This window comes from Brevundimonas sp. FV1ye28, assembly GCF_058681135.1.
The window spans coordinates 3,177,717-3,232,032 of sequence record NZ_CM178731.1; the positions used below are offsets into that span (position 1 = coordinate 3,177,717).

63 protein-coding genes (1 of these 63 running past the window's edge) are annotated in these 54,316 nt (G+C 67.7%); 33 read left to right on the forward strand and 30 right to left on the reverse strand.

Translation table 11 applies throughout. The features are described 5' to 3' along the window. Together ACW171_RS15640 and ACW171_RS15645 are read right to left on the reverse strand one after the other, a co-directional pair. Positions 1–479: the beginning of an ABC transporter substrate-binding protein gene (locus ACW171_RS15640; RefSeq protein WP_492094590.1), read on the reverse strand. 556 nt of this gene lie to the left of the window's left edge; 479 of the gene's 1,035 nt are visible here — the first part of the coding sequence; it begins with the start codon at positions 477–479; the stop codon falls past the left edge of the window. Positions 480–1,121: 642 nt separating this feature from the next. Further along, positions 1,122–2,939, reverse strand: coding sequence for an ABC-F family ATP-binding cassette domain-containing protein (locus tag ACW171_RS15645; protein WP_492094592.1), 1,818 nt, complete (start codon positions 2,937–2,939; stop codon positions 1,122–1,124). Positions 2,940–3,095: 156 nt separating this feature from the next. Between ACW171_RS15645 and ACW171_RS15650 the strand changes: the two genes are divergently transcribed. From ACW171_RS15650 to ACW171_RS15685, 8 genes are all read left to right on the forward strand, one after another. After that, positions 3,096–3,425: a DMT family transporter gene (locus ACW171_RS15650; RefSeq protein WP_492096652.1), complete on the forward strand. Its 330-nt coding sequence runs from the start codon at positions 3,096–3,098 to the stop codon at positions 3,423–3,425. Between the two features lie 41 nt (positions 3,426–3,466). Further along, the gene (locus ACW171_RS15655) at positions 3,467–3,940 is read left to right on the forward strand and encodes a YcgN family cysteine cluster protein (protein ID WP_492094594.1); all 474 of its coding nucleotides are present in this window, start codon (positions 3,467–3,469) and stop codon (positions 3,938–3,940) included. Positions 3,941–3,992: 52 nt separating this feature from the next. Further along, a complete protein-coding gene (locus ACW171_RS15660) occupies positions 3,993–7,130 on the forward strand; it encodes a PAS domain S-box protein (RefSeq protein ID WP_492094596.1) in 3,138 nt (1,045 codons plus the stop codon). A 194-nt stretch (positions 7,131–7,324) separates the two neighbouring features. After that, complete coding sequence (locus tag ACW171_RS15665; protein WP_492094598.1) at positions 7,325–7,606, forward strand: spike base protein, RCAP_Rcc01079 family; 282 nt, start codon at positions 7,325–7,327, stop codon at positions 7,604–7,606. Beyond that, positions 7,606–8,670, forward strand: a complete 1,065-nt coding sequence (locus ACW171_RS15670) for an SGNH/GDSL hydrolase family protein (protein ID WP_492094600.1) — start codon at positions 7,606–7,608, stop codon at positions 8,668–8,670. Before ACW171_RS15665 ends, ACW171_RS15670 begins: the two co-directional genes overlap by 1 nt. Before the next feature lie 61 nt (positions 8,671–8,731). Further along, positions 8,732–9,886 carry a phage portal protein gene (locus ACW171_RS15675; RefSeq protein WP_492094602.1) on the forward strand — a complete coding sequence of 385 codons (1,155 nt, stop codon included), beginning with the start codon at positions 8,732–8,734 and terminating at the stop codon, positions 9,884–9,886. Further along, complete coding sequence (locus ACW171_RS15680; protein ID WP_492094604.1) at positions 9,886–10,113, forward strand: hypothetical protein; 228 nt, start codon at positions 9,886–9,888, stop codon at positions 10,111–10,113. The genes ACW171_RS15675 and ACW171_RS15680 overlap by 1 nt, the downstream gene beginning before the upstream one ends. After that, complete coding sequence (locus ACW171_RS15685) at positions 10,110–10,586, forward strand: HK97 family phage prohead protease (RefSeq protein WP_492094606.1); 477 nt, start codon at positions 10,110–10,112, stop codon at positions 10,584–10,586. Before ACW171_RS15680 ends, ACW171_RS15685 begins: the two co-directional genes overlap by 4 nt. Here ACW171_RS15685 and ACW171_RS15690 read toward each other — a convergent pair. Next, complete coding sequence (locus ACW171_RS15690; RefSeq protein WP_492094608.1) at positions 10,519–11,067, reverse strand: hypothetical protein; 549 nt, start codon at positions 11,065–11,067, stop codon at positions 10,519–10,521. The genes ACW171_RS15685 and ACW171_RS15690 overlap by 68 nt on opposite strands. A gap of 153 nt (positions 11,068–11,220) precedes the next feature. On the opposite strand from ACW171_RS15690, the gene ACW171_RS15695 reads away from it, so the two are divergent. From ACW171_RS15695 to ACW171_RS15730, 8 genes are all read left to right on the forward strand, one after another. Beyond that, positions 11,221–12,447 (forward strand): phage major capsid protein, encoded by a 1,227-nt coding sequence (locus ACW171_RS15695; protein ID WP_492094610.1) that lies wholly within the window; start codon positions 11,221–11,223, stop codon positions 12,445–12,447. 117 nt (positions 12,448–12,564) lie between these two features. Then, positions 12,565–12,831: a head-tail connector protein gene (locus ACW171_RS15700; RefSeq protein ID WP_492094612.1), complete on the forward strand. Its 267-nt coding sequence runs from the start codon at positions 12,565–12,567 to the stop codon at positions 12,829–12,831. Then, positions 12,828–13,130 carry a phage head completion protein gene (locus tag ACW171_RS15705; RefSeq protein WP_492094614.1) on the forward strand — a complete coding sequence of 101 codons (303 nt, stop codon included), beginning with the start codon at positions 12,828–12,830 and terminating at the stop codon, positions 13,128–13,130. Before ACW171_RS15700 ends, ACW171_RS15705 begins: the two co-directional genes overlap by 4 nt. Continuing rightward, a complete protein-coding gene (locus ACW171_RS15710; protein ID WP_492094616.1) occupies positions 13,127–13,534 on the forward strand; it encodes a DUF3168 domain-containing protein in 408 nt (135 codons plus the stop codon). The genes ACW171_RS15705 and ACW171_RS15710 overlap by 4 nt, the downstream gene beginning before the upstream one ends. A gap of 12 nt (positions 13,535–13,546) precedes the next feature. Beyond that, entirely contained in the window at positions 13,547–13,957 is a 411-nt protein-coding gene (locus tag ACW171_RS15715) for a phage major tail protein, TP901-1 family (protein ID WP_492094618.1), read from the forward strand. A 5-nt stretch (positions 13,958–13,962) separates the two neighbouring features. Next, a complete protein-coding gene (locus ACW171_RS15720) occupies positions 13,963–14,253 on the forward strand; it encodes a GTA-gp10 family protein (RefSeq protein WP_492094620.1) in 291 nt (96 codons plus the stop codon). 19 nt (positions 14,254–14,272) lie between these two features. Beyond that, positions 14,273–14,443, forward strand: coding sequence for a phage tail assembly chaperone (locus ACW171_RS15725; RefSeq protein ID WP_492096653.1), 171 nt, complete (start codon positions 14,273–14,275; stop codon positions 14,441–14,443). Continuing rightward, positions 14,433–14,966, forward strand: coding sequence for a phage tail tape measure protein (locus ACW171_RS15730; RefSeq protein WP_492094622.1), 534 nt, complete (start codon positions 14,433–14,435; stop codon positions 14,964–14,966). Before ACW171_RS15725 ends, ACW171_RS15730 begins: the two co-directional genes overlap by 11 nt. Positions 14,967–14,977: 11 nt before the next feature. Here the strand turns inward: ACW171_RS15730 and ACW171_RS15735 are convergent, their stop codons facing one another. Next, the gene (locus tag ACW171_RS15735; RefSeq protein WP_492094624.1) at positions 14,978–15,664 is read right to left on the reverse strand and encodes a DUF805 domain-containing protein; all 687 of its coding nucleotides are present in this window, start codon (positions 15,662–15,664) and stop codon (positions 14,978–14,980) included. Positions 15,665–15,763: 99 nt separating this feature from the next. Here ACW171_RS15735 and ACW171_RS15740 point away from each other — a divergent pair, with 99 nt between their 5' ends. From ACW171_RS15740 to ACW171_RS15775, 8 genes are all read left to right on the forward strand, one after another. After that, positions 15,764–16,402 carry a phage distal tail protein, Rcc01695 family gene (locus ACW171_RS15740; protein WP_492094626.1) on the forward strand — a complete coding sequence of 213 codons (639 nt, stop codon included), beginning with the start codon at positions 15,764–15,766 and terminating at the stop codon, positions 16,400–16,402. 1 nt (position 16,403) lies between these two features. Further along, the gene (locus ACW171_RS15745; RefSeq protein ID WP_492094628.1) at positions 16,404–17,048 is read left to right on the forward strand and encodes a phage/gene transfer agent baseplate hub protein; all 645 of its coding nucleotides are present in this window, start codon (positions 16,404–16,406) and stop codon (positions 17,046–17,048) included. Next, on the forward strand, positions 17,045–17,485 hold the full coding sequence (locus ACW171_RS15750) for an NlpC/P60 family protein (protein WP_492094629.1): 441 nt from the start codon (positions 17,045–17,047) through the stop codon (positions 17,483–17,485). The genes ACW171_RS15745 and ACW171_RS15750 overlap by 4 nt, the downstream gene beginning before the upstream one ends. A gap of 14 nt (positions 17,486–17,499) precedes the next feature. After that, a complete protein-coding gene (locus tag ACW171_RS15755) occupies positions 17,500–21,210 on the forward strand; it encodes a baseplate multidomain protein megatron (protein WP_492094631.1) in 3,711 nt (1,236 codons plus the stop codon). A gap of 89 nt (positions 21,211–21,299) precedes the next feature. Further along, the gene (locus tag ACW171_RS15760) at positions 21,300–22,217 is read left to right on the forward strand and encodes a DnaJ C-terminal domain-containing protein (RefSeq protein ID WP_492094633.1); all 918 of its coding nucleotides are present in this window, start codon (positions 21,300–21,302) and stop codon (positions 22,215–22,217) included. Further along, on the forward strand, positions 22,217–23,380 hold the full coding sequence (locus ACW171_RS15765) for a phosphoserine transaminase (protein ID WP_492094634.1): 1,164 nt from the start codon (positions 22,217–22,219) through the stop codon (positions 23,378–23,380). Before ACW171_RS15760 ends, ACW171_RS15765 begins: the two co-directional genes overlap by 1 nt. Positions 23,381–23,452: 72 nt before the next feature. Further along, entirely contained in the window at positions 23,453–24,748 is a 1,296-nt protein-coding gene (locus tag ACW171_RS15770; RefSeq protein ID WP_492094636.1) for an adenylosuccinate synthase, read from the forward strand. Positions 24,749–24,823: 75 nt separating this feature from the next. Further along, positions 24,824–25,633 (forward strand): response regulator, encoded by an 810-nt coding sequence (locus ACW171_RS15775; protein WP_492094638.1) that lies wholly within the window; start codon positions 24,824–24,826, stop codon positions 25,631–25,633. 73 nt (positions 25,634–25,706) lie between these two features. On the opposite strand, the gene rpoH is transcribed toward ACW171_RS15775, so the two are convergent. The 20 genes from rpoH to flgF all read right to left on the reverse strand — a co-directional run bounded on the left by rpoH (position 25,707) and on the right by flgF (position 42,097). After that, the gene (gene rpoH, locus ACW171_RS15780; protein ID WP_492094639.1) at positions 25,707–26,594 is read right to left on the reverse strand and encodes an RNA polymerase sigma factor RpoH; all 888 of its coding nucleotides are present in this window, start codon (positions 26,592–26,594) and stop codon (positions 25,707–25,709) included. Positions 26,595–26,788: 194 nt separating this feature from the next. Continuing rightward, positions 26,789–27,712 (reverse strand): ThuA domain-containing protein, encoded by a 924-nt coding sequence (locus ACW171_RS15785; protein WP_492094641.1) that lies wholly within the window; start codon positions 27,710–27,712, stop codon positions 26,789–26,791. Between the two features lie 79 nt (positions 27,713–27,791). Continuing rightward, on the reverse strand, positions 27,792–28,097 hold the full coding sequence (locus ACW171_RS15790; protein ID WP_492094643.1) for a GNAT family N-acetyltransferase: 306 nt from the start codon (positions 28,095–28,097) through the stop codon (positions 27,792–27,794). Positions 28,098–28,107: 10 nt separating this feature from the next. Next, complete coding sequence (locus tag ACW171_RS15795) at positions 28,108–29,052, reverse strand: RluA family pseudouridine synthase (RefSeq protein WP_492094645.1); 945 nt, start codon at positions 29,050–29,052, stop codon at positions 28,108–28,110. A 62-nt stretch (positions 29,053–29,114) separates the two neighbouring features. Continuing rightward, on the reverse strand, positions 29,115–30,200 hold the full coding sequence (gene fba, locus ACW171_RS15800; protein WP_492094647.1) for a class II fructose-bisphosphate aldolase: 1,086 nt from the start codon (positions 30,198–30,200) through the stop codon (positions 29,115–29,117). Positions 30,201–30,283: 83 nt separating this feature from the next. After that, complete coding sequence (locus ACW171_RS15805; RefSeq protein ID WP_492094649.1) at positions 30,284–30,430, reverse strand: hypothetical protein; 147 nt, start codon at positions 30,428–30,430, stop codon at positions 30,284–30,286. A gap of 1 nt (position 30,431) precedes the next feature. After that, on the reverse strand, positions 30,432–30,668 hold the full coding sequence (locus ACW171_RS15810) for a hypothetical protein (protein WP_492094651.1): 237 nt from the start codon (positions 30,666–30,668) through the stop codon (positions 30,432–30,434). Continuing rightward, on the reverse strand, positions 30,665–31,861 hold the full coding sequence (locus ACW171_RS15815) for a phosphoglycerate kinase (protein WP_492094653.1): 1,197 nt from the start codon (positions 31,859–31,861) through the stop codon (positions 30,665–30,667). Before ACW171_RS15815 ends, ACW171_RS15810 begins: the two co-directional genes overlap by 4 nt. Beyond that, positions 31,858–32,394 carry a hypothetical protein gene (locus tag ACW171_RS15820; protein ID WP_492094655.1) on the reverse strand — a complete coding sequence of 179 codons (537 nt, stop codon included), beginning with the start codon at positions 32,392–32,394 and terminating at the stop codon, positions 31,858–31,860. The genes ACW171_RS15815 and ACW171_RS15820 overlap by 4 nt, the downstream gene beginning before the upstream one ends. After that, positions 32,395–33,402 (reverse strand): type I glyceraldehyde-3-phosphate dehydrogenase, encoded by a 1,008-nt coding sequence (gene gap / locus ACW171_RS15825; RefSeq protein WP_492094657.1) that lies wholly within the window; start codon positions 33,400–33,402, stop codon positions 32,395–32,397. Between the two features lie 111 nt (positions 33,403–33,513). Beyond that, positions 33,514–34,635: a glycosyltransferase family 4 protein gene (locus ACW171_RS15830; RefSeq protein WP_492094659.1), complete on the reverse strand. Its 1,122-nt coding sequence runs from the start codon at positions 34,633–34,635 to the stop codon at positions 33,514–33,516. After that, entirely contained in the window at positions 34,632–35,594 is a 963-nt protein-coding gene (locus ACW171_RS15835; RefSeq protein ID WP_492094661.1) for a glycosyltransferase family 2 protein, read from the reverse strand. The genes ACW171_RS15830 and ACW171_RS15835 overlap by 4 nt, the downstream gene beginning before the upstream one ends. Before the next feature lie 3 nt (positions 35,595–35,597). Further along, positions 35,598–37,061, reverse strand: coding sequence for an oligosaccharide flippase family protein (locus tag ACW171_RS15840; protein ID WP_492094663.1), 1,464 nt, complete (start codon positions 37,059–37,061; stop codon positions 35,598–35,600). A 223-nt stretch (positions 37,062–37,284) separates the two neighbouring features. After that, positions 37,285–37,785 (reverse strand): hypothetical protein, encoded by a 501-nt coding sequence (locus ACW171_RS15845; RefSeq protein ID WP_492094665.1) that lies wholly within the window; start codon positions 37,783–37,785, stop codon positions 37,285–37,287. Between the two features lie 14 nt (positions 37,786–37,799). Then, positions 37,800–38,222 carry a hypothetical protein gene (locus ACW171_RS15850; protein WP_492094667.1) on the reverse strand — a complete coding sequence of 141 codons (423 nt, stop codon included), beginning with the start codon at positions 38,220–38,222 and terminating at the stop codon, positions 37,800–37,802. A gap of 26 nt (positions 38,223–38,248) precedes the next feature. Continuing rightward, positions 38,249–38,719 (reverse strand): hypothetical protein, encoded by a 471-nt coding sequence (locus ACW171_RS15855; RefSeq protein ID WP_492094669.1) that lies wholly within the window; start codon positions 38,717–38,719, stop codon positions 38,249–38,251. A gap of 332 nt (positions 38,720–39,051) precedes the next feature. Then, complete coding sequence (flgH, locus tag ACW171_RS15860; RefSeq protein ID WP_492094671.1) at positions 39,052–39,786, reverse strand: flagellar basal body L-ring protein FlgH; 735 nt, start codon at positions 39,784–39,786, stop codon at positions 39,052–39,054. 3 nt (positions 39,787–39,789) lie between these two features. Continuing rightward, the gene (gene flgA / locus ACW171_RS15865) at positions 39,790–40,560 is read right to left on the reverse strand and encodes a flagellar basal body P-ring formation chaperone FlgA (RefSeq protein WP_492094673.1); all 771 of its coding nucleotides are present in this window, start codon (positions 40,558–40,560) and stop codon (positions 39,790–39,792) included. After that, entirely contained in the window at positions 40,560–41,348 is a 789-nt protein-coding gene (flgG, locus tag ACW171_RS15870; protein WP_492094675.1) for a flagellar basal-body rod protein FlgG, read from the reverse strand. The genes flgA and flgG overlap by 1 nt, the downstream gene beginning before the upstream one ends. Before the next feature lie 11 nt (positions 41,349–41,359). Then, positions 41,360–42,097, reverse strand: a complete 738-nt coding sequence (flgF, locus tag ACW171_RS15875) for a flagellar basal-body rod protein FlgF (protein ID WP_492094677.1) — start codon at positions 42,095–42,097, stop codon at positions 41,360–41,362. A 179-nt stretch (positions 42,098–42,276) separates the two neighbouring features. Here flgF and ACW171_RS15880 point away from each other — a divergent pair, with 179 nt between their 5' ends. The 6 genes from ACW171_RS15880 to ACW171_RS15905 all read left to right on the forward strand — a co-directional run bounded on the left by ACW171_RS15880 (position 42,277) and on the right by ACW171_RS15905 (position 46,881). Further along, entirely contained in the window at positions 42,277–42,942 is a 666-nt protein-coding gene (locus tag ACW171_RS15880) for a flagellar basal body-associated FliL family protein (RefSeq protein ID WP_492094679.1), read from the forward strand. Beyond that, the gene (gene fliM, locus ACW171_RS15885) at positions 42,943–44,004 is read left to right on the forward strand and encodes a flagellar motor switch protein FliM (RefSeq protein WP_492094681.1); all 1,062 of its coding nucleotides are present in this window, start codon (positions 42,943–42,945) and stop codon (positions 44,002–44,004) included. Position 44,005: 1 nt separating this feature from the next. Beyond that, on the forward strand, positions 44,006–44,635 hold the full coding sequence (locus tag ACW171_RS15890; protein ID WP_492094683.1) for a DUF6468 domain-containing protein: 630 nt from the start codon (positions 44,006–44,008) through the stop codon (positions 44,633–44,635). 23 nt (positions 44,636–44,658) lie between these two features. Beyond that, positions 44,659–45,609 carry a MotE family protein gene (locus ACW171_RS15895; RefSeq protein WP_492094685.1) on the forward strand — a complete coding sequence of 317 codons (951 nt, stop codon included), beginning with the start codon at positions 44,659–44,661 and terminating at the stop codon, positions 45,607–45,609. Between the two features lie 162 nt (positions 45,610–45,771). Beyond that, positions 45,772–46,545 (forward strand): SDR family oxidoreductase, encoded by a 774-nt coding sequence (locus tag ACW171_RS15900; RefSeq protein WP_492094687.1) that lies wholly within the window; start codon positions 45,772–45,774, stop codon positions 46,543–46,545. Positions 46,546–46,623: 78 nt separating this feature from the next. Continuing rightward, complete coding sequence (locus ACW171_RS15905; protein ID WP_492094688.1) at positions 46,624–46,881, forward strand: DUF3297 family protein; 258 nt, start codon at positions 46,624–46,626, stop codon at positions 46,879–46,881. A 269-nt stretch (positions 46,882–47,150) separates the two neighbouring features. Here the strand turns inward: ACW171_RS15905 and pgeF are convergent, their stop codons facing one another. From pgeF to lgt, 3 genes are read right to left on the reverse strand one after another with little or no spacing between them, the layout of a single operon-like run. Continuing rightward, positions 47,151–47,924: a peptidoglycan editing factor PgeF gene (gene pgeF, locus ACW171_RS15910; RefSeq protein ID WP_492094690.1), complete on the reverse strand. Its 774-nt coding sequence runs from the start codon at positions 47,922–47,924 to the stop codon at positions 47,151–47,153. After that, positions 47,921–48,994, reverse strand: a complete 1,074-nt coding sequence (locus tag ACW171_RS15915) for a class I SAM-dependent methyltransferase (protein WP_492094692.1) — start codon at positions 48,992–48,994, stop codon at positions 47,921–47,923. The genes pgeF and ACW171_RS15915 overlap by 4 nt, the downstream gene beginning before the upstream one ends. Continuing rightward, the gene (gene lgt / locus ACW171_RS15920) at positions 48,994–49,863 is read right to left on the reverse strand and encodes a prolipoprotein diacylglyceryl transferase (RefSeq protein ID WP_492094694.1); all 870 of its coding nucleotides are present in this window, start codon (positions 49,861–49,863) and stop codon (positions 48,994–48,996) included. The genes ACW171_RS15915 and lgt overlap by 1 nt, the downstream gene beginning before the upstream one ends. A gap of 171 nt (positions 49,864–50,034) precedes the next feature. On the opposite strand from lgt, the gene ACW171_RS15925 reads away from it, so the two are divergent. The 3 genes from ACW171_RS15925 to ACW171_RS15935 all read left to right on the forward strand — a co-directional run bounded on the left by ACW171_RS15925 (position 50,035) and on the right by ACW171_RS15935 (position 51,662). Further along, positions 50,035–50,325 carry an accessory factor UbiK family protein gene (locus ACW171_RS15925; RefSeq protein ID WP_492094696.1) on the forward strand — a complete coding sequence of 97 codons (291 nt, stop codon included), beginning with the start codon at positions 50,035–50,037 and terminating at the stop codon, positions 50,323–50,325. A gap of 85 nt (positions 50,326–50,410) precedes the next feature. Further along, on the forward strand, positions 50,411–50,914 hold the full coding sequence (locus ACW171_RS15930) for a type III secretion system chaperone family protein (RefSeq protein WP_271083791.1): 504 nt from the start codon (positions 50,411–50,413) through the stop codon (positions 50,912–50,914). 10 nt (positions 50,915–50,924) lie between these two features. After that, positions 50,925–51,662, forward strand: coding sequence for a pyrroline-5-carboxylate reductase family protein (locus ACW171_RS15935; protein WP_492094698.1), 738 nt, complete (start codon positions 50,925–50,927; stop codon positions 51,660–51,662). On the opposite strand, the gene ACW171_RS15940 is transcribed toward ACW171_RS15935, so the two are convergent. From ACW171_RS15940 to ACW171_RS15950, 3 genes are all read right to left on the reverse strand, one after another. After that, positions 51,659–52,144, reverse strand: coding sequence for a hypothetical protein (locus ACW171_RS15940; protein ID WP_492094700.1), 486 nt, complete (start codon positions 52,142–52,144; stop codon positions 51,659–51,661). The two genes, ACW171_RS15935 and ACW171_RS15940, sit on opposite strands and share 4 nt — an antisense overlap. A gap of 86 nt (positions 52,145–52,230) precedes the next feature. Continuing rightward, positions 52,231–53,574: an ATP-binding protein gene (locus ACW171_RS15945; RefSeq protein ID WP_492094702.1), complete on the reverse strand. Its 1,344-nt coding sequence runs from the start codon at positions 53,572–53,574 to the stop codon at positions 52,231–52,233. A gap of 1 nt (position 53,575) precedes the next feature. Beyond that, positions 53,576–54,295, reverse strand: a complete 720-nt coding sequence (locus ACW171_RS15950) for a response regulator (protein WP_492094704.1) — start codon at positions 54,293–54,295, stop codon at positions 53,576–53,578. Positions 54,296–54,316 lie beyond the last annotated feature (21 nt).

The window sequence follows — 54,316 nt, forward strand, 5'->3', positions numbered from 1 at the left end:
AAGCTGGTGATCGAGGCGTCGGCCAGCAGGAACGGACGACCGGCCAGATCAGCGATGCCGGTCAGGTCCGGGTCGGGGTGGGCGATCAGGACCTGGGGGTCCTTCTGGAAGAAGGCGGCGACGGCTTTGACCGGCGCCTCTTCGGCGACGAGATTCATCGGGATGAAGCTGTTGGAGCCCATGCCCAGCTCGACGGCGCCGGAGGCCAGGAGTTGCGGCACGTTCACGCCTGGGCCGCCCTGAATGATCTGGACGTTCAGGCCCCGCCGCTCATAGGCCCCGGAGGCGAGGGCCTGGTAGAAACCGCCGTGCTCGGCCTGGGCGCGCCAGTCGGTGGCGAAGCGGATGCGGACGCGGCCCTGGTCGTCGACGGGGGCCTGCTGGTCGCCGCACGAGGCGAGGCCCATGGCGGTGACGGCGACCCCGCCCGCCAGGACGAGTCGGCGGCTGACGACGGACTGAGTCGTGCGGCGGTGCATCGCCGCAAACTAGGGCGGGAGAGGGTGCAAGGGAAGGGAAGCGGCGCTGGAGACCCATCCGGGCTCACGCAGCGAGACGTCGCGCGTCGAGCGGTAGGCCCCTTCCGGAATTGAGCGAGGGGACGACAAGCCCCGGCGAACCGAAACTCCTCGTCCCCTCGCCAAGTCCGGGTTGGGACTTGGCCGTTGAGGTTCAGGGCCCTGGCTTCAGCATCCGCGAGGCAAGCCCCGGAGACGGTCAGCTGTATCCTGGCGGCTCCTGTCCGATGCCGGTCCGTCGAGGATTGCGTCCCCGCCGTCGTTCATCGATCCCGATCCGGTTTCCGTCCGCCTCGGCGCCTGAGCACCGGAAGCCTGGGGCCTTGATCCTGCCCGGTGTTTCCGCCGTCGCCCGAAAGCGCCTTTGGAACCGTGGTCAGAGAGCCGGACCGACCCGCTTGAATCCCCGGTCTCCCTGGGTTTCCGCGCCGCCGTGTCCCTCGGCCTGTTGACGTTCGCGCTGAACCGGCTAGACGGCAAGCGCCCGAGATCGGTCCGCTGTGCAGCATGCCCGGGATCTCGGTGGACAAGCCTGTTAACCTCTGTGGGCGGACGAGATTCGCCTTGGCCGATCAGTGGTTTGTGTTGTCCACAGAAAGCCGCTCACCCCGCCAGCGCCTCGCGCTTTGCCTCCAGTTCCAGCCATTCCTCTTCTGCGGCGGCGAGTTTTTCCTGGGCGGCTTCGAGGGCTTTCATCGTCGAGGCGAAGCCGGAGGGGTCGCGGGAGTAGAAGTTGACGTCGTCGAGCCGCTTCTGGTGGCCGGCGATGTCGGTGGGCAGCGATGCCATCAGGGCGTCGAGCTCCTTCAGCCGGTGCTGGTCCTTGAACGACAGCTTGCCCTTGGCGGCGGGCGGCGGAGGCGGCGGGGCGACGACGGCGGCGGGCTTCGATGCGGTCGGCGTCGCGCCCTTAGGCTGCAGGAAGCCGGGGTTCTGGCCGATGAAGTCGGTCCAGCCGCCAGGGGTCTCGACGATGTCGCCGCGCCCGTTCATGCCGATGGTCGATGTGGCCAGGCGATCGACGAAGTCACGGTCGTGGCTGACCAGGATCAAGGTGCCGTCATACTGCTCCAGCAGCTCTTCGAGCTTGTCGAGCGTGTCCATGTCGAGGTCGTTGGTCGGTTCGTCGAGGACCAGCATGTTGGCAGGCTTGGCCAAGGCGATGGCCAGCAGCAATCGGTTGCGCTCGCCGCCCGACAGGGTCGAGATCGGCTGGCGTAGCTGGGCCTCGGTGAAGAGGAAGTCCTTGGCGTAGGCGGCGACGTGCTTGGAAAAGCCGCGCACGATGATGCTGTCGCCGCCGCCGGGCGTGAGGGCGTCCCACAGGGTCATGTCGGAGCGCAGGCCGTCGCGTGACTGATCGAGATAGACCGTCTCAAGACTGGCACCGAGTTTGACCGTGCCCTCGGTGGGCTCCAACTCGCCGAGCATGATCTTGACCAGGGTCGTCTTGCCCGCGCCGTTCGGCCCGACGATCGCGAGCCGGTCGCCGCGGATGATACGGCTGGTGAAGGGCTTGATCACCACGCGGTCGCCGAAGGATTTGGTGACGCCCTTGAGGTCGGCGACGCGCTTGCCGGAGGTGCTGCCGGAATCGACGCCCAGGTACATCTCGCGCGGGCGATCCGTGGCCTGTTCGGCGCGTTGGGCGCGCAGGGCGTCCAGCGAGCGGGCGCGGCCCTCGTTGCGGCTGCGGCGGGCGGTGATGGACGAGTAGAAGGTCGCGGTCTCCCGCTCGATGGTCTTGGTCAGCTTCTGGAAAGCGATGGCTTCCTCTTCCATCGTCTTGGCGGCCCATTCGTCGAAGGCGTCGAAGCCCTTGTTCAGGGTGCGGACGCGGCGGCCCTCAAGCCAGTGGCAGGACTGGGTGACACGGTTCAGGAAGGCACGATCGTGGGAGACGATCAGTGCGGCGCATCTGGCGTTGATGATCTCGTTCTCGAGAAGCTCGATCGCCATGATGTCCATGTGGTTGGTCGGCTCGTCCAGCAGCAGCAGGTCGGGCTCTTCGGCGAAGGCCTTGGCGAGGGCGGCGCGGCGGATCTCGCCGCCCGACAGGCCCTTGGTGGACTTGTGCGGGTCCATGCCGAAGGTCTCGAGCCAGGCCTCGGCCGTCCAGTGCTCGGCGCCGTTGGAGGTGGCGTAGTCCAGCAGGGTGTCGCCGGCGATCAGCGGTTCCTGGGGCACATAGGCGAACTTGACCGCGCCGTTGATGGAGCGATTGCCGCTGTCAGGTTCGATCAGGCCCATGACGACCTTCATCAGGGTCGACTTTCCGGCCCCGTTGCGGCCGACGAGGCAGGAGCGGGTGCGTGGTTCGATCGCCAGATCGACGCCGTCGAACAGCGGGCGCTGGCCGTCCTGGAGACGGACGTCCTTGAGAGCGACGAGAGGGGGGCGGGGGGAGGAGCGGGGAGCCATGGCGGGCGCATATAGAGGACCGATGGAGCCGCCGCCATGGAGGACGGCAGATTGACTGTCACCGTCCCGCCCGTATGTGACCTTTATGGACACCCTGACCCACCGCGCGCCCGAACTCTTTCGCGCCAAGATGATGGAGCCGGTGTCGTGAGCCCAATGACCTGGGCGGCCTTGCTGGGCGCGATCGGGTTCGAGGTCGCGGGAACGACCCTGTTGCAGAAGAGCGAGCAGTTCAGCCGGCTGTGGCCGACGCTGGGAATGGCGGTCTGCTACGGCGCGGCCTTCTATCTGCTGTCGATCACGCTGAGGCAGATGCCGGTGGGGATCGCCTATGCGGTCTGGAGCGGGTTGGGGGTGGTGCTGATCTCGATTATCGGATTGGTGGTGCTCAAGCAGAAGCTGGACGCGCCGGCTCTGCTCGGGCTGACGATGATCGTGGGAGGGGTGGTGGTGATCAATCTGTTCTCGAAGACGGCTGGGCACTGATCGGTCGCGACATCGCCCGGATCGCGGCGTAGAAGCCGCCGATGACCGCCCCCTTCTGGCAGACCAAACGCCTGGATCAGATGACCCGCGAGGAGTGGGAGAGCCTGTGCGACGGGTGCGGGCTTTGCTGCCTGATCCGGTTCGAGGACGAGGATACGGGCGAGGTGTTCCCGACGCGGGTCCACTGCAAGCTGTTCGACGGACAGCTGTGCGCCTGCACCGACTATGCGAACCGCAAGGAGCATGTGCCGGACTGTATCAAGCTGACGCCGTGGAACATCCAGGCCTTGGGTTGGATGCCGAAGTCCTGTGGCTACCGACGGATCCACGAGGGACGCGGGTTGGCGGACTGGCACCCGCTGGTCTCCGGTGACCCGGAGACGGTGCATACTGCCGGCGTATCGGTCCGGGGACAGACGATCAACGAGATGGAACTGGCCAAGCCCGAGGACGCGGTCGAGTACGAAGCCGTGGAATGGCTGGAGGAGCGCGGGGTGAAACCGGTTACACGGTAACCCTTTGTTTGGACAGCGACATTAACCGTGATCTCCTGGATGGAGATCGGTCGTGCCTAAGAGTGCTGCGTTTGATCGATTGACCGAATTGGCGGCGGCGATGTTCGATGCGCCGGTCGCCCTGATCACCACACTAGATGACGAGCGCCAGTGGTTCCGCTCCAATCGGGGCTTCGGGGCCGACCAGACGGCGGTGGAGGAATCCTTCTGTCGGCACATGGTCGGGTCCGATCCCGGCACGACCCTTGTGGTCGAGGACGCCACGCTGGACGGTCGGTTCGTGCAGAACCGCCTCGTCACCCAGGAGGGCGTGCGGTTCTATGCCGGGGCGGTCATCACCACGGCTGACGGTCGCCAGGACGGCGCCGTCTGCGTTCTGGACACGGTTGCGCGCAGGGCACCCACCGACGCGCAGATGGAAAGCCTGAAGCTGCTGGCGCAGCTTGCCGGGCAAGAAATCGATCACGGCAGGCTGCTTCGGCGTCAGGCCGAGCACACGGCCATGCTGAAAATGTCCGAGGCCATGGCCGGGGTCGGGCACTGGCGCTACGAGTTCGCATCGGGCGCGCTGTCCTGGTCCGACGAGGTGTTCCGCATCCATGGCCTGGAGCCTGGATCGGTCGATCCGAGCCTCCACAGCACGGGCGACCAATATCACCCGGACGACATGGCCGAGGTGTGGCGGCTGATCGAACGGGCCAGCCGGACAGGCGAAGGCTATGACACCCGTCTGCGACTGACCCGGCATGGAGAGGACAGGATCACGCGCGCCCAGGCCAGGGCAGAGCGGGACGAGACCGGCGCGGTCCTGGCCCTGTTCGGCGTCTTTCAGGACATCACCGACAGCGTCCACGCGCAGGACCGGATCGAGCGCAGTGAGGTCCTGTTCCGCGTGCTGAGCGAGACGGCGACGGACATCATCGCCCGCTATGGCCCCGATGGCACGTTCAGATATCTGTCGCCCTCGATCGAGGCGATCATGGGTTATCGACCGGAAGAGATGCTCGGGCGCAAATGCAGTGCCTTCATTCCAGCCGAGGAGACCGAGCGGGTCGAGGCCCTGGTGCAAGCCCATCTGAAAGCCGGGCCAGGGGCACCGCCGCTGCGCTACGAATACCGGGCGAATCGGGCGGATGGGACGATCGTCTGGTTGGAGGCTTCGCCCCGCGCAGTCTGGGACGCGGCCGGGCTGAAGGTGACCGAGTTCCACGACCACGTCAGAGACATCACGGCCCGCAAAGCCGCCGAGCGGGCCCAGGCCGAACTGGTCGAAACCCTGGTCATGACCGAGGCCCTGGCAGGTATCGGATGCTGGCGGCTGGATGTCGCCAGTGGTCGGGTCACTTGGTCCGACGAGGTCTATCGAATCCACGGCAAGACCCGAGAGACGTTCGATCCCAGCCTGGACGACGCCGTCGGCTGCTATCACCCCGACGACAGGCAGGCCGTGGCGGATTGGTGCGCGAATGCCATCGGGACGGGCGAGCCGGGCGAGTTTCGTCTGAGGATCGTCCGCGAGGATGGCGACGAACGGATCGTCACCTCTCAATGCCGACCCGAACGGGACGAGACGGGTGTCACGGTCGCCCTGTTCGGCGTGTTCCAGGACGTGACCGAGCGCGTGCAGAGCCAGGAGCGGATAGAGGCCAGCGAGGCGCGCTATCGCCTGCTGGCGGACCGGGCCAGCGATGTCATCGTGACCTACGGAGTCGATGGGCTGATCCGCTACATTTCGCCCAGCGTGGAGGCGGCGACAGGCATCGCGCCAGAAGACCTTCTGGGCCAGCCGGTCACGCATCTGATCATCGACGAGGATGTGCCGGCGCTGAGGGACCGGTTCCGCGACATGGTCCGCTCTGCTCCGGAGACGGTTCACCCTGGTCTGGTGTATCGGGCGCGCGTGGCCTCGGGCGAGGTTCGCTGGATGGAGGCGCGCACGACGCTGATCCGCGACGACGCCGGTCAGGTCATGCAGTTCCACGACGTGGTCCGCGACATCACCGAGACGAAGCGGCTGGAGGACGAACTGATCGCCGCACGGGACGTGGCCGAGGCGGGCGCCAGGGCCAAGTCGGAGTTTCTGGCGAACATGTCCCACGAGTTGCGCACGCCACTGACGAGCGTCATCGGGTTTTCCGGACTGCTGCAGTCCAGTGTCGACCTGCCTGAGACGGAACGGCGCTATGCCGACCGCATCGCGACGTCGAGCGAGGCCTTGCTGAGCGTCATCAACGACATCCTGGACTATTCCAAGCTGGAGGCCGATGCGGTCGGGCTGGATCCCGTGGCCTTCGACCCGACAGCCATGGCGCGGGGGGCGGCCTCGATCGTGGAAACCCAGTGCCTGGCCAAGGGCGTCGGCTTGACGGTTTCCATCGCCGACGACGTCCCGGCCGGGATCATGGGAGACGAAGGCCGGTTGCGGCAGGTGACCCTCAACTTCCTGTCCAACGCCGTGAAATTCACGGTTTCGGGAGAAATCCGGATGGACGTGTCCCGTGTCGGCGAGCGACTGCGCGTTGCGGTCAGCGATAGCGGCATCGGCATCGCGCCCGAGAAGATCGACGCCCTGTTCGACCGGTTCACCCAGGCCGATGCCTCGACGACGCGGATCTATGGCGGCACGGGTCTGGGGCTGGCAATCTCGCGAAGGCTGATCGAGCTGATGGACGGGGAGATCGGCGCCGAGAGCCGGCCGGGCGAGGGCTCGACCTTCTGGTTCGAGATCCCGCTGATAGAAGCCGGAGAGGCGTTGGAGACGCAGGCCGACGACGCGGTATTGCTGGCACCCGGAACACGGATCCTGCTGGCGGACGACGCGCCGGCGAACCGCGAGCTGGTCAGGATCATCCTGTCGGGATGGGGCGTCGAACTGGACGCCGTTTGCGATGGGGCCGAGGCGGTCCAGGCGGCTTCGACAGCCGACTACGACCTGATCCTGATGGACGTGCACATGCCGGTGATGGACGGGATGGATGCGTCGCGAGCGATCCGGGCGCTGGAGGGGGCGAGGGCGACCACGCCGATCCTGGCTCTGACAGCCAATGTTCAGCCCGAGCAGGTCGAGGCCTGCGGACGGGCCGGGATGGACGGTCACGTCGGCAAGCCAATCCAGATCGGAGAACTGATCGGAGCAATCGCCGGCGCTTTGAAGGCAAGACCAGGAACAGGCGCCAGCGAGGCGGCCTGACTGTTAAAGATCCGGCCGGAGTTGGCAAAGGATCGTCCGAATTCGTCCATGATTTCAGAGGTCGGTGCTTTTAAGAGCCGATTTGCGCGCCCTATGACGCTGGTCCCCTATAGTTTGGGCATGGCGGGAAAAGGGGGCGACGCGGTGAGCGCGCCCGGCGGCCGCCCCGAACCTCTGAAATCAAGGAGACGACCATGCCATCCAGCCCGGATGCCTATGCCGCGTTCGCACCGTCGCCGTCCGCGCCCGCCAGGCGCGCCGATGCGGTCACGCCGAACGACGCCGCCGATCTGACCAACCTGGCCAAGGCGCTGTATGTCGGGGTCAGCGGCGACGTGAGGGTCGTGCCGGTCGCCGCGCCCGACGGCGCGGCGGTGACCTTCGTCGGGCATCCGGTCGGCTATCTACCCATCCAGTGCGCGCGGGTCATGGCGACGGGGACCACGGCCGGGTCGCTGATCGCGCTGTTCGACTGATGCTGTCGTTCGGTTATCCGTATGCGGCGCCGGGCGGGGTGGTCGCTGGGCGTCGGTTCGAGGTCGCAGGTCTGCCCCTGTGGTCGGCGGCGGTGCGCCGCGCCCAGGCCGGGCAGGGACGGGCCAAGGTCCTGTGCTTGGGCGACAGCACGACGGCGGGGTTCGGGGCCGTGACGCGCGCCGATGCCTGGCCGCGCCGGTTGGCGACCCTGCTGGCCTCACGCGGCGGACGGGAGACAAACCTGTTCTCCGATCACAATCTGGCGGCCTCATACGACCCGCGAATGGTGCGGAGCGCGGGCTGGTCGAAGAACAGTTCCAAGACGCTGGGAGGGTTCTTCTGGCTAAACTCGACGACCGACAACGCCATGACCTTCACGCCTCAGGCGAGCTACGACACCGTCGAACTGTTCGGATATGGCGCTCAGGCCATAACGGTGACGATCGGTTCAGGGACGCCCGTCTCCTTCACCACGGCCGGCGGATCGGTGCTGACGAAGAAGACCCTGACCTGCGCCGAGGCGGGGCTGGATGCGGGCGCCTGGCCCATCGCCGTCACCCGCAACGGAGCGGCGGTCTTCTGCGGGTTGAACGCCTTCGATGCCGCGACCGGGATCGACGTCATGAACGTCGGCACCTCCGGCTGGAAGGTCGCGGAGTTCTCGGGGAGCGCCTTCTCGGCGAGCGCCGGCATCTCGCTGATCGCGCCGGACCTGACGATCATCAATGTCGGGATCAACGACTTCAACCAGGCGACACCCACGACAGAGGCCGCCTTCAAGGCCGGTGTCCAGACCTTGATCGACAGGGGCAAGATCAGCGGCGATGTGATGCTGGTCATTCCCAACGACACGGGTGCCGTCCATGCCGCCAATCGTACCGCGTTCGCTCAGTATCTGAGAGACGTCGCAACCTTGAACGGCCTGGTCGCGCCTCTGGATCTTGCGGCGGCGCTTGGATCCTATGCGGCGGCGGACACCGCCGGCGACATGCTCGATAGCCTTCATCCTTCGGCGCAAGGCCATGGGAAGATCGCGGTCGCGGTTCACCGCAGTATCGCTTGACCGAAATGCAGAGCTGATCGTCGCAGCGGCGACGGTCGGGCGTCACAGACAAAGGATCGCCATGAACTGGATGAACCGGCCGTTCGGTCGGCGCACGCGTGCGCCTGAGATCAAGGACAGCCGGACGGGGCCGATGATCGCCCTGACCGGCTCGGGGCGGCCGAGGTGGACGCCCCGCGACTACGCCAACCTGGCGACCGAGGGGTTCGGCAAGAACGCCGTGGCCTATCGCTGCGTGCGGATGATCGCCGAAGCGGCGGCCTCGGCACCGTTGATCGTGTTCGCCGACGGGGTTCGCGACGACGAGCACCCCGTTGCTCGGCTGCTGAGAAAGCCCAACCCGGAACAGTCGGGCGCGGAGTGGCTGGAGGGGGTGTACGGCGCGCTGCAGACGGCGGGCAATGCCTACGTGGAGGCGGTGGGCGAGGCGGCGCCCAGCGAGTTGTGGAGCCTGAGGCCGGATCGGGTGAAGATCATACCGGGCAAGGCGGGCTGGCCCGAGGCCTATGAGTACGCCGTCGGCGGGCGCTCGGTGCGGATCGGGCGCGAGACGGACGGCTGGATGCCGGTGATGCAGCTGAAGCTGTTTCACCCGACGGACGATCACTACGGCTTCTCACCGCTGGAGGCCGCCGCATTCGCGATCGACGTGCACAACAGCTCCGGCGCCTGGAACAAGGCGTTGCTGGACAATGCGGCGCGGCCGAGCGGGGCGCTGGTGTTCGCGTCCAAGGATGGAGAGCGGTTGTCGGAAGCGCAGTTCGCCGCGCTGAAGGCCGAACTGGGCGAGGCGCATGCGGGGGCGGCGAATGCGGGGCGTCCGCTGGTGCTGGAGGGCGGTCTGGACTGGAAGCCGATGTCGATGACGCCGGCCGACATGGACTTCATCGCCGGGAAACATGCGGCGGCGCGAGAAATCGCCCTGGCGTTCGGGGTGCCGCCGCAACTGCTGGGGATCCCGGGCGACGCGACCTACGCCAACTATCGCGAGGCCAACGCGGCCTTCTGGCGGGGGACGGTGGTCCCACTGGCGCGGAAGACGGCGGGGGCGCTGACAGGGTGGCTCGGCGGACGGTTCGAGGGGGTGAAGGTCGAAGCGGACCTGGACGCGGTCCCGGCCTTGCAGCCCGAACGGGATGCGCTGTGGGCGCGACTGTCGGCGGCGAGCTTCCTGACGGACGAAGAGCGTCGGCGGATGGCGGGGGTGGGCGCGTGATGGACGACGTGAAGAAGACGGCGACGGCGCTGGGCGTCGCGCTGGTGATCCAGACGGTCGGAGGCCTGGTCTGGGCCGGTGGGGCGGCGGCGCGGATCGCGACGCTGGAGGAGCGGGTCGGAGAGCAACGGCTGGTCGCAGAAAGGCTGGCGCGGCTGGAAGAGCAGGGCGTGGCGACGCGGGCGGCGGTGGCCCGGATTGAGCACCGGCTGGAGGAAATGCGATGAGCGTGGTGCTCGAGGCAGGCCTGAAGATCCAGGGCTATGCGTCGCTCTGGGGCGTGGCGGATCTGAACGGGGATGTGGTGGCGAAGGGCGCGTTCGTCGACAGCCTGAAGCGGACAGGGGCGGGCGGGGTGCGGATGTTGCATCAGCACGAGAGCCGCGCGGTGGTCGGGGTCTGGGACGAGATCGTCGAGGACGGGCGGGGGCTGTTCGTGCGTGGGCGGATCGCCGACTGGTCGGCGGAGGCGCGATACGCCCAGGCGTTGAGCCGGGCGGGGGCGCTGGATGGACTGTCGATCGGGTTTCGTGCGGCGAAGGCGCGCAGGGACGGACGGCTGAGGGTGCTGTCGGGTGTAGAACTTTGGGAGGTGTCGCTGGTGACGTTTCCGATGCTGCCGGGGGCGCGGTTCAGGACGCAGGCAGGTACTTCGCCGGCAGCGGAATCGTCGGCGTCTCGCTCTGCCAGTAGATGCTGATGACCCACCAGCGACTTCCGTCGCCGAAGAGCTGGATCGAGTTGATCCCGCGCGCGAAGGGCGTCGGGTCCGAGGCGGCATGGCGGCTGTCGTAGGTCGAGAAGACGTGGGTCATGTGGCCGAAGGTCTCGACCCGGCTGGCTGTCTCGACCTCGTGGAAGCCGCGCAGGAGGAAGGGCTCGGCGCGGGCGATATACTCGTCGGGCGTCATGAAGACGACGGTGGCCGGGCCCTCGGCCGGGCCACCAATCGGGCTGAGACGAGCCGAGGGATGAAACAGGTTGCGGAACCGGTCCCAGTCGCGAGGCACGCCAGCGTCGCCGGAAATGCTGGCGTAGAGGGCGGTGATGATGGCGTCAGCCGAGGCGACGTCCTCGGCATAGGGCGCTGAAGCGGGCGCGGCAGCGGGCGTCGGCGACTGGGCGAGCGCCGGGATGGCCAGGCCCACGGCGAAGACGAAGGCGAGCAGAACCTGGCGCATGACGAACTCCGTTGTGTGAGGCGTCACTATGTGAGGAACCGGGTCGCGCCGACAAGGGCTCGCGCGGGTTTGAGAAACTTCCCGGTCGCCGCTCGCGGCGCCGGAGGGCGGAGGGGCGTGGCTTGAGCCCGCTCCATTTCAACTGGAGACACCATGAGAGAGACCAAACAGGCTTCCGCCTCGCCGGAAGCGCGCGCCGCCATGCATGAAATGATGGCGGCGTTCGAGGCGTTCAAAGGGGCCAATGACGCCCGGCTGAGCGAGATCGAGAAGAAGGCTTCGGCCGATACGCTGCTGGAGGAAAAGGTGGCGCGGATCGACCAGGCGGTGGGGCAGGCCCAGGCGCGTCTGGATCGGGCGATGTCAGAAGCGCGCAGGCCGGCGATCGGGGGCGAGCCGGCCTTGGTCGCCTCGGCGCCGGAAGCCAAGGCGGCGTTCGAGGGCTATGTGCGGACCGGGCGCGAGCTGGGTCTTGAGCTGAAGGCGGGTCTGTCGTCGGCGTCGAACTCGGGCGGCTATGTCGTTCCGCCGGAGACGGAGCGGGCCATCGAGCGACGCCTGATGGCGACCAGTCCGATGCGCGAGATCGCCACGGTGCGCACGGTGGCGTCGGGCGTGTTCCGGAAGCCGGTGTCGACGGCGGGTATCGCCTCGGGCTGGGTGGCCGAGACAGCCGCGCGTCCGGAGACGGATCCAGCGACTCTGGCCCTGTTGGAGTTCCCTGCGGCCGATCTCTACGCCAATCCGGCGGCGACGCAGTCGTTGCTGGATGATGCGCTCGTCGATCTGGACGAATGGCTGGCCTCGGAAGTCGAGGACGCCTTCGCGGCGCAGGAGACGACGGCCTTCGTCACCGGCGACGGGGTGAACAAGCCCAAGGGCTTCCTGGGCTATTCGATCGTGGCGGACGCAAGCCACGCCTGGGGCGACCTGGGTTATGTGGCGTCGGGTGCGGCGGGGGCTTTTGCGGCGTCGAGCCCGACCGACAGGCTGATCGACCTGATCTATGCTCCCAAGGCGCAGTTCCGGCCGAACGGGCGCTTCGTGATGAACCGCAAGACGGTCTCGGCGGTGCGCAAGTTCAAGGATGCGGACGGCAACTACATCTGGTCGCCGGCGACGCGGCCGGGCGAGACGGCGAGCCTGCTGGGCTATCCGGTCACCGAGATCGAGACGATGCCGGACATCGCGGCCAACAGCCACGCCATCGCGTTCGGCGACTTCCAGCGCGGCTATCTGATCGTCGATCGCGCGGGGGTGCGGGTGCTGAGGGACCCCTATTCGGCCAAGCCCTATGTGCTGTTCTACACGACCAAGCGCGTGGGTGGCGGGATCCAGAACTTCGACGCCATCAAGGTGATGAAGTTCGCCGCGAGCTGACGCTCGCGAGGGCTTAGTGAGTAGGGCTTAGGGCTTAGGGAGGATGGCGGGGGCAGGACCTCAAGCCCGGATTCCCAAGACCTAAGCCCTCGATTTCCAGACATCGAGAGGTTTCCCATGACCGCACCCGTGAGCCTCACGGAGGCGAAGTTGTTCCTGCGCGTCGAGCACGAGGCGGAGGACGAGCTGATCCAGACCTTGATCGACGCCGCCCAGGCGAGGGTGGAGGGAGAGGCGGGGCTGAGTCTGACCTCGACCTCGGCGGCACCGCTGAGGCTGGCCATCCTGATGCTGGCCTTGCGCGCCTATGAGCGGGGCGAGGTGGAGATGCCGATCCGGCCGGTCGAGGCCTGGATCGCGCCCTATCGGGCGGTGAGGCTGTGAGGCGGTTGGCCGAGTTGCTGGATCCCGTGGAGGCGGAGACGCCCTATGGCGGGCGGGCCGTCAGCTACGAGCCGCTGGGGTCCGTCTGGTTGAAGATCGAGGGGCGACGGCGGCGCGAACGAACCGAGGCCGGGCCGACCTCGGCGGTCGATGTAGCTGTCGCCGAGACGCGCCTGGATCCCCGGCTGACCGAGGGGCGGCTGGTGCGGTTCGGCGGGGGCGATTGGGTGATCGCTTCCGTGAACGGCGATCCGGACCGGCCCGGACGGGTCTCCCTGAACATCGAGAGGACGCGATGAGCGGACATGAAATGGCGCTGCAGAAGGCGCTGATCGCGCACCTGCGAGCGGACGCGGCGCTGAAGGCGCTGCTGGGCGATCCGGCGCGGGTCTGGGACGCAGCGCCGCGAGGCGCAGGCTATCCCCATCTGCTGATCGGGCGGTCGGAAAGCCGGCCGGTCGAGGCGGACGGATGCGGGGTCGAGCATCAGCTGACGCTGCGCTGCGCGTCCCGGTTCGAAGGGACGGAGGAGGCCAAGGCGATCTGCGCGGCGGTGCGGGCCGCGGTCCACGAGGCGGCGCTGGAGGCGGATGGGGTTCGCGCCTTGTCGATCCGCGCGACCTTCGCCGACGTGTTCCGATCCAGCGATCACAGACGGACCTGGGGCGTGGTGCGCGTTCGGGCCGTCACAGAATACATCTGAGGGAGATCCGACATGGCCGCACAGCGCGGGAAAGACATACTGCTGAAGATCGAAAGTGCGCCCGGCGTGTTCACGACGGTCGCGGGATTGCGGGCGCGGACGATCTCGCTGAACGCCAGGACGGTGGATGCGACGGATGCCGACAGCGCCGGCCGGTGGCGAGAGCTGCTGGGCGGGGCGGGGGTGAAGTCGGCGGCGGTATCGGGGCAGGGCATATTCCGAGATGCGGCGTCGGACGCCCTGATCCGGGAGGCCTTCTTCGATCAGGCGTTGAAGACCTGGCGACTGGTCGTGCCGGATTTCGGCGTGCTGGAAGGGCCGTTCCTGATCTCGGCGCTGGAGTACGCAGGCGATCATGAGGGCGAGGCGACGTTCGCGATCAGCCTGTCCAGCGGGGGCGCGGTCGCGTTCAGCGCGACGTGAGGGCCGTGAACCGGGCAAGAGGCGAGGCGGTTGCCGTGCTGGCGGGGGAGGAGCGGAGGTTGTGTCTGACGCTCGGGGCGCTGGCGGAGATCGAGACAGCCCTGGGGGTGTCGGGGGTTGCAGGCCTGGCGGAGCGGATGCGGTCGCTGTCGGCGCGAGACCTGATGGCCGTGCTGGCGGCGTTGCTGCGCGGCGGGGGAGAAGAGGCGCTGGCGGTCGAGCTGGAGCGGGTGAGGATCGATCCGGTCGAGGCTGCAGAGGCGGTGGCTCTCGCATTCGGCGCCGCGCGTGGCTGAGGCGACGCCTTGGGCGGCGATGATGCGGACGGCCGTGGCGCTGGGCATCGAACCTGAGCGGTTCTGGCGGTTGTCGCTGGCGGAGTGGCGGATGCTCACCGAAGCGGCACCGGGTGCGGTCCCGATGGGACGCGCTGAATTTGAGCGACTGATGGCCGCCTGGCCGGATGGAGGTTTCGATGAGCGATGACGATCGTCCCGATGCGCTGGACAGCGTACCCGCGCGGGTGGCGGAAGCGGCAGCGGCGCTGGAGGCCTTAACGGAGCCGGCTGAGCGAGCGGCTGCGTCGATCGAGGAGGCCTTCGAGCGGGCGGGGGCCAGTCTGACGCGGTCCCTGGCGCGGGCGGCTGCGGATGGAGAGGTCAGCCTGGCCGAGCTGGCGCGCGCGGTGCTGGGTGCCGTCGGCGCCGGCCTGGGCGGATCGGGCGGCGGACTGGGCGCGGCGATCGCCCAGGCTGTTGCAGGCTCGGTGGGCTTCGGCGGGGCGAGGGCCGACGGCGGGCCGGTTTTGGGCGGCGGGGCCTATCTGGTCGGCGAACGCGGGCCGGAGGTGTTTCGGCCCCACGGCTCGGGCGTGATCGAAAGCGGCGGGGCCGGTGGGATAACGGTGAACGTCAGCGTCGACGGCGGAGCGCCTGCGCTGCTGAGATCCGAGGCGCAGATCGCCCAGATGCTGGCCAGGGCCGCCGCGCTGGGCGCGCGGCGGCTGTAGTCAAAAGCGGATCAGAGGCCCTTCGGGTTGGGACCGAAGCGGTTGTCTCCGCGCTGGCTGTCGCTGATGCCGATCCAGAGCAGGAAGATCAGCCCGACCAGACCCATGATGATGCCGATCCCGAGCATCGGCAGGAAGGTCGCAATGATGACCTCCGGATCCTCATTCTCGATCGCCTGCCAGTTCAGGAGGGCCGACACGCCGACGGTCATAACCATGGAAGTCACGCCGACGATCGTGGTGACGATCGGGATGAGGACCAGCCAGCCGGACTTGCCCATGTCGTGAAGGCGGGTGACCTGGATGGCTGTGTTCGGCCAGATCAGCAGAAGTCCGATGATCGTGCCGATGAAGGGGATCAGGTTCACGACGAAGCCTGCCACGAGCAGGCAGATCCAGGCGATCCAGAAATGCGAGCGCCGGGTCCGGCCCATGAACGAGAAGAAGACGGTCTTGAAATCGAAGCCGTCGATGGGAACGCCGGGCGTGGCCGAAGGCGCGCCTGGAGCAGGCGCGGCGGCCAGAAGCATGATGTTCGTAGCCTCGCCGGCGACCGGCACGAAGTCGACGCGCAGGCCGGCGGTGATAGCGGCGGGCGGAGAGACGGCCTCGCGGGCGAAGCTGTAGCGGATGCCGTCGTCGCCCGAGATTAGGCCTGCGCCCGAGGCGTCGTCGAAGCTGAGAATCTGACCGCGCATTGAACCTCGGGCTCCCCTGTCGGCGGCCGGGCCCGGCCGCCTTCGGGCGCGAGACTGGACGAGCGACGCCCGCCCCACAAGTTAAACAGGAGCAATGTAATGGCCTTTCACGAGGTGCGCCTGCCTGCGCGGCTGGCGTTCGGATCGACGGGCGGGGTCGAGCGGCGGACCGATGTCGTGACCCTGGCGTCCGGCTTCGAACGCCGCTCCAGTCCCTGGTCGATGGGACGCAGGCGCTATCTGATCGGCGCGAACCTGAGGTCGCTGGCGGACATGGCGGAGCTGACCGACTTCTTCGAGGCGCGCCGGGGGCGACTGTACGGGTTTCGGTTCCGGGATTTCGCGGACTTCGCATCGTGCGGACCCGGTGGGACGCCGACAGCCGAGGATCAGGCGCTGGGCTTCGGAGACGGAACGCGAACGACGTTTCAGTTGGCGAAGGCCTATGGCGATCCGGGCCCTGGTCTAGACCAGGTCCTTCGCCCGATCAGCAAGCCGGTCGATGGATCGGTCAGGGTCTCGGTCGCCGGTATCGAGCTGGCGAGCGATGCGTTCGCGACCGATGCCGTGACGGGCGTGGTGACCTTGTCATCGCCGCCGGCGTCGGGCGTCGTGGTTAGAGCAGGCTTCCTGTTCGACACGCCAGTTAGATTCGACGCGGATCGACTGGAAGTCACCCTGGAGAGCTTCGGCGCGGGTCGGATGGCGGCTGTGCCGCTGATCGAGTTGCGGCTCTGAGATGCGCGACATTCCGGAGGAGATGGCCGCCCGCATCGAAAGCGGGGCGGCGACGCTGTGCCATGTCTGGATCGTGGAGCAGACGGACGGCGAGCGGCTTGGGTTCACCGATCACGACAGGGGTCTGAGCATCGATGGCGTGATCTGTCACGCGGCCAGCGGTTGGTCCCAGGGGGCGGCGGAGGCGGCTGTCGGCCTGTCGGCGGGGAGCCTGGCGGTCGGCGGGGTTCTCGATGATGAGCGGATCGTCGAGGCGGAGGTGGCGTCGGGTCTGTGGGACCGAGCCACGGTGGCGGTATGGCGCGTGGACTGGCGGCGTCCGGACTTGAGGGTGCTGCTCGGCCGTGGGGCGCTGGGCCGGATACGGCGCGAGGGCGAGGCGTTCACGGCCGAAATCGACGGGCCTCTGGCGGCATTGGACCGGGTGGTCGGGCGGACCTACGGACGGACCTGCGACGCCGTTCTGGGCGACGGCCGGTGCGGCGTCGCGCCCGCCGGCAGGGTCTGCGACAAGCGTTGGGAGACGTGTGTCGGGACCTTTGGCAACGGCGCCAACTTCCAAGGCTTTCCGGACATTCCGGGCGACGATTTCCTGACCGCCTACCCGGCGGCGGGCGGGCAGCATGACGGCGGGAGCCGGCGATGAGTGCGGCGGTCGACGCGGCACGGGGATGGCTCGGCACCCCCTATCGGCATCAGGCGAGCCTCAAGGGCGAAGGTGCGGATTGCCTGGGTCTGGTGCGCGGGGTGTGGCGCGAGACGGTGGGGGCGGAGCCGACGGAACTGCCGGCCTATCAGCCCGACTGGGCCGAGGTGGGCCGGGCGGAAACCCTGCTGGCGGCTGCCCGCCGTTGGCTGATCGAGAAACCGGTCGAGGCGATGGAACCGGGCGACGTCCTGCTGTTCCGGATGGCCGAGGGCGTGCCGGTGAAACACTGCGCCATCCTGAGCGCGGTCGGCGGACCTGAACCTCGGATGATCCATGCCTATTGGGGGCGGGCGGTGGTCGAGAGCTGGATGGGGCCTTGGTGGAGGCGACGGCTGACAGCCGTGTTCGCCTTTCCGGCGGGGCGGGCCGAATGACAAGGGGATCGTGAATGGCGCAGGTGGTTCTTGGCGGGATCGGCGGATTGGTCGGCGGCGGGGTCGGGCGCGCGGTCGGAGCTGCGCTCGGGGGAGTTGTCGACCGCGGACTGACGGGCGCGTTGTCGCCTGCGGTCCAGCGTGGACCGCGACTGGAAGCGCTGCGGATTCAATCGACGGCCGAGGGTGCGCCGATGGCATGCGCCTTCGGCCGGGCGCGGGTGACCGGCCAGATGATCTGGGCCGCCCGGTTTCTGGAACGGCGACATGAAAATGGTGGCGGCAAGGGCGGGCCTCGGACGGTCGATTACAGCTATTCGCTGAGCTTCGCGGTGGCGGTGTGCGAGGGGCCGATCGACGGGATCGGTCGGGTCTGGGCAGACGGCCGACTGATGGACCAGACCGACGTGGCCATGCGAGTCTATCGCGGGACGCCGGATCAGACGCCGGATCCCCTGATCGAGGCCATTGAGGGGGCGGCTCCCGCCTATCGCGGCACGGCCTATGTCGTGTTCGAGGACCTGGCGCTGGACGCCTTCGGCAACAGGGCGCCGCAGCTCAGCTTCGAGGTGTTTCGCCGGCCAGGCGGTGAAGGACTGGAGGAAAAGCTGGAGGGGGTGTGCCTCATCCCCGGGGCGGGCGAGTTCGTGTTGGCGACCGAGCCGGTGATGCGGCGAGATGGACTCACCAGGACGACGGCGGAAAACGTCCATCTCGGCGATGGGCGCACGGACCTGACGGCGTCGCTCGATCAGCTGGCGGCGCAGTGTCCGAACCTGAAGCGGGTCAGTCTCGTCGTCGGTTGGTTCGGCGACGATCTGAGGGCCTCGCATTGCCGGGTGAGGCCCGGCGTCGAACGGCGCGACAAGTCGACGGAACCGCTGGAATGGTCGGTGGCAGGTCTGGGGCGTGCGGACGCGCATCTGATTTCCGAAGTTGATGGCACACCGGCCTATGGGGGCACCCCTTCGGACGAGACGGTTCGGCAGGCTGTGGCGGCAGTGAAGGCTCGGGGGTGGGCCGTCACCCTCTATCCCTTCGTGTTCATGGACGTGGCGGCGGACAATGATCTGCCGGACCCTTACGGCGGCGCGCGACAGGCGGCCTATCCGTGGCGTGGGCGGATCAAGGGACGGGACGGGGCCGATGCGCCGGCCGATGTCGCAGCGATCTTCGGCGGCGAGTGGGGACTGCGGCGACTGGCGCTGCACTATGCCGGACTGGCGGCAGAGACGGGCTGCGACGGCGTGCTGATCGGATCCGAGATGCGCGGGCTGACCTGGACGCGGGATGCGGCGGGCGGATATCCGGCGGTCGATGGCTATCGGGTGCTGGCGGAGGATTGCCGGGTCATCGTTGGACCGAGCGTTGGCCTGTCCTATGCCGCCGACTGGTCGGAGTATTCGGGCCACCGGCCGGGTGACGGCTCGGGGGATGTGATCTTCCATCTGGACCCGCTGTGGGCCGATGAGGCGATCAGCTATGTCGGGATCGACTGGTATCCGGCGCTCGGCGACTGGCGCGACGGTGACGGCGGGCTGGACGCGGAGACTTTCGAGAGCGCGGACGATCCGGCCTATCTAGCGAGCCAGGTGGCGGGTGGAGACGGCTTCGACTGGTATTACGCAGACGACGCGGATCGCGCCGCACAGGTGCGGACGCCGATTGCCGATGCAGCGCAGGGCGAGCACTGGGTGTTCCGATCCAAAGATCTGGTCGGTTGGTGGTCTAACGCTCACCACGACCGGCCGGGCGGGCTACGCAGCGCGACGCCCACAGCCTGGATCCCGGGAATGAAGCCGATCCGTCTTACGGAGTTCGGCTGCGCTGCGGTCGACCGGGGCGGCAATGCGCCGAACCTGTTCCAGGACCCAAAGTCATCCGAAAGCTTCCTGCCGCCGTTTTCAACGGGTGCCCGGAGCGACCGGATGCAACGGCGGGCGCTGGAGGCGGTGCTGAGCCATTTCGAAACGCCTGCAAACAACCCTGTCTCGGCCGTCTACGGCGGGCCCATGATGGATGGGGCTGACGCCTGGTGCTGGGATGCCCGGCCGTATCCGGCGTTTCCTGCGCGCGCCGAGGTGTGGGCGGATGCCGGCGCATGGGCGTCGGGACACTGGCTGAACGGTCGGCTGAGTGGCGAGGCGGGGCCTCTGCTGTCGGCGATGCTGAGGCGCGGCGGCGTCGATGACTTCGAGGTCGGTCGAACGCAGGGCGCGATCGCGGGCTATGTCATCGATCGGCCGATGCGGACTCGCGATGCGCTGCAACCGCTGTTGCAAGCCCTCGGCATGACGGCGGGAGAGCGCGGCGGTCGCGTCTCGCTGATCGGAGAAGAGGCGGGGGGCGACGTGCTGGCGCTAGACAGGCTGGCCCTGACTGATAGCGGCGGCGGTCTTGTGCGGGCGCGTTCTCTGGAGGCTTTGCCGGCGGCCGCACGGGTGCGTTTCATCGACGAGGGCGCCGACTATCAGACCGGGGCGACCGTGGTGCGCGGCGAAGGCGACGGCGGCAGTGTGGATGCCGATCTGCCTGCTGTCTGCGATCCCGGTCTGGCCAAGGCGCTGGCGCGACGGCTGCTGAAAGGCGACGGCGACGATCGTCTGACGGTGGCGCTGGGGCCTCTGGAGACCATCCGGCTGGAGGCCGGCGACGCTGTGGCAGTCGAGGGCGAGGCGGGGGCATGGACGGTCGAACGGGTGACGCTGGACGAAACCCCAACGGCTGTCTTGGCCCGACGCGATGGCGAAGCGGTCGAGTTCGAGGCCACGGTGTGGAGGTCGTCACCTGCGGTCGAGGCGGCGGGAATGCCGTTCGCGCGCATCCTCGACCTGCCGCCCTTGCCGGGGGCTGAAGAGGACCAACGTCCGATCGCGGTCGTGGCCTGTGAGCCCTGGCGGCCGATGACCGTGCACGTCGGGGAGGACGCCGAGACCTTGACCGCGCGAGGCGTGGTCGGATCACCCGCGACGGTCGGGCGGCTGACACAGGCGCTCGCGCCGGGCGTTCTCCATCGCTGGGACGAACTGAACACGGTCGTGGTGCGGCTGGAAGGTCCCGCTCCGTCCAGTGTGTCCGAGACGGCTATGTTGGGCGGGGCGAACCTGGCGGCCATCGAGACTGTGGCGGGCTGGGAGATCATGCAGTTCCACCATGCGACCCTTTTGGGTGATGACGTGTGGCGGCTGAGCGGACTCCTGCGAGGGCAGCAGGGGACGGAGTGCGAGATGGCGGCAGGCGCGCCGGCGGGTGGGCTGGTCGTGCTGCTGGATACCTTGGCCGGGCGCTTCGACACGGCGATCGGGGAGCGAGGGCTGGCGCGGATCGCGCGGGTCGGGCCCAGCGGGCGTGCGCCCGGCGGCGGCGGATTCGCAGAGATATCCTTCACGCCGATGAGGCTTCATGCGCGGCCGTGGAGCCCGATTCTCAGCCTGTCCGAGGACGAGCACGGGCGACGGATGGATTGGCTTCCCCGTGCGCGCGTCGGCGACGTCTGGGATCTTGAACCGGCCGAGGTCGATCCTCGGCGATTCCGCGTCCGGGTGCTGGATGCAGGGGTCGAACGGCGTGTCTTCGAGGTCGAAGGGACGTCAGTCGTCTATCCAGCCGAGGACATGGCCGAAGACTTTCCGGGTGGTCTCGACGCCGGTTCCATGGTGAGCGTCGCACAATATGGCCCCGGTTTTGGGTGGGGCGTGGAGGCGCAGGCGCCGCTGATCGTCTGAAAAACATTGCGCCGCACACCGCATGCCTTAACTGACGAGACGCAGGCCGGTCGCGTTGTGTGCGCCGGATACGACGGAGCGGCGACGGCGTGGCGGGTGATCCCTACAAGGAATTGGGCGTGTCCAGAGGGGCGAGCGCCGCCGACATCAAGGCCGCGTTCCGCAAGCTCGCCAAGGAATTGCACCCGGACAAGAACCGGGGCGACACAGCGACCGAGGAGCGGTTCAAACGCGTCTCTGCGGCATTCGACCTGCTGAACGATCCGGACAAGAAGGCGAAATACGACGCCGGCCAGATCGACGCCGACGGTCAGCCCCAGTATCGCGGCTTCGGCGGACAGCCGGAGGGCGCGGGCGCCGGCGGGTTCGGAGGCTTTGGGGCGGGCGGTCCCGGCGGTCCGGGCGGGCGCGCCGCGTTCGAGGATATCGACCTGGACGAAATTTTCGGCCGTTTCGGGGGCGGCGGGCGCGGTCGGGCGGCGGGCTTCGGACGCGGCCAGGATGTGCGCGCCACGCTTGAGATCAGCCTGGAGGACTCCATCGGCGGGGCGACCCGTCGCATACAGTTCTCGGACGGACGGACGCTCGATGTCGCAATCCCCAAGGGCGCGACGAACGGTCAGACCATCCGCCTGCGCGGGCAGGGAACGGCCGGGCGGACAGAGCCGGGCGACGCCCTGATTGAGCTGCGGATCGCGCCCCATCCGGTCTTCAAGGTGGATGGCGCGGACCTGACCATGGATCTGCCGATCTCGGTTCCCGATGCGATCCTGGGCGGCAAGGTGGAGTGCCCGACGCCGGACGGTGTGGTTTCGGTGACCGTCCCTGCCGGATCGAACTCGGGCCAGATCATGCGGCTTCGTGGCAAGGGCGCGTTCGCCGGCGGCGGGCGGGGCGATCTGAAGGTCCGGCTCATGGTGACCCTGCCCGACAAGATCGACCCGATCCTGCAGCGCGTCGCCGAGGACTGGCGCTCGAACCGTCCCTACAAGCCGGGCAAGAGCTGATGATCTCCAAGCCGAATGTGAAGCCGGCGCGGCCCTGGTTCTCGGCGGGGCCGACGGCCAAGCGGCCGGGCTGGACGTCTCAAGCCCTGCCGCATGATCTGCTGGGCCGAGGTATTCGCGCGCCTGAGGTCGTCGAGCGGTTCGCCTACGGTCTGCGGCTGACGAAGGAGGTCCTTCAGGTTCCGGAGGACTGGGTGCTGGCTTATCTGCCAGGCTCGGATACGGGCGCCGTCGAAGCGGCCTTGTGGAACATGCTGGGCGAGCGGCCGGTCCAGGTCATGGCCTTCGAGAACTTCGGCAAGCAATGGGCCGTCGATGCGAAAGATCACCTGAAACTCGAAGCGCTGGAAATCCTTGAGGCGCCTTGGGGACGGTTCCCAGACGTCTCGAAGGTCGATTCGGCGAAGGATCTGGTCTTCCCATGGAACGGCACGACCTCGGGCGTGAAGACACCGGGCGTGGACTGGATTTCGGACGACCGCGAGGGGCTCGTGATCTGTGACGCGACCTCGGCGGCCTTCGCCATGCCGATGGATTTCTCCAAGCTGGATGTGGTGACCTTCTCGTTCCAGAAGGCCCTGGGCGGGGAGGCCGGCATCGGGGTGGCGGCGCTGTCGCCGCGCGCCGTGGCACGGCTGGACAGCTATGAGCCGCCGCGCGCCGTGCCTAAGGTTCTGCGTCTGAGGGATGCCAAGGGGTTCGACCGGTCGCTGGCGACGGGTACGATGATCAACACCTTCTCGCTGTGGACGTTGGAAGACTGGATCGACGCGCTTGAGTGGGCCAAGGGGGCAGGCGGGCTGGACGAGCTGTTCCGGCGGACGAATGCGAACGCAGCGGCCCTGGACACCTGGGTGCGGCAGACGAGCTGGATCGACTATCTGGCCGAGGATGTTTCGATCCGATCGACGACATCAGTGTGTCTGAAGATCGTCGATGCGCGCGTGACGGCGCTGGACGACGCCGGGCGGCAGGGCTTCGTGAAGCGGATCAAGACGTTGCTGGAATCGGAAGGCGCGGCGTTCGATGTCGAAAGCCATCGGAATGCGCCGGCGGGCCTGCGCATATGGTGCGGCAGCACGGTCGAGACGGACGACATCGTCGCCGGCGCGCCGTGGCTGGACTGGGCGTTTGAGACGGCCGTTGAAGACCTCCCTGCCTAAATCGTCCCGACCGGGACGACATCCGACGATTCCCCCGCTATAGGCTGCGCCCGCATTAGCGGGAGACGTGCCTTGGCGAACGTAGCGGTGGTCGGAGCTCAGTGGGGCGACGAGGGCAAGGGCAAGATCGTCGACTGGTTGTCGAACCGGGCCGATATCATCGTGCGGTTCCAGGGCGGTCATAACGCCGGCCACACGCTGGTCGTGGACGGCAAGGTCTACAAGCTGGCGTTGCTGCCCAGCGGCGTCGTGCAGGGCAAGCCCTCGATCATCGGCAACGGCGTCGTCGTCGATCCCTGGCACCTGGTCGGCGAGATCGCCAAGATCGAGGCCCAGGGCGTGACGATCAATCCCGATATCCTGACCATCGCCGATAATGCCTGCCTGATCCTGTCCATCCATCCGGCGCTGGACGTGGCGCGTGAGGCGGCGGCGAGCGCGCCGGGCGCCAAGATCGGCACGACCGGGCGGGGCATCGGCCCGGCCTATGAAGACAAGGTCGGGCGGCGCGCGATTCGCGTCTGCGACCTGGCCAACGAGGACGACCTGAAGGTCAAGATCGAGCGTCTGCGCTCGCATCACGACCCGCTGCGCGCGGGTCTGGGGCTGGAGCCCATCGATCCGGAGGCGCTGCTGGCGCAGTTGCTGGAGATCGCACCGAAGATCCTCCCCTATGTGAAGCCGGCCTGGCGCGTGCTGGATCAGGCCCAGAAGGCGGGCAAGCGAATCCTGTTCGAAGGCGCGCAGGGGGCTTTCCTCGATGTGGACCACGGCACCTACCCTTACGTGACCTCGTCCAACACCGTGGCCGGTCAGGCGGCGGCGGGTTCGGGGATGGGTCCGCGCGGCGTCGGCTATGTGCTTGGGATCGTGAAGGCCTATACGACGCGCGTCGGCGAAGGTCCGTTCGCCTGCGAGCTCAACGACGCGGTGGGAGAGCATCTGGCCACGGTTGGTCGCGAGGTCGGCGTCAATACCGGCCGGGCCCGTCGCTGCGGCTGGTTCGACGCGGTGCTGGTGCGTCAGTCTGTGGCGATCAACGGCATCGACGGCATCGCCCTGACCAAGCTGGACGTTCTGGACGGGCTGGAAACGCTGAAGATCTGCGTCGGCTACCGCGTCAATGGCGAAGTGCTGGACTATCTGCCGTCAAGCCTGAAGGACCAGGCCGCGGCCGAGCCGGTGTTCGAGGAACTGCCGGGCTGGAACGAGAGCACGGCCGGGTCGCGCAGCTTCAAGGACATCAACGCCAACGCGATCAAATACGTGCGGCGGATCGAGGAACTGATCGGCGCGCCGGTGGCCCTGTTGTCGACCAGCCCCGAACGGGACGACACCATCCTTATGCGCGATCCTTTCCAGGGCTGAGAAATCCGTTTGCGTTCAACGCGACCTTAACCGGTAGGGGTTAGCCATAAGGCTGATCCTCTCCGGAGTTGCTTAGTGTTCGCAGCCGACGCCAAGACCCTGAACCGCATAGAGCCGGTCGTGCGGCGCGTGCTGATCGCCGACCCGAACACTGCGTCGGCGCGCCTGTTGCTGGACATCATGAAGAGCCTGGGCGCGCGCGAGGTCGTGACCGAGTCCGACGAAAGCCGTGTGCTGGACCATGCGCGCGAGATGGAGCCGGGCCTGATCTTCACCGAGCGCAACGGCCCGCGGCTGGACGGCGAACGTCTGGCCAAGAGTATTCGCCGCTCGAACTTGGCCTGCCGCCGCGCACCCATCATCATGATGACCGCCGATGCGACCGCGACCTCCATCAAGGGCGCGCGTGATTCCGGCATTCACGAGTTTCTGAGAAAGCCCTTCACTTCGGCCGATCTGTTCCGGCGCGTCGAGAACGTGGCGCTGAAGCCGCGCGACTGGATCGAGGCCGTCGGCTACGTCGGTCCGGACCGGCGCCGGTTCAACTCGGGCGAATACGCCGGGCCGCAGAAGCGCAAGGCCGATAAGCCGGCGACGGCCGCGGCTGCCGCTCTTGCGGTCAAGGATCAGGCCCTGCGCATCCTTGCCGCCTCACTGGCCCAGTTCGACAGCGATCCGATGCAGGCCGCGCGCGCGGTCAAACAGCAGGCGGAAACGTTGAAGGCGTTGGCGATGAAGACATCCGACACGCGACTGGCCATCGCCGCAGCGGGGCTGGAAGGCTGTCTGGCCGCCGGTGCTCCGACCAAGGCCGGGCTTGCCGGGCCGATCGGCGCGATCTTGGCGCTTGCCGAGCCGGGAACGGAACTGGCCCGGGCCGGCTGATCCTTCTGATCGAATAGCAAACGGGCGCACGAGGATCTCGTGCGCCCGTTCATCGTTTGAGCCGTTGGGCGGGTTACGCGTCGACGAGGTTCCGCTCTTCCGCAGCGGCCCGCATGGCCTTCTGCAGCTTCTCGAAGGCGCGGACCTCGATCTGACGAACCCGCTCGCGAGAGACGCCGTACTGGCCGGCGAGCTCCTCCAATGTGACCGGATCGTCCTTCAGGCGACGCTCGGTCAGGATGTGCTTCTCGCGATCCGTCAGCTCGCCCATGGCTTCTTCCAGCAGACCCATGCGCAGCGATTTTTCCTCGGATTCGGCCAGAGCCGTTTCCTGAGACACCGCGGTATCGTCCGCCAGCCAGTCCTGCCATTCGCTCTCGCCGTCCGAACGGATCGGAGCGTTCAGCGAAGAGTCGCCGCCGAGACGGCGGTTCATGTTGGTGACCTCTTCCTCAGACACGCCCAGCTTGGTGGCGATGGCGGAGAGATGCTCGGGATGCAGGTCGCCTTCCTCGAAGGCCGAGATCTGGCTCTTGGCCTTGCGCAGGTTGAAGAACAGCTTCTTCTGCGCCGCCGTGGTGCCCATCTTCACGAGCGACCAGCTGCGCAGGATGTATTCCTGGATCGAGGCGCGGATCCACCACATGGCGTAGGTCGCCAGGCGGAAGCCCTTGTCCGGATCGAATTTCTTCACGGCCTGCATCAGGCCGACGTTGCCTTCCGAGATCACCTCGCCGATCGGCAGGCCGTAGCCGCGATAACCCATGGCGATCTTGGCCACGAGGCGAAGGTGGGACGTCACGAGGCGGTGCGCGCTCTCGGAGTCCTGGTGCTCGGTCCACCGTTTGGCGAGCATGAACTCCTCGTCCTTGGTCAGCATCGGAAACTTGCGGATTTCCGTCAGATATCGCGACAGTCCCTGTTCAGGCGACATCACCGCGAGTGATTTCAGTGCAGCCATTTGGTCCCTCCGAACCTAGATAAGAGCAGGCTCGACGCAGGCGGCCACCGAATGTGCGCCGTCTCCTCACCCCTCAACCGGACAAGTAGCTACGGGTTGCCGTCTTTGTCAGAGGCGGATCGTCACACAACAGCGTGACCGTGACCCAGGCGCCACTCGCGCCGATGAGAAGGGTTGTAGCGGATAGTCAGTCCTTAATCAATACGCACCTGGACTCTTCTCGGAGCAGGTGCCGCGATGACCGAAATGGCGTGCGCCCGGTTGGCTTCGGCGCACGGACCTTCCTCCAAATAGAGGGGCTGAAGCGCCCGTATTGCCTGGGCGGCGTGGTCGTGCTCCCGGGCGGGTGGGGCCCCTTCGCTGGCCGTAAAGGCGTCGATCGCGGCCTGGTCCTGAACCCAGAGATTGGGGGCCGCCGGCGCTTCGGTCCGGCGCCCGGTCCAGCGGATGGCCGCGAGAATCTGGCTGCGGAACCGGTGGTCGTCCCACGTCGAGGGCGTATGGCCGAGGTTGGTGTAGAAAAGGCGGCCTTGGCCGATCTGACGAACCCAGGTCACCGGAACCGGGTAAGGCCGTCGCAGAGGGCCGGCGCGCATGTCCAGGGTCTGCAGGACCCGCACGCGCTCGGGCTGGAAGCCAGAGTACTGATAAATCTCCTCGGCGTAATCAGTCCCATCGGGCCACAGGGTGGCCAGTGGATGTGTCGGTTCCAGATTGGCCAGCCGGATCGGCGTGCCTGCGGTCCACGGATGGCCGTCGAACTTGCCGCCGATGAAATCGACATAGGCCGCCTCTCCCCCATCGAAGGCGAGGGATGTGTCGGTCGCGCTGTGCACGCCGATGAAGCCGCCTCGCCCACTCTCGATCCAGGCAACAATCGCGGTCCACGCGTCGTGATCGATAGGCAGGGTGCCGGTCGTGTAAAAGATCAGGACATCGAGGTCGGACAGGCGGTCGGCCGTGATGTCGCGTGCATCCTGCGTCAGCTCGACGGTGAAAGTGCCGCTGTCGTCGGCCATGGTCTGGAGCGCCCGCTCCGAAGGGGCGAGGCCGTCGGCCGGACGGCGCGTCGTTTCGTGCACGAAGCCGACGGACTGGCTGAGGTAGAGGACGCGCACCGGTCGCTCCTGGGCGAAGGCAGGAAAGGTCGCGCTCAAGGCGACAAGGGCCAACAGGCCCGCGAACAACCGCACCGGTTTAGAGCCCGAGGATGTCGCGATAGCGGGGGTGGACGCTCTCGGCATGTTCGGGGTGCTTCTGCAGATAGGCAGAAAAGAAAGGGCAGACCGGCAGGATCAATAGGCCGCGCGCCTTGGCGTCGGCGATGACGTGCTTGGCCAGCCGGCTGGCGATGCCCTGACCCTCCAGCGCCTCGGGCACCAGCGTTTCGGTGATCATCAGGTTGGGTTCGGACAGGTTGTAGGTCACGACAGCCACCTGATCGCCTATCGGCAATTCGTAGCGGTGCATCTCGGTGTTATCGCGGATTTCGGCGTCGATCATGGCGGGCCTCTCAGAGGGCGGCAAGCAGGGTCTCGAGCGCCAGCATATCAGGTGGGAGCGCCGTTTCGAACCGCAACGCCTCGCCGGTCACCGGGTGGACGAAGCCCAGTACCGCAGCGTGCAGCGCCTGCCGCGTCAGACCTGCCTCCGCGATGGCGGCCTTCACGGGTGCGGCCGGGCTGCCGGAGCCGTAAACGGAGTCGCCGAGGATTGGCGATCCCTTCGAAGCCATGTGCACGCGGATCTGGTGCGTCCGCCCTGTGTGCAGGGTGCAGGCGACGCGCGCGGCCAGGGGCGCGGCGCCGGCCTTGGCGGGCACGGCGTAGCGGGCCTGGACGACATAGTCGGTGATGGCTTTGCGCCCCCCGGCCTTCAGCACCGCCATCTTCTTCCGATCCGACGACGAGCGGCCGATCTGGGTTTCGATCCGGCCGCGTTCCGGCGAGGGCGCGCCGCGCGTCAGGGCGATGTAGGTGCGCTCGATGTCGTGGGCGGCGAAAAGCTTCGACAGGCCCGCATGCGCCCGATCGGACTTGGCCGCGACCATGACGCCAGAGGTATCCTTGTCCAGCCGATGGACGATGCCGGGCCGGGCCACTCCGCCGATCCCCGACAGACTGTCTCCGCAGTGATGCAGCAGGGCGTTGACCAGGGTCCCGTCCGGCGTGCCCGGCGCCGGGTGGGCCGCCATGCCGAACGGCTTGTCGATGACGATCAGGTCCGCATCCTCGAACAGGACGGTCAGCGGAATGGCCTGGGGCAGGGGCGTCGCCGATGCCACCGGTGGAACCGCGATCGCATAGGTCCCGGCCACCGCCTTCGACGAGCCGTTGGTCAGCACCACCCCGTCCCGGCTGACTGCCCCCTCGGCGATCAGCGCCTGGATCCGCGCTCGCGACAGGTCTGGAACGACATCGGCCAGCGCCTTGTCCAGGCGCTGGCCGGCGATCGTCACCTGGACGGTCAGAACCTCGCCGCCGGACGAGTCGTCCGGATCGGCTTCGTCGTTGAAGTCGCTCAGGACGCGGCCTTCAATTCGCGACCGTAGACCGGGTCCAGATCGCCCTTGGCGTAGCGCTTGGCCATCTGGGCGGTGGACATCGGGCGGATCGACGAGGCCTGACCCTCGCAACCGAACTGCTGATAGCGCTCCATGCAGAGCTTCTTCATCGCCTCCTTGGCCGGCTTCAGCCAGGCACGCGGATCGAACTCGCCCGGCTTCTCGGCCAGCAACTTGCGGACCGCGCCGGTCATGGCCATGCGGTTGTCGGTGTCGATATTGACCTTGCGCACGCCGTGCTTGATGCCGCGCTGGATCTCCTCGACCGGCACGCCCCAGGTCTGGGGCATCTGGCCGCCGTACTGGTTGATGATGTCCTGCAGATCCTGCGGCACGCTCGACGAGCCGTGCATGACCAGGTGGGTGTCCGGCAGGCGGCGGTGGATCTCCTCGATCACATTCATGGCCAGGACGTCGCCGTCGGGCTTGCGCGTGAACTTGTAGGCACCGTGCGAAGTGCCCATGGCGATGGCGAGCGCGTCGACCTTGGTGCGGCTGACGAAGTCGACGGCCTGGTCCGGATCGGTCAGCAGTTGGGAGTGATCCAGCACGCCCTCGAAGCCATGGCCGTCCTCGGCCTCGCCCATGCCGGTCTCGAGCGACCCCAGCACGCCCAGTTCGCCCTCGACCGAGACGCCGCAAGCGTGGGCCATCTCCGTGACGCGGCGGGTGACGTCGACATTGTATTCGTAGTCGGCGGGCGTCTTGGCGTCATCCATGAGGGAGCCGTCCATCATCACCGATGTGAAGCCGTACTGGATCGCCGTGGCGCAGGTCGCCGGGCCGTTGCCGTGGTCCTGGTGCATGCAGACCGGGATGTGCGGATAGAGCTCGGCCAAGGCGTCGATCAACTTGGCCAGGACGATGTCGTTGGCATAGGAGCGGGCGCCGCGCGAGGCCTGGATGATGACCGGCGCGTTGACGGCTTCCGCCGCCTCCATGATCGCCAGGCCCTGTTCCATGTTGTTGATATTGTAGGCCGGCAGGCCGTAGTCGTTCTCGGCCGCGTGGTCGAGAAGCTGTCGCAGCGTGATGCGCGCCATGGGAAAGGCTCCTGAGGTCGTGTTTTTCCCCGTTTAGCGGTGGGACGGCCTCAAGTCACGCCGTGTAACAGCCGGGGGCGGCGCTATTCGGCCGGGTGTGTCCGTTCCCATTCGGCGCGTCGCTCGGCGTCCCGGGCCCACTTGCGTTCGTCCAACATGTGCATCGCGTAGAGAATAGCGACGAGCAGGGTCGAACCGCCAGCCACGGTGAGGGTCCATTCAAGCGACATGTCAGTCCTCCAGGCCCTTCAAAATGCGCCTCGCGACACTGTGGAATGCGACCAATATAGCAGTCAGCAGGCCGAAAGTCAGGATGGATCCGTCGCCTTGATCGACCGTGATGAGGGGCGTTACCACCCCAAGGCCGAACACCGTCAGCCCAATGGTGTTCACGGTCGCAGCCATGAGCTTGCGTCGCTCGTTCTTCGCCGCCTTGCTGATCGGCCTCGGATCGAAGCCGTGGCTCACGCTTTCAGCGCCTCGACCCCAGGCAGGGCCTTGCCCTCCATCCACTCCAGGAAGGCGCCGCCTGCGGTCGACACGAAGGTCATGTCGTCCACGACGCCCGCATGGTTCAGCGCCGAGACCGTGTCGCCGCCCCCGCCGACCGCGATCAGGGTCCCGGCCTTGGCCAGGGCCGCCGCATGATGCGCGACCGCGACCGTGGCGGTGTCGAAGGGCGGGACCTCGAACACGCCCAGCGGCCCGTTCCAGATCAGGGTCTTGGACTGCGTGATCGCCTCGACCAGACGGGCGACCGTCGCCGGACCGGCGTCCAGGATCTTGTCGTCGGCGGCCAGCGCTTCGCCCGCCGTCACGGCCCGGCTCGCCGCGCCCGGCTTGACCTCGGTCGCCACGACGAAGTCGACGGGCAGCAGGAGTTCGCAGCCCCGCGCCTTGGCTTCGGCGATGATATCCAGCGCGGTCTCGGCCATGTCACGTTCGGCCAGTGAGCCGCCGATGTCCACGCCTTGGGCGAACAGGAAGGTGTTGGCCATGCCGCCGCCGATGGCGAGGCGGTCCAGCTTGCCGACCAGGTTCTTCAGCAGATCGAGCTTGGTCGAGACCTTGGCCCCGCCGACGATGCCGATCACCGGTTTCTTCGGATTGCCCAGCGCCGCATCCAGCGCCTCCAGCTCGCGCCGCATGGATTCGCCGGCATGGGCGGGCCGGTGATGCGCCACCCCCTCGGTCGAGGCGTGCGCCCGGTGGGCGGCGGAGAAGGCGTCGTTGACGTAGAGGTCCGCCAGTTCTGCCAGGCTGGTCGCGAACTCGGCGTCATTGGCTTCCTCGGCCGCGTGGAAGCGGACGTTTTCCAGCAGGACCACGCCGCCGGCGTCCAGATCGCGAATGGCGTCGAGCGCCGGGCCGCCGACGCAGTCTTCGGAGAACCGCACAGGGGCGCCCAGCAGTTCCGACAGCGGCTGGACCAGCGGCTTCAGGCTCATCGACGGCACGACCTGGCCCTTCGGCCGGTCGAAGTGAGCCAGCAGCGCCACCTTGGCCCCGGCCTCGCGCAGCTTTTTGATCGTCGGCAGGGCGACCCGCAGGCGCGTGTCGTCGGTGATCCGGCCGCTCTCCATCGGAACATTGAAGTCCACGCGGACCAGGGCGGTCTTGCCCACCAGCGAGCCGGCATCTTCGAGGGTGCGGAAGGTCATTGTGGGATCAGTTGTCCATTGGAGATGGTGAAATGTGTTAGGCGGCTCTTATCCGCCCATCGAAGCTCGACGCGAGCCGGATCAAAGGTCTTGATAGACTTGAGATCTGTAAGCACTTCGGTTTGGTCTTCGTTGATCTCTATCGTTTTTGACCCACACCACCGGTCGCCAGAAAAATAGACCGCGAGGGCAAAGCGACCGGCCAACCAGTCGTCGGCTACGGCGATTCCTTGCGACGCGATCTCGGCTGGATCATTGGTCGGCGGCAAGGTCCAGTCCGGAAAATGGGTGTCCCACAAACGAAGCTCGACAGTCAGTTCTTCGTCCCAAGTGTGTAGGATCACGGGCTCGATTTCACGGCCGTCGAGTTGATCTACGGTTAGAACCAGATATCCCGGCTCCCACCACATCCACTTGCCTTGATGCTTGTCAGCCCAAGGCTCGATGGCGGCGTATATGTCTGCAGACCACGCGCTAACCGGTTGGTCAGGCGTGGCCGCATAGGGAATCCCGACAGGCGCGGGATCCGACATCTACAGGAACTTCGCCATCACCATCGCGGTGTCGGCCATGCGCGTCGCGAAGCCCCATTCGTTGTCGTACCAGGTCAGGACGCGGGCCAGCTTGCCGTCGACGACCTGGGTCTGGGGCAGGGCGGCGGTCGAGGAGGCGGCGATGTGGTTCAGGTCGCTCGAGACCAGCGCCTCGTCCGTCGTGAACAGGACGCCCTTCATCGGACCGTCGGCGGCGGCCTGAAGCGCGGCGTTGATCTCTTCCACCGTGACCTCGCGACCGGCGACGACTTTCAGGTCGACGACCGAGACGTTCGGGGTCGGGACGCGGATCGACGATCCGTCCAACTTGCCCTTCAGTTCCGGCAGGACCAGGCCCAGGGCCTTGGCGGCACCGGTCGAGGTCGGGATCATCGACAGGGCGGCGGCGCGGCCCCGGTACAGGTCCTTGTGCATCGTATCCAGCGTCGGCTGGTCGCCGGTGTAGGAGTGGATGGTGGTCATGTAGCCGCGCTCGATGCCGAACAGGTCGTTCAGCACCTTGGCCACGGGGGCCAAGGCGTTGGTGGTGCACGATCCGTTCGAGACGATGATGTCGTCGGCGGTCAGGCTCTCGTGGTTGACCTTGTAGACGATGGTCTTGTCGGCGTTGTCGCCGGGCGCCGAGATCAGGACGCGCTTGGCGCCCGCCTTCAGATGGGCCTCGGCCTTGTCTTTTGCGGTGAAGATGCCGGTGCACTCGAACGCGATGTCCACGTTCAGGACGGCGTGCGGCAGGTTGGCCGGGTCGCGTTCGGCCGTGACCTTGATCTTGCCCATGCCCACGTCGATCCAGTCGTCGCCGTGCTCGATCGTGCCGGGGAAGCGGCCGTGGACCGAGTCATACTTCAGCAGGTGGGCGTTGGTGGCCACCGGACCCAGGTCGTTGATCGCCACGACTTCGATGTCGCGACGGCCATGCTCGACGATCGAACGGAGAACGAGGCGGCCGATGCGGCCGAAGCCGTTAATGGCGACGCGAACGGTCATGGGCAGGGTCTCCTCAGGGTGCGAATGTTCGTTGGCCGCTTCAATGGGGCCGGTCACGTTCGGTTTCAACCTCGAACACGCCCCAGTGTCTTCACACTCGACCATCGACTGTTACGCTTGCCCCCTCGCGTCCCAGTCCAGCGTCGGGAAGGTCGCCATGGCGCAGGCCCGCCAGGTGAAGCGTCCGGCCCGCTCCCGCGCCGCCTCGCCATCGGCCCGTCGCCGCCCCGGATCCTCGACATAGGTGCGGATCGCCGAGGCCAAGGCCGACACATCTCCCTGAGGCGTCAGTATGCCGGTGTCCCCCATCACCTCGGGCACGCCCCCGACCCGCGTTGCGACCGAGGGACAGCCTTGCGCCGCCGCCTCCAGCAGGACCAGACCGAACCCTTCCTTGCGCCCCGGCAGGTCCTTTGCCGCGAGGACATGACAGGCGGAACGCGCGTAGAGCCGCTTCAGGTCGCTCCGCGACACCGCGCCCGGCAGGACCAGGCCGACGTCCGCTGCACGGGCGAGATCGTGCAGTTCGCCCACATAGGCATCGCTCTCCGCCCGCCCCGCCGCCACGAACACCGTGTCCGTCCGGCCCGCCAGCGCGCGGATCACGTCGGCGTGGCCCTTGCGGGGCTCAAGCCGGCCCACGGCGCACACCACCGTGGCGTCCGGGGCGATCGCCGCGAGCATCTGGCTCTCGAACGGTCCAGCCGCCGGCTCGAACCAGTCCGTCTCGACGCCCAGCCAGGTCACGCGTCCGCTCGGGGCGTCCGACAATGCGGCCTCGAAATCCGTCAGGGTGGACCGCGAGTTGGCGCAGATCGCCTCGGCCCCGCGATAGGCCCGGCGCGCGATCAGACTGGCCGGTGAGCGGCCGGCCAGCTTGCTCACCTCGCTGCCGTGGATCATCGCCATATAGGCCCGCCCATGCACAGGCTTCAGCACCGACATCGCGATGACCGAGCGGATGTCGGCGGCCAGAACCGGCCAGTCGCGCGGCGCACCGCTCAGTGCGCTCACCAGTCCGGGAAAGGCGAACGGTGAAATCCGGTGGTGCCCGAACAGCCGCAACGCCTCGGCGTCGGCGGCCTCGCCCATCTCCGGATAGGCCGGCGCCACGACCAGCGCCTGATGACCCGCCGCGCGCACCTCCGCGACCAGCCGCGTCGCATAGGTCCCGATCCCGCCGGGGAAGGGCTCGTACTCGCAGGTCAGCACGATGACGCCCGACGCCGTCATCTCGACAGGCCCAGTGCCGCGCGCCGCTTGCGAAGTCGATCGCGCAGGACCCTTCGGAGCGGCCCACCCAGTGGACCCGTCAGCAGCACACCCGCCCACGCCAAGGGGCTGATCAGCCGAAGCCGCACCGCCAGGCCATAAAAGCCGGCCGACCTCTTCAGATCGTCCATCAGGAAATGCTGGTTGCCGAGCTTCCTCGCCCGCTCTGCCAGCCTGCGCGGCACAAGCGGCAACAGGCGCGGCTCCTCCGCCGCCGCGCGAAAGGCCACCAGCGCATGATGGGCCATCAGATCCCTCCGTCCCCCCGTGATGCTCGACGTCCGATACCGCTTCAGCAACAGAGGCGCGTCCGCCAGCGCGAACCGGCAGACGCGCGACAGGCGGATGAACAGGTCGGTGTCCTCGAACACCCGCACCGTCGCATCGAATCCTCCGGTGGCCTCCAGCGCCGTGCGTCGGATCACCACCGTCGAGGGAATGATAGGCGGGTCATTCAGGAAATAGGCCCGGGTCAGATCGGACGCCGCCGTGATGTCCTTCACCCCTGCGCGCCTCGCCGTCGCCAGATCCTCGCCCGCGAAATGCGAGAAGTCGGCGTAGCAAAGGCCCACACGGTCATCGGCGAAGACCGGCGTCTGGCGCTCCAGCTTGTCCGGGGCCCACAGGTCGTCGCCGTCCAGGATCGCGATCAAGGGTGCCGACGTCTCGCCGATGGCCAGGTTGCGCTGCGCCGAAAGCCCCGCGCCGCCCGGTCCGTAGATCACCCGGATCCGCCAGTCCCACCCCTCGATTTCGCGGAGCGCCGCCAGGGTCTCGTCGTCCGACCCGTCGTCGGCGATGACGATGTCCTCGATCAGGTCCCTGCGCGTCTGATCCAGCACGCTTTGCACCGCTGCCCCGATCCACCGTCCCTCGTTGAAGCAGGTCATGACGACGGACACCCGCAATGTCGGTTCCATCCTTCAGGCGACCGGCAAGGGCGATACGGGGATCGGACCGCGACGACGCACGAGGTCCACAAGCCTCCCGACTTGCTCGCGGGCCACAAGACTAACGAGCGAGCCATAGACCGCGAGTCCCACTCCGGCCTGAAGCACAGACAAGGAGGCACCCCTGACGGGAGTCGTTTCGCCTACCCACCAGAGGGCGACACTCATCACCACGGTGCAGACCAGGGGGCGCACCAGAGGAGAGACCAAGCGTCCGGGCGGCAGGCCCAGATGACGCTGCGCCGCCGCAGCGGCCAGAAGCGCACCGACGACTCCGCCCCAGACGGCATGGATCAGCAGGGTCGCCGAAAGCGAATGGAAGGCGGCGACCACGCCAGGAACCACGACGAGGGGATAGAAGGCGTAGTTCCGTCGAGCGACCGTCATGGCGCGCCCCGTGGCGACGAGCGCATTGTTGACGGTCCAGGTCGCCAGGGACAGAATTCCGAAGGGCAGAAGCCACTGCACCGACGTCACCACGGCCGGACCCGTCGTCGGCCCGAACAGCAAGGGCATCAGTGTCGGCGCCGTCACGATCACCCCGGCGTAGGCGGGAAACAGCAGAAGCGCGCCGACGCTCGCGGCCACCAGCACCACCTCGCCGACATCACGCCCCTGATGGGCGGCCCGCGCAAACAGCGGCACGGTCAGATACCGCAGAGGGCCCACGACGACGGCGTCGATCAGGCCGAGGACCCTAAACGCCACCTGCATCATGCCGGCCGCAGTCGCGCCGAGCCGGACGCTGACGATGATGCTCAACAGCGGAACGATCGCCGCACTCAGAAGGTGACCCATCACCAGCGCCACCGCTTGCGGACGGATCGATCTCAGATAGTCGCGATCCCAACACAGGGTCGGCAACCAGCGCGAGGCGATGACGGCAAGGACGGTCGATGACACCCCGCTCACGAGCGACAGCCACACCATCGCCCACCCGCCGAACTCGCTTGCGGCCAGTCCGATGGCGGTGGCGCCCGCGAGCGCCGTCGCGCACAGGGTCCGCAGCGCCAGAGACCGCATCTCCAGGCGTCGTCGCAGCAGGCCCTCGTAGACGTTTCCCACCCCGCCGATGACGGGCAGCGGTGAAAACGCGATCAGGTATCGGCCCACGGCCGTGTCCAAGCCGATGCCGGGCACGACCAGGACGGCGGCGATGACGATGACGGAGACCAGGCTCCCCACGCCGACGGACGCCAGCAACAGGGTCGATCGATGATCGTCGGGGTCATCTCGCCCCTGCACCATCAGGTCGGGAATGACGGCGGACTGCAGGGTCTGCACGAAGACGAAGCTCGCCTGCGCCGCGGCAACCAGGCCGATTTCCGCCAGCGTCAGCCAGCGGGTCAGCAGCACGAAGATCAGGGCGTTGATCCCGTACCGGGACCATTGGAGCAGGCCGGACCAAAGACCCGCCGACGCCGTGGAACTCAGCACCGGCGCGGTCCGCACCCAGGCCACGCGCCCTTCGGACCTTCGGCGGACATGGCCCCGGCCTGACCTTTCCGCCCCGCCGTCACATCGTGAGCCGCCACCGTCCACCCATCCGACCTGTCCCGGATGCACGCTTAACATGTGGAGCGGCCGTGGCCCAAGCCCTTGGGTTGCCGACTGTCACGTCGTCCCTCAGTCGCTGGCGCGACCTATCAAGCCACGAGCGTCAGCCGCAGAGGGCGAAGAAGCGTTCGACGCTGCTCTCGGACCCCGGATGGGGCGCATAGACTTCGCGGCGCCCATCGACCCACTGCGCGATCCAGCCCAGGCGGCGGAAACGCTGCAGGACCGGCTCACCCGTCCCGGCGGTGGCGGTCAGCAGGTCGCCGTCGTGGAGTTGCGACGGTTCGCCTTCTGCCCGGAATCGCTCGGTGTCACCGCCGGATTCCAGGTGAATTTGGCGTTCGCCGGACCGGCCCAAGGCCGTCAGATCGACCTTGCCCGATCCTGCCGTGCAATCGAACCCCAGCTTCAGGTCGTCGCTGGCTTCCACCCCATAGGCCAGACGGGCCGATCCATCGGCGGGCGTATAGTGCCAGTCATACCCTGCGGTCGGGGCGGGCGCCGACGCGGTCGCGGCGTTCGCCACGGGTGTCGGCGTTTCCACACTCGCGCACGCGCTCGTCAAAGCGGCCAGGCCCAGCACAGGCAGCCAAAGAATCCGCATGGAACCTCCGCAGTTCAACCGCTGCAAAGCTCTGCGAAGCGGCGCAGCTTGGCAAGGTGCGCTGGCTGAACCGCGACAGTCTGGTGAGCGCCCGCGACGGCCACGTCGAGCTCGCCGCTGATCAGGAACTGACCGAATACGGGGTGGTCGGTGCGCAACGCCACGGACTGATGATCGGCCGCAGCCTCGCTCTGGCCGGTCGCGGTGGCCGTCCCCGATGCGATCGTGGCTACGCCGGCTCTGGTCTGTCCGAACAGGTCGAGCCGAGCCACGCCGGAACCCGGATCGCATTCCAGGATGGCTTTCAGTTGTGGCGTGTCGGGGATCTCGTTGGCCAGAACCAGAGGCCGGTCTTCATAGAGGGTCCACGTCCAGCTGGACTGTGGGGGCGAGCCCGTCAGCGTGGCCAAGACCGCCAGCGTCACCAGAAATGTCATGGTTCAGGCCCCCCGACCGCAGCGCTCTATGCTCGGCCCGGCGAACAATAGGCCAGAAAATCGCTCACCAGGCGACGTTCTTCCCGGGTAGCGGCGATTTGGAAGCGACCGGCGTCGCCGACGACCGTCATTCGCCCCTCGCTGGCCAGACCGGCCAGGGCCGGGTCGCGAACGGGGATCCGGGTTTCCTCGGCATCGCTCGACAGGGGATCGACCACAAAGCTCGTCTGCGTCATCCGCGCGCCCTCGATCTGGACGTCGCCATAGACGGCGGCCGTGGCATCTCCCGGCAGGCAGGTGACCATCAAGGCCAGCTGGTCTGAGTTGGCGACCCCATAGGCCAGCTTGGCCAGGGCGCCCTCGTGATGCACGCTCCAGCTCATGACCGGCGTGGCCATCACGCCTGCGGACTCGACCTCGGGCGCAACGTCGCGAGATTGCGCTGCGAAGGCGACCAGACCGAGAGCGGCGACGGCGGGGATCAGAACTTTGAACATTACGGAATACCTTGCGTCTGACTGGGCAAACGCGGGCATCCGTTAACGGTTCACGGCAAAGCTTCCGCCCTGACGAACCCGTGATGTTCAGGGCACGGTGTTTCGGAGGCTAGAGCAGCGAGCGATAGCCCACGAGAATCCAGGCTCAAGCAGCGAGCGACCGCGTCGCGCGCGATAGCCCACTAGAATCCAGGCTCAAGCAGCGAGCGACCGCGTCGCGCGCGATAGCCCACTAGAAACCAGGCTCAAGCAGCGAGCGACCGCGTCGCGCGCGATAGCCCACTAGAAACCAGGCTCAAGCAGCGAGCGACCGTGTCGCGAGCGATAGCCCACTAAAATGGACTGAATCGTTCCACTAGGCTTTGCGCCGCCGGGGTCGCCTGCACGCGGCTGATGTCGCCGCGCCCGCCGTAGCTGATGCGCGCTTCGGCGATCTGGGTGTGGGCGATGGTGTTGGCCGAGGAAATATCTTCCGGGCGCACGATGCCGGCGACGGTCAGTTCGCGAACCTCGCGGTTGGTGCGCACTTCTTGCCGACCCTGGATCACCAGGTTGCCGTTCGACAGGATGTCGGTGACCACGGCTGCGATGGTCAGGTTGACCCGCTCGGACCGGTTGACCGAGCCCGTGCCATTGGCGTTGGACTGGCCCTGAACGCCCACCAGGTTCTGCGGGTCGAACCCGCCGGGGAAGGCGCGACCCAGGCTGTTCTCCAGCCCGAAGAAGTTGCTGACCCCGCCGGTGATGTCGTTCGAGCGGCTGCGGTTGGTGGTGTTCTGCGTCTGGGCCTGATCGTCGATATTGATGCTGACGGTCAGGATGTCGCCGATGTTGCGCGCCCGCTGGTCGCCGAAGAAGGCGCGCGCGCCGGTGCGCCACAGGGAGTTGGCGCTGGCCGAGCGCGGCTGGGGCGCGGCCTGGTAGGTCTGGCTGACCGGCACCAGCTGGGCCGGATAGCCGATGGGGGCCAGCTGCGGCCCCTGCACCGTCTCGACGACGGTGGAGCAGGCGCCGAGAGACAGGGCGGCGAAGGACAGGACGAGGACGGACTTACGCATGACGGGCATTCCCTAGCGGGCGGCGAACTGGGTGGAGGCTTGGGCGCGGGATCCGGCGCCGGCGCGGGCCTGACCGGGACCCGAGGCGATGGCGTCGATGGTCCGGCCGGACGTGGTATTCAGGACCGGCACCGGCTCGCCGACGGCGGCGTCGCGCGTGGCGCGTCCGGTGACGGTCAGGCTGACGCCCCCGGCGATGAAGGCGACCTCGACCATGTCGTTGCGGGCGATGACGCGTGGCGAAACCAGGTCGCGTGCGCCGACGACAGCCCCGGCACGCAGGGCCCGGCGGGCGCTCAGGCCTACGACCACGTCCGGATCGGACGGCGAACCACCCTGTGCGAGATGGGCCTGGACCGTGGACCAGATCACGTCCTCCGGCTGGACGACGTCGCCGGCGGCCAGGTTGCGGGCATAGGTCAGGACCTCGGCCGTCGCGCCGCGCGTGGCGACCGGGGCGGCGACGCCTGCGACGGCCGGGGCGACTGCGCCCGGCGCCATGGCGGCGTTACGCACCACGACCCGGCGCAGGCCCTGAGGATTGGCCCATTGCAGGCCCGCCCGCGAGGCGATGGCCTGAAGCTGCCCGGCCTCGAACACGACCGACGGCCCGGCGCGATTGGCGACTACGACGCCGGAGGCCGATCCGGCTCCGTCGAAGATGTCGCCCAGGGTCACGACGCCGTCCGCATCGACCGGATTGACCTTCAGGGTCACCGGGCCGGCGAGGGCAGGGGAGGCGACCAGCGCCAGCGCGGCGACCAGTGTCAGTAACCGGGTCATCAGCCCTTCACCTGCGCCGAGACGCTCATCATCTCGTCGGCCGTGGTGATGACCTTGGAGTTCATCTCATAGGCGCGCTGAGCGATGATCAGCGAGCTGATCTCGGTGACGGCGTCGACGTTCGACGCCTCGGTATAGCCCTGCAGCAACTGGCCGAAGCCGACCTCGCCCGGCGTGCCGGTGGTCGCCGGACCCGAGGCCGCCGTCTCCAGCAGCAGGTTGTCGCCGATGGCTTCCAGACCGGCCTCATTGAAGAAGGTCGCCAGCTCCAGCTGCCCCACGGTCGCGGCTTCCGGCGAACCCGCCGAGATGACCTGCACCTGGCCGGTCTTGGAGATGATCACATCGACCGCGTCCTGCGGGATCGAGATGGCCGGCTCGACCGCATAGCCGTCCTCGGTCACGAGCTGGCCTTCGCCCGACAGGGAGAAGTTGCCGGCGCGGGTGTAGCCGATCTCGCCCGAGGGCAGGGTGATCTGGAAATAGCCCTGGCCGTCGATGGCGACGTCATAGTCGCTGCCCGTCTGGGTCGGCGTGCCCTGGTCGGTGATGCGATAGACGCTACCCGCCTTGACGCCGAGACCGACCTGGATGCCGGTCGGGACGACAGTGCCCTGGCTGGACGACTGCGCGCCCATCCGTTCGACGTTCTGGTAGATCAGGTCCTGGAACTCGGCCCGCTGGCGCTTGTAGCCGACGGTGTTCATGTTCGCGATGTTGTTGGAGATGACCTCCACGTTCAGCTGCTGTGCGGCCATGCCGGAGGCGGCGGTGCGAAGAGCGCGCATTCAGGTCTTCCTTAGCTCGACCGGCCCAGCCGCTCGACCGAGCGACGGGACAGTTCGGTGACGTTCTCGATCATCTTGGTCGCGCGTTCGTAGGCGCGGCTGATCTCGATCAACTGGGTGATTTCGACGAGGGGATTGACGTTCGATCCCTCGAGCATGCCCTGGCGCACCTGGGCGCCGGCGGCGTCGATGGGCACCGCGTTGGACGCGTTGCGATAGAGGCCGTCGCCGTCCTTGGACAGAACCGACAGGGTGTCGAACCGGGCCAGGCCCAGCTGTCCGATGGCGATGCCGTTCTGGCTGATGTTGCCGTCGTCGGCGACAGTGATCGGCCCTTGCGCCGGGTCGATGACGATCGGACCGCCGTCGCCCAGCACCGGCAGGCCGCTCTTGGTCACCAGCTCGCCCTCGGGGCTGATGGTGAAGGCGCCGTCACGCGTATAGGCCTCGGTCGGGCCGTCCTGGACCTTGAAGAAGACGCCCTCGCCCTCGATGGCGAAGTCCAGGTCCCGCCCGGTCTGCTGCAATGAGCCTTGCGAGAAGTCCCGGCCCACGCCCCGGTCGAGCACGAAGCTCGCGCCGGGCCGGATGGAATCGTTGCGCGCCCGATTGCCGACCTCGGTCCCCAGCAGCAACTGCTCGACCTTGAAGCCGGTGGTGTCCGCATTGGCGATGTTGTTGGCCGCGATGTCGAGTTCGCGACGCAGCGTCATCTGGCGGGACAGTCCGATGTAGGCGGCGTTTTCCACGGGGTGCAGGCTCCTTCGCCAGCCTTCCACGCAACGACCGTGCCAACAGGGTTAACGCCCGTCCCGACAGGGTTTGGTGACTATTTAGCCCCTGACAGCCCGGCAAAACTTGCCGGACCTACACCTCGCGTTAACCAAACCGGGCGCATCCGGGTCGCTAGGATTTTCGGGGCGACCGCATGATCAAGCTCGGCAAGAAGAAGGGTAAGCAGCCCGACGACGGCGCGACCGATCTCGCCGTCGCGCACGGCGCCGAGGTCGAGGGCGAAGCGCCCAAGAAGAAGCTGCCGCTCCTGTTCATCATCGCGCCCGTCGCCCTCCTGGTCCTGGGCGGCGGTGGCGCGGGCGCCTTCTTCATGCTCCAGCCCAAGCCCGCCGCCGCCGAAGGCGAGCACGGCGCCGAAGCCGAAAAGGGCGGTCACGGCGAGGAGAAGGCGGAAGCGGGCGGCCACGGCGAGAAGAAGGAGGGCGGCGGTCACGGCGCCGCGCCTGAGGGCGAGGCCGATCCGGCGCTCGGCAAGATCAGCGAAGGCCCCGACGGCGTCACCTTCTTCACCCTCCCGGACATGGTGGTGAACATCCAGTCGCCAGACGGTCGCCCGACGGTGATGAAACTGGCTCTGACCCTCGAGATGCACGACGCCGACCTGGCCTATTCGCTCCAGGGCCAGATGCCGCGCCTTCAGGACATGTTCCAAGGCTTCCTGCGCGAGCTGCGCCCCGAGGACCTGGCCGGTTCGGCCGGCAGTTATCAGCTGCGCGCCGAGATCCTGCGCCGCGTGAACCTGGTCGCCGCCCCGGCCAAGGTGGACGCCGTCCTGATCGAAGAAATGCTGATCCAGTAGATGGCGGATACGGACGAGCTCGACCCCTTCGCCTCCGCCGACGCCTTCGGTGAAGATCGAGGGGCTGCGGCCGCGTCCGAACGCGTCCTGAACCAGGACGAGATCGACAACCTCCTCGGCTTCGATCTCGGCGACGACGACGGCTCCGAACGGACCGGCATCCGCGCCATCATCAACTCCGCGCTCGTCTCCTACGAGCGTCTGCCGATGCTGGAGATCGTCTTCGACCGCCTGGTGCGGTTGATGACGACGTCCCTGCGGAACTTCACCTCGGACAACGTCGAGGTCTCGCTCGACAACATCTCCTCGATCCGGTTCGGCGACTACCTGAACTCCATCCCGCTCCCCGCCATCCTCGCGGTCTTCCGCGCCGAGGAGCTGGACAACTACGGCCTGCTGACGGTCGATTCCAACCTGATCTATTCGATCGTCGACGTGCTGCTCGGCGGCCGTCGCGGCACGGCGGCCCTGCGCATCGAAGGCCGGCCCTACACCACGATCGAGCGGGTCCTGGTCCAGCGGATGGTCGAGGTCATCCTCGCCGACGCCCAGGCGGCGTTCGAGCCCCTGACGCCGGTCCACTTCAACCTGGACCGTCTGGAGACCAACCCGCGCTTCGCGGCCATCGCGCGCCCTGCCAACGCCGCGATCCTGGTCAAGCTGCGCATCGACATGGAAGACCGCGGCGGACGGGTCGAGCTGCTGCTGCCCTACGCCACGCTCGAACCCATCCGGAAGATGCTGCTGCAGCAGTTCATGGGCGAGAAGTTCGGCCGCGACAACATCTGGGAAGGCCACCTGGCCACCGAGCTCTGGACCACCGACACCGAGGTCCGCGCCGTCCTCGACGAGCAGCAGGTGCCGCTGTCCCAGGCGCTGAACTTCAAGGTCGGCGACACCTTCATGCTGAACGCGACGCCGGATTCGGACGTCTCCATCCGCTGCGGCACCATCCCGGTCACGACCGGCAAGATGGGCCGCAAGGGCCAGCATATCGCCGTCCGGGTCGAGGCGCCGATCAGCGTCGAGACCGCCAACAGCCTGACCAAGGGAAGGCGCTGATATGACCGGGATGATCCTGGACGCCGTATTGATGCTGCTGCTCGTGGCCGCCCTCGGCTACGGCGTCCGCCTTGAGAAAAAACTGACCCAGTTGCGCGCCGGCCAGCTGGCCTTCGCCGGCGCCGTCACCGAACTCAACGCCGCCTGCTCCCGCGCCGAGAACGCGCTCGGCTCTCTCCGCGCCTCGGGCGAGGAAGCCGACCTGCTGCACGACCGCATCCTCAAGGCGCGGACGTTGAAGACGGACCTGGAGCAGCTGATGGCGCGCGCGGGCAAGAACCCCTCCGTCTCTCCGCTTCGCTCCGAGCCACCTCCCCATGCTTCGCACGGGGAGGATACGCGCCAACCGGTCTCCTCCCTGCCGCGCAGCGGTGGGGAGGTGGCTCGGGGCTCTCGCCCCGAGACGGAGGGGCTCTTGACGCGCACGCCGACCGACCCCGACGACCGCGCCTTCCGCATGGCCGCCCTGGCCGAGCGTATCCAGGGCATGGCTGCCCCGGCGCCCGCCGCAGCCGGCGCCGGCAACGTCCAGGCCATCCTGCATGCCCTGACCGCTAACCAAGCCGCGAAGCAATCTCTCAACCGTGCTCGCGTAAACCTCGCCACCGACGACGACCTGTTCGCTGCTTAAATCTCTCCTGGATTCCTGACCTTATGGCCAAGCTGCCCCGCCTTCTGCCCCTGATCGCCGTCGCCATCGGCGGGGTCGTGGCCGTGCGCGCCGTCGGCGCCGGTCCGGACATCTTCCAGGGTGCCCGCGCCTGGGCCGAGGAAGCGACCGAGGCCGTCAGCGAGACCGTCGCCGCACCCGCCGCCACTAAGGCTCCCCCCGCCGTCTGCGCACTGTCGCCGGAACAACTGGCGCAGCAGGCCGGCATCTCGCCGGCCGAACTGCGCATCATCCAGTCCCTGTCGGCCCGCCGGACCGAGCTGGACGCCCGCGACGCCGACTTCGCCACCACCCTGCCGCTCATGGTCGCCGCCGAACAGAAGCTCGACGCCAAGGTCCAGGCCCTCAACGCCATCAAGGCCGAGGTTCAGAGCCTGCTGGGTCAGGTCGACGAGCGCGAGGCCGCCGAGACCGCCCGTCTGGTCGCCGTCTATTCCGCCATGCGCCCGCGCGAGGCTGCCGCCATCTTCACCACGCTGGAGGACAGTGTCCGCCTGCCGATCGCCGCCGCCATGCGCCCACGCGGCCTGTCCGCCATCCTGGCCCAGATGCAGGCCCCCGCCGCCCGCGAACTGACCGAGAAGCTGGCTCGCCGCTTCCAGGCCCAGCAATTGGCCGCCCGCGCCGCCGCCGCCTCGGCCCCGGTGACCCCGGCCGAGGCCCAGACCGCCGCCAACACGACGGCTCCGGCCGCCAACGCCCCGGCACCGACCCAGACGGCCGCGACCACCACGCCCCCCGCCGCCACCCCGGCCGCCAACCGCCCGGCGGCGCGTCCCGCCGCTCGTCCGGCCGCGAACCGCGCGCCTGCGCGCCAAACGCCGCGTCCGACGACGCCCGCCGCGACCCCGCCCGCCGGACCCCAACCCTACCAGCCCACCGCCGGGGCCTCCGGGGCCGCCAACCCGTCCGCCCCTCGCCAGTCGGTGCAATAGGCCGACAGCTTCCCCTCCGTGCACCCCGGCGAAGGCCGGGGTCCAGCTTACGGATACGAACGGCTGGACTGACGCAGGGTCTCCTGACCTCGGCACCGAGTTTTCCATCTGGACCCCGGCCTTCGCCGGGGTGCACGGTGATCGAAACAACGGGAGCGAGCCATGGCCTTCGATTTCACCGGCAAGACCGTCATGGTCTTCGGCGGCACCTCCGGCATCAACCTCGGCATCGCCAAGGCCTTTGCCAGGAGCGGCGCCCGGCTCGCCGTCGCCAGCCGTAGCCAGGACAAGGTCGACGCCGCCGTCGAGCAGCTTTCCGGTCAGCATCCAGCCCTCGGTTACAGCCTCGACGTCCGAGACTTCGATGCGGTCAAGGCCGCCGTCGCCGACTTCCGCGAAAAGCGCGGCACGATCGACGTCCTGGTCTCCGGCGCGGCGGGCAATTTCCCGGTCCCGGCCGCGGCCCTCAGCTCGAACGGTTTCAAGACCGTCACCGATATCGACACCCTGGGCACCTTCCACGTCCTGCGCGCGGCCCATGAGCACCTGACCAAGCCGGGCGCCAGCATCATCAACATCACCGCGCCCCAGGCCTGGATTCCGATGGCGCTCCAGGTCCACGTCTGCGCCGCCAAGGCGGGCGTCGACATGATCACCAAGACCCTCGCCATCGAGTGGGGCGGGGAGGGAGTGCGGGTGAACTCCGTGTCGCCCGGCCCCATCGACGGCACCGAGGGCATGGACCGTCTTGCCCCCACGCCCGAGGCCAAGGCCGCCGCCGCCCGCGCCGTCGCCCTGAACCGGTTGGGCACCGTCGATGACGTGGCCGACGTCTGCCTGTTCCTCGCCTCGGACTATGCGCGTTATGTTTCGGGCGTCGTCCTGCCTGCCGACGGCGGCTGGAGCGTCGGGCGGGGGTTCGCCGGGCTCGGTTGAGCCCCTCATCGGTTGAACATTGTCGGATCGAGCAGGGGCGGCTATGCACCGCCGCTTGAGTTTCTCGAAGGCCCCGCCATGTCCGACACGCCCCCCGACCGCCTCTCGGTCAACCCGAACAACAAATACTACGACGCCGACGTGCTTCAGCGCGGCGTGGGCGTGAAGTTCAAGGGCGAGGAAAAGACCAACGTCGACGAATACTGCGTCTCCGAAGGCTGGGTCCGCCTCGCCGTCGGCAAGGCCGTCGACCGCAAGGGCAACGCCCTGACCGTCAAGCTGCAAGGCACGGTCGAGCCCTATTTCCAGAGCGAAGAGGTTGAGGGCGAAGGCTGAGCTGTCTCTCGTCTCTCGGCACCCCAGTCTGGATTGGGATCCGCAGAGGTCGAGCCGCCTGAGATCGTCGAAGATAAAAATCTTCCTGGCCCTCTGAGCTAAGGTCAGGCCTGCTTCAGAGGCTCATCCGAGGGCCATTGTCTGCCCAGGTATCGAGTGCCCCTATAGTGGTGACTTCGGTTCGCGGAGAGAGCGGACGCCGGCCGGTTTCGTCCGCTTTGTCCGTTTCGTCCGCTTTTTTTCGTCCGGACATTTCGGACAGACCACAGTCAAACCAGGGCGATCGCCGACATCAACCGCCCGAAGTCCGGTTCGCCCCGCTGGAACGCGCGGCGGTTGGAATAGAAGTCCGCCTCATCCGCACAGGTGTCGTGGCCAGTCCAGGCCGCTTCGCCGACGCCCGCCTGTTCCAGCCGCCACAGCACGAACCCGGGCAGGTCGAACAGTCGTTTGCCGGCCTCGGCGCCGGGCGCGAAGAACCGGCCCGCCCCCGGGTCGTGATGCTCGAACCGCTCCTGGAAATCGGCCCCGACCTCATAGCTGCCTTGGGCGATGCACGGTCCCACCACGGCGACGATCCGTTCGGGCCGCGCGCCCAGCGCCTCCATCGCCGTCACCGCCGAGTGAACCACGCCGCCCAGCGCGCCCTTCCAGCCCGCATGGACAGCCCCGACGACGTGGGCTTCCGCATCGGCCAGCAGCACCGGCGCGCAGTCGGCGGTCAGCACGGCGGGGATGACCCCGGCCGTGGTCGTCACGACCGCATCGCCCTCGGGCCGGTCGCCGGCCCACGGTCCCTCCGCCACTCGGGTGATCGCCGAATGGATCTGGTAGCAGGCCGCCAGATCGTCGGGCCTGCCGCCCATGGCCTCCGCGATCCGCCGCCGGTTCTCGGCCACCGCTTCGGGATCGTCGGATGACCCCAGGCCCGTATTCAGCCCCTCGTAGATCCCGGTCGAGACCCCGCCCCGACGCGTGAAGAACCCGTGGCGAACTCCGGCCTTGTCCAGCAGCGGATGGGTAATGGGCGTCAGGTCGTTCATGGTTCGAACCCCGGAACACTCAGGCTGCGAGGCGCGAAAATCGCCGCCGCCTTGAACAGGTCGCCCATCTGATCTGGCGCCGTCAGTCGCGCCAGTTGCCGCGCGATCACCGGCGCCGCCTCGGGCCGTCCCGAGGACAACCGCTCGGCCCGCGCTTCGATCCCCAGCCGCCGCAGGAAGTCGCCCTGGCCCAGGCAGCCGGTGACATCCGCCCCTGTGCGAACCGCCGCCTCCAGCACGGCCGGGAAGTCGGCCCACTGGGTCAGATCCGCCTCGCCGGGCTGGGCCAGCACATCGACCTTGGCGTGGCGCATCAGCCCCTGAAGCGTATCCCCCGGCCCCGGCCGATCCCGCCCATAGTCGATCAGCAGGGCCGCCCCGGTCGTCTGATTGAGCAAGGCGCCCAGATCCCGCCCGAAGGCCGCCTGCTGCTCCGACACCTCGATGACCTGACCCGGCTCGATCTCATAGGGCGGGCGCTCGAACCCTCCGGTGATGCCCACCAGCCCGAACGTCAGCCCGCCCTCGTCGGTCACCCCGACCCGCCGCTCGGCCCAGCCCCCTTCGGTCCTCACGAACTGCCGGGCAGGCAGGCAGTCCAGCACCTCGTTGGCGACCAGGATGACGGGAGCGTCGGTCTCGATCCGGGTCAGCGAACCGACCCAGCGGGGCGACACATCGGCCCCCGCCAGCCTCCGCTCCTGCACCGCCCTCAGTGGCGCGGACGGCTCGATCAGGATCAGCTCGCAGGCTTCCAGGAAGCCCGGCGCAACCCGCGCGGCCCTCAAGGCGTCGTCCATCAGGGTCCCATCCCCCGGCCCCACCTCGACCAGCCGGAACCGCTCGGGCGCGCCCAGCCGATGCCAGGTTTCCACCGCCCACAGCCCGATCAGCTCCCCGAACATCTGGCTGACGAGGGGCGCGGTGATGAAGTCCCCGTGCGCCCCCAGGGACGGCCGCGTCGCATAATAGCCGTAGCTCGGATCGTGCAGGCAGCGGGTGACGTAATCGGCCACCGTCATCGGCCCGGTCAGAGCGATCTCCCGCGCCAGCCGATCCCTCAGCGACATCAGGCGGCGGCCGGCGGCCGGTTCCAGGCCCTCTGGATCAGCCAGGCGCCGACGATGATCATGGGGATCGACAGCATCATCCCCATGGTCAGGCCCAGCGGGAAGTTCTCCATCCCGGCGTCGGGCTGACGCACCGTCTCCAGCAGCGCCCGCGACGCGCCGTATCCGACCAGGAACAGGCCCGTGACATAGCCGGGCTTGGCCAGCAGTCGCCATTTCCAGACCGCCAGGCCCAGCACGATGAACAGCAGTACGCCTTCCAGCCCCGCCTCATACAGCTGGCTCGGGTGACGCGGCTCGTTCCCGGCGGGGCAGAAGCCGTACATCTGCTCGATGCGGGCGTTGCAGAACCGGATGGCCCAGGGCACGTCCGTCGTGCGGCCCCACAGCTCCCCGTTCACGAAGTTCGCCAGCCGCCCGAAGAACAGGCCGATCGGCGCAGCCGCCAGCGCCATATCCCCGATGCTCAGCGCATTGGCCTTGGTTCTCCAGGCATAGATCAGCACCGCCGCGGTGCAGCCCAGCATCCCGCCGTGGAACGACATCCCCCCGGTCCACAGCTGGAACAGCTCCAGCCGCTCCCCCAGGTTCGACCCGGTAAACAACTGGGCGAACATCACCGGCTTGTAGAAGACGGCATAGCCAAACCGCCCGCCCAGGATGATGCCGAGCGTGATCCACAGGACCAGATCATCCAGCTGCGGTCCCGTCATCGGCGGCTTGCCGGGCGCCCAGACCCGCTCGATCTTGAGGATGCGCGCCGCGTAGACCCAGCCCAGCACAATGCCCATCACATAGGCCAGGGCGTACCAGCGGATCGGCAGCGGACCCAGATGGATCAGAACCGGATCGAACTCGGGAAAGGGCAAGCGAGGCTCCTGAAGCTTTTCAGCCCGGCTTTAGCAAGCGTCGCGGCCACACGCGAGCGTGACACGTTTCAGCCCCGATTGCCCTCAATCAAGGGGTGTCTGGAAAGGTTTCGTTCACCATATCAGGCAACCCTCGCTTAACCACGCCCGCCGCCGGGCCGGAGCCCTTCGATGCAGACCCGCAATCCCTTCCTCGACGAGTTCGCCAAACTGTCCACCAGCGCCATGGGCCTGGCCCAAGCCGCCGGCGAGGAAGCGAAAACCGCCTTCCGCGCCCAGTCCGATCGCATCGCCGCCGAAATGGATCTGGTCCGCAAGGACGAGTTCGATGCCCTGAAGGCCGAGGTCGCCGCCCTCCGCGCCGAGCTTGCGAAGCTGAAAGCCGAGGCTCCGACCACGCCGAAGAAGCCTCAAAAGGGAACGTCCACAGACGGAACTCGTCTTCCGGACGCAGCCGGTTGAGACGAATCTCCGAACACGCCTACCGTCAGTTTCACACGCGACCCTGAGTCGGCCGCCCTTCCCCCCGCGAGATCGAGTTCATTTTATGGATGCTGCCGGACCCCAAGAGGTCGACGTCCCCTACGATCCGCTGGACGTGGTCGAGCATGTGCTGAACGCCGAGAACCTTCCGTTCGACCGGACGGACGACGGCGATCTGGCCTTCGCCCTCGCCGGCGACTGGAAGGACTACGAACTCTGGTTCGCCTGGCGTCCCGAGGGCGACTGCCTGCAACTGTGCTGCGCCCTGGACCTGCGGGCCACCAAGAGCCGTCGCAACGCCGCCTACGAGCTGGTCTCCATGGTCAACCAGCGCACCTGGATGGGCCATTTCGAAGTTTGGTCCGAGGACGGCGAGATCGTCTTCCGCCACTCCCTGGCCTTGCCGCACGGCGAGCGCCCGACCTTGGCCCAGGCCGCGTCGATGATCGACGCCGCCGTCGAGGCCGCCGACCGCTATTACCCGGCCTTCGACTTCATGATCCGGGGCAACAAGAAGCCCCAGGACGCGATCGACTCCTGCCTGTTCGAGACCGTCGGCACGGCCTGACGGTGGCGCGATGACGGTCGTCCTCCTGGGTCACGGCCGCCTCGGCTCCGCGATAGCCGAAGGCTGGCGGCTGACGGGTGCGGTCTCCGATCCGACCATCCTGACCCGCGCCGTCCCGCCGGTCTGCCCGGCGGACACGCAGGCGCTGATCATAGCGGTGAAGCCCGCTGCCTGGCGTGAAGCGGTGGCTCCGCTGCTGGCGACCCTGGCCCCCGATAGCGTCGTGATTTCAGTCATGGCCGGCGTCCGCGCATCGGATCTGGCCGTGGCTCTCCCAGGCCGATCCGTCGTGCGTGTCATGCCCACGACGGCCGTCGCTCAGGCGCAGGGTGTCGCCGCCATATGGTCAGCCGACCCGCATGCGCGCAGTGTCGCCCACAGTCTGTTCGACCCCATCGCCGACACGGTCGATCTGGACGAGGAAGCCCTGATCGACGCCGCCACGGCCGTTGCCGGTTCCGCCCCCGCCTTCTTCTACGCCCTGGCTCAGGCTTTGACGGCCGCCGGTGTCGAGGCAGGACTGACGCCTGGCGCCGCGCAACGCCTCGTGCGCGGGGCTCTCCGATCGGCGGGTTCGGGGGCGGGCGCCGAGGCCTCGCTGGACGATCTGATCGCCCGGATCGCCTCGCCCGGCGGCACGACCCGAGCGGGCCTTGATGCGCTCAAAGCCGCCGATTTCGATGGAGCCGCTCAGGCTGCCGTGCAGGCCGCCGTCAGCCGGGCCCACGCGTTGGCGGCGGGCGCCTAGCGGCTGACCAGCCGTCCCGCGACGAGATTGCCCGCCAACCGGTCATAGGCGCGATCGGCGTCTTGCCAGGTCGAGTGGCCATACACCTCGGCCAGCGAGGAGGAGTAACGCGAATAGCGGACGGGCAGTCGCTGACCGTCGGCGGTGATCACCTCGCCCTCGATGGTCGCCCCGCCGATCGAGATGCTGTCCGTGATCGACAGGCCGGGCTTGTCGGCCGCCTGCTGCCAGGTCGGTCGGTTGGGCTTCAGATCGGTGAGAACCAGATTGACCCGCGCCCCTTCCAGACCGCCGTCGCGGGCCAGTCGGCGTTCGACGACCGATTGCAGCCGTTCGATCTGTCGGTCCACGTCGCGCTGACCGAGCGTCTCGACTTTCTCGGTCAGATCGCCGCCGACCGTGACAGTGACCTCTTGGGCCAACGCCGGCGCGGCAACGAGGGCGGCGAGAGCGAACGGGGCGATGAAGCTGAAACGGGGCATGGCGATCTCCGGAGTTTCCCTGTCCTCTGCAAGATGCGCTCGCGCAGGACCTTTCACCAGTAGACGCCGCCGAAAGTGATCGCCCTTCAGCCCGGCAGTCGGATCAGAGCCCGCAAGCCCCCCAGATCACTGCGCGCCAGGGTGATGTCGCCGCCATGCCCGCGTGCCACGTCCCGCGCGATGGCCAGGCCCAGCCCCACGCCCTTCCGGTTCTGGTTGCGGCTTTCGTCCAGCCGGCTGAAGGGTCGGAAAGCCTCTTCGTGCATCTCGTCGGGAATGCCCGGCCCATCATCCTCGACCGAGATCTCCAGCCCTCCCGACGCCAGAGCTCGCGCCGACAGACGTACATGCTCGCCGTGCGAGGCCGCATTGCCCGCCAGATTGGTGAGGGCCCGTTTGAACGCCAGCGGCCTGAGAGACGCCGTCAGATCGGCGGGGGCGGTGATCTCCACCTCGGCTCCGGCGCGTTTCACGTCCTCGCCCGCCGCCTTCAGAAGGGCCGAGACATCGACCGGCTGCGGAGCCTCCCCGGCCTCGCCCTTCGCGAAGGCCAGATACTCGTCGATCATATGCTCCATCTCGTCGAGATCGCCCTTCATGGCGCTCTGACGCTTGAACTGCGGGGCCAGGGCCAGTTCCAGGCGCAACCGGGTGAGGGGTGTCCGCAGGTCGTGGCTGACCGAGGCCAACAGCGCCGTCCTCTGTTCTATATGCCGCTGGATCCGGTCGCGCATGGCCAGGAAGGCGACGGCCGCCTGACGCACTTCGCGGGCGCCGTGCGGCTTGAACTTCGGCGACATCTCGCCCCGCCCGAAGGCCTCCGCCGCCTCGGCCAGCCGTTCGATGGCCCGGACCTGATTGCGGATGAACAGGATGGCGACGCTCATCAGCAGCACCGTCGCCAGCATCAGCCACAGGACGAAGATGTGCGCCTGGGTCGCGACTGCCCGCTCACGCGGCGCGATGATCCTCAGCACGCCCTGCGGCTGCTGGACCTGGATATCGACATAGGCCGGGTAGCGGGTCGTATCGAACCAGAAGCGCTGGTCCAGACGCGCCGCCAACGCCGCCTCGAGTGTGCGGTCCACCACCCCGATCGGCCCCCGATTTCGCTCCTCGGGCAGGCTCGCGCCGGGCCGGAGCGCAATCGACAGCTGCATCGACCGCTCACCCCGGTCAGCGATAACCGCCAGGTTGGCCTCGGTCGGTTCGTCGCGATAGCTCTCGGCCGCCCAGGCCACGTCACCCGCGAGCCCCTCGGACAGGCGCGCCGTCACCGTCTGCCAGTGCATGTCGAAGAAGGCCCAGGTCACCGCCCCCTGCATGATCAGGATCGGCAGGACGATGATCAGCAGCGACCGTCCCCACAGCGACGTCGGCAACTGCCGCTTCAGAAACCGCGCCAGGACGGGGAAGGGCAGCAGCCGCATGTCAGTCGGGCGCCAGCATGTATCCGACACCGCGCACCGTCTGGAGATAGCGCGGGTTCTTAGGATCGGCCTCGAGCTTCCGCCGCAGACGCGTCACCTGGACGTCGACCGCCCGGCCGGTGATGTCGGCCGTGTCCGGTGACAGGTCCATCCGCTCGACCGGCGCATGGGCGTGCAGGGCCAGCGTCTTCAGCAGCTGAGCTTCGGCCTCGGTCAGCCGCATCGGCGCGCCGTCGCGGGTCAGCTCCAGCCGCTCCAGATCGAACATCGCCGTGCCGAGACGAATCTCGCGCGGCATGATCGGCTTGACGCCCGTCCGCCTCAGGATCGCATCGATCCGCAGCGACAGTTCCTTCGGGTCGAAGGGCTTGGACATATAGTCGTCGGCGCCACGTGACAGACCATCGATCCGGTCCGAGGCCTCGCCCCGCGCGGTCAGCAACAGCACCGGCGTCTTGGACAACTGCGCCTTGGACCGCACCCAGGTCGTCAGCTCCAGCCCGCTCTCGCCCGGCATCATGACGTCCAGCACGACGAGGTCGAACTCGATCAGCTCCATCAAGCGACGCGCCGCCGCCGCGTGAGCGGCCCCGGTCACGCGATAACCCTCGCGCGCCAGATACTCCTTCAGAAGCTCGCGAATCCGGTCGTCGTCATCGACGATCAGAAGGTGACGACCGACCCCGGCACCGGCCACAGGCCCTGAACGGCTCGAGCTCATGCGAACATTCCCTTGCCGATG

Excerpts from the sequence above, each read along its gene's own strand:
- ACW171_RS15710 (WP_492094616.1), top strand. The coding sequence starts at position 13,127 with ATGAGCGGACATGAAATGGCGCTGCAGAAGGCGCTGATCGCGCACCTG.
- fba (WP_492094647.1), bottom strand. The coding sequence starts at position 30,200 with ATGGCGCGCATCACGCTGCGACAGCTTCTCGACCACGCGGCCGAGAAC.
- ACW171_RS15765 (WP_492094634.1), top strand. The coding sequence starts at position 22,217 with ATGATCTCCAAGCCGAATGTGAAGCCGGCGCGGCCCTGGTTCTCGGCG.
- fliM (WP_492094681.1), top strand. The coding sequence starts at position 42,943 with ATGGCGGATACGGACGAGCTCGACCCCTTCGCCTCCGCCGACGCCTTC.
- ACW171_RS15680 (WP_492094604.1), top strand. The coding sequence starts at position 9,886 with ATGGACGACGTGAAGAAGACGGCGACGGCGCTGGGCGTCGCGCTGGTG.
- ACW171_RS15670 (WP_492094600.1), top strand. The coding sequence starts at position 7,606 with ATGCTGTCGTTCGGTTATCCGTATGCGGCGCCGGGCGGGGTGGTCGCT.
- ACW171_RS15815 (WP_492094653.1), bottom strand. The coding sequence starts at position 31,861 with ATGACCTTCCGCACCCTCGAAGATGCCGGCTCGCTGGTGGGCAAGACC.
- ACW171_RS15845 (WP_492094665.1), bottom strand. The coding sequence starts at position 37,785 with ATGCGGATTCTTTGGCTGCCTGTGCTGGGCCTGGCCGCTTTGACGAGC.
- ACW171_RS15905 (WP_492094688.1), top strand. The coding sequence starts at position 46,624 with ATGTCCGACACGCCCCCCGACCGCCTCTCGGTCAACCCGAACAACAAA.
- ACW171_RS15895 (WP_492094685.1), top strand. The coding sequence starts at position 44,659 with ATGGCCAAGCTGCCCCGCCTTCTGCCCCTGATCGCCGTCGCCATCGGC.
- flgA (WP_492094673.1), bottom strand. The coding sequence starts at position 40,560 with ATGACCCGGTTACTGACACTGGTCGCCGCGCTGGCGCTGGTCGCCTCC.
- ACW171_RS15805 (WP_492094649.1), bottom strand. The coding sequence starts at position 30,430 with ATGTCGCTTGAATGGACCCTCACCGTGGCTGGCGGTTCGACCCTGCTC.
- ACW171_RS15715 (WP_492094618.1), top strand. The coding sequence starts at position 13,547 with ATGGCCGCACAGCGCGGGAAAGACATACTGCTGAAGATCGAAAGTGCG.
- ACW171_RS15700 (WP_492094612.1), top strand. The coding sequence starts at position 12,565 with ATGACCGCACCCGTGAGCCTCACGGAGGCGAAGTTGTTCCTGCGCGTC.
- ACW171_RS15935 (WP_492094698.1), top strand. The coding sequence starts at position 50,925 with ATGACGGTCGTCCTCCTGGGTCACGGCCGCCTCGGCTCCGCGATAGCC.
- ACW171_RS15745 (WP_492094628.1), top strand. The coding sequence starts at position 16,404 with ATGCGCGACATTCCGGAGGAGATGGCCGCCCGCATCGAAAGCGGGGCG.
- ACW171_RS15900 (WP_492094687.1), top strand. The coding sequence starts at position 45,772 with ATGGCCTTCGATTTCACCGGCAAGACCGTCATGGTCTTCGGCGGCACC.
- ACW171_RS15740 (WP_492094626.1), top strand. The coding sequence starts at position 15,764 with ATGGCCTTTCACGAGGTGCGCCTGCCTGCGCGGCTGGCGTTCGGATCG.
- ACW171_RS15940 (WP_492094700.1), bottom strand. The coding sequence starts at position 52,144 with ATGCCCCGTTTCAGCTTCATCGCCCCGTTCGCTCTCGCCGCCCTCGTT.
- ACW171_RS15890 (WP_492094683.1), top strand. The coding sequence starts at position 44,006 with ATGACCGGGATGATCCTGGACGCCGTATTGATGCTGCTGCTCGTGGCC.
- ACW171_RS15855 (WP_492094669.1), bottom strand. The coding sequence starts at position 38,719 with ATGTTCAAAGTTCTGATCCCCGCCGTCGCCGCTCTCGGTCTGGTCGCC.
- ACW171_RS15925 (WP_492094696.1), top strand. The coding sequence starts at position 50,035 with ATGCAGACCCGCAATCCCTTCCTCGACGAGTTCGCCAAACTGTCCACC.
- ACW171_RS15690 (WP_492094608.1), bottom strand. The coding sequence starts at position 11,067 with ATGCGCCAGGTTCTGCTCGCCTTCGTCTTCGCCGTGGGCCTGGCCATC.
- ACW171_RS15730 (WP_492094622.1), top strand. The coding sequence starts at position 14,433 with ATGAGCGATGACGATCGTCCCGATGCGCTGGACAGCGTACCCGCGCGG.
- ACW171_RS15820 (WP_492094655.1), bottom strand. The coding sequence starts at position 32,394 with ATGTCGGATCCCGCGCCTGTCGGGATTCCCTATGCGGCCACGCCTGAC.
- rpoH (WP_492094639.1), bottom strand. The coding sequence starts at position 26,594 with ATGGCTGCACTGAAATCACTCGCGGTGATGTCGCCTGAACAGGGACTG.
- ACW171_RS15830 (WP_492094659.1), bottom strand. The coding sequence starts at position 34,635 with ATGACGGCGTCGGGCGTCATCGTGCTGACCTGCGAGTACGAGCCCTTC.
- ACW171_RS15930 (WP_271083791.1), top strand. The coding sequence starts at position 50,411 with ATGGATGCTGCCGGACCCCAAGAGGTCGACGTCCCCTACGATCCGCTG.
- ACW171_RS15850 (WP_492094667.1), bottom strand. The coding sequence starts at position 38,222 with ATGACATTTCTGGTGACGCTGGCGGTCTTGGCCACGCTGACGGGCTCG.
- ACW171_RS15695 (WP_492094610.1), top strand. The coding sequence starts at position 11,221 with ATGAGAGAGACCAAACAGGCTTCCGCCTCGCCGGAAGCGCGCGCCGCC.
- ACW171_RS15945 (WP_492094702.1), bottom strand. The coding sequence starts at position 53,574 with ATGCGGCTGCTGCCCTTCCCCGTCCTGGCGCGGTTTCTGAAGCGGCAG.
- ACW171_RS15790 (WP_492094643.1), bottom strand. The coding sequence starts at position 28,097 with ATGATCGACGCCGAAATCCGCGATAACACCGAGATGCACCGCTACGAA.
- ACW171_RS15725 (WP_492096653.1), top strand. The coding sequence starts at position 14,273 with ATGATGCGGACGGCCGTGGCGCTGGGCATCGAACCTGAGCGGTTCTGG.
- ACW171_RS15880 (WP_492094679.1), top strand. The coding sequence starts at position 42,277 with ATGATCAAGCTCGGCAAGAAGAAGGGTAAGCAGCCCGACGACGGCGCG.
- ACW171_RS15665 (WP_492094598.1), top strand. The coding sequence starts at position 7,325 with ATGCCATCCAGCCCGGATGCCTATGCCGCGTTCGCACCGTCGCCGTCC.
- flgG (WP_492094675.1), bottom strand. The coding sequence starts at position 41,348 with ATGCGCGCTCTTCGCACCGCCGCCTCCGGCATGGCCGCACAGCAGCTG.
- pgeF (WP_492094690.1), bottom strand. The coding sequence starts at position 47,924 with ATGAACGACCTGACGCCCATTACCCATCCGCTGCTGGACAAGGCCGGA.
- ACW171_RS15950 (WP_492094704.1), bottom strand. The coding sequence starts at position 54,295 with ATGAGCTCGAGCCGTTCAGGGCCTGTGGCCGGTGCCGGGGTCGGTCGT.
- flgH (WP_492094671.1), bottom strand. The coding sequence starts at position 39,786 with ATGCCCGTCATGCGTAAGTCCGTCCTCGTCCTGTCCTTCGCCGCCCTG.
- ACW171_RS15750 (WP_492094629.1), top strand. The coding sequence starts at position 17,045 with ATGAGTGCGGCGGTCGACGCGGCACGGGGATGGCTCGGCACCCCCTAT.
- ACW171_RS15645 (WP_492094592.1), bottom strand. The coding sequence starts at position 2,939 with ATGGCTCCCCGCTCCTCCCCCCGCCCCCCTCTCGTCGCTCTCAAGGAC.
- ACW171_RS15735 (WP_492094624.1), bottom strand. The coding sequence starts at position 15,664 with ATGCGCGGTCAGATTCTCAGCTTCGACGACGCCTCGGGCGCAGGCCTA.
- ACW171_RS15915 (WP_492094692.1), bottom strand. The coding sequence starts at position 48,994 with ATGTCGCTGAGGGATCGGCTGGCGCGGGAGATCGCTCTGACCGGGCCG.
- gap (WP_492094657.1), bottom strand. The coding sequence starts at position 33,402 with ATGACCGTTCGCGTCGCCATTAACGGCTTCGGCCGCATCGGCCGCCTC.
- ACW171_RS15685 (WP_492094606.1), top strand. The coding sequence starts at position 10,110 with ATGAGCGTGGTGCTCGAGGCAGGCCTGAAGATCCAGGGCTATGCGTCG.
- ACW171_RS15655 (WP_492094594.1), top strand. The coding sequence starts at position 3,467 with ATGACCGCCCCCTTCTGGCAGACCAAACGCCTGGATCAGATGACCCGC.
- ACW171_RS15675 (WP_492094602.1), top strand. The coding sequence starts at position 8,732 with ATGAACTGGATGAACCGGCCGTTCGGTCGGCGCACGCGTGCGCCTGAG.
- ACW171_RS15835 (WP_492094661.1), bottom strand. The coding sequence starts at position 35,594 with ATGGAACCGACATTGCGGGTGTCCGTCGTCATGACCTGCTTCAACGAG.
- ACW171_RS15650 (WP_492096652.1), top strand. The coding sequence starts at position 3,096 with ATGACCTGGGCGGCCTTGCTGGGCGCGATCGGGTTCGAGGTCGCGGGA.
- ACW171_RS15755 (WP_492094631.1), top strand. The coding sequence starts at position 17,500 with ATGGCGCAGGTGGTTCTTGGCGGGATCGGCGGATTGGTCGGCGGCGGG.